48 protein-coding genes (1 of these 48 running past the window's edge) are annotated in these 57,671 nt (G+C 44.2%); 20 read left to right on the plus strand and 28 right to left on the minus strand.

Going from position 1 to position 57,671, the window contains the following annotated elements:
- The first annotated feature begins 371 nt into the window (after window positions 1-371).
- A complete protein-coding gene (locus VMW01_05440) occupies window positions 372-2,837 on the plus strand; it encodes a T9SS type A sorting domain-containing protein (GenBank protein ID HUW05683.1) in 2,466 nt (821 codons plus the stop codon).
- Between the two features lie 103 nt (window positions 2,838-2,940).
- Here VMW01_05440 and VMW01_05445 read toward each other — a convergent pair whose 3' ends face one another.
- Genes VMW01_05445 through VMW01_05465 form a run of 5 tightly spaced genes read right to left on the minus strand, consistent with a single transcriptional unit; the run spans window position 2,941 to window position 8,492 of the window.
- Entirely contained in the window at window positions 2,941-3,432 is a 492-nt protein-coding gene (locus VMW01_05445; GenBank protein HUW05684.1) for a GNAT family N-acetyltransferase, read from the minus strand.
- Window positions 3,433-3,457: 25 nt separating this feature from the next.
- On the minus strand, window positions 3,458-4,432 hold the full coding sequence (locus tag VMW01_05450) for an ATP-grasp domain-containing protein (GenBank protein ID HUW05685.1): 975 nt from the start codon (window positions 4,430-4,432) through the stop codon (window positions 3,458-3,460).
- Complete coding sequence (locus tag VMW01_05455) at window positions 4,429-5,421, minus strand: ATP-grasp domain-containing protein (GenBank protein ID HUW05686.1); 993 nt, start codon at window positions 5,419-5,421, stop codon at window positions 4,429-4,431. Before VMW01_05455 ends, VMW01_05450 begins: the two co-directional genes overlap by 4 nt.
- Window positions 5,421-7,187, minus strand: coding sequence for a histone deacetylase family protein (locus VMW01_05460; protein HUW05687.1), 1,767 nt, complete (start codon window positions 7,185-7,187; stop codon window positions 5,421-5,423). Before VMW01_05460 ends, VMW01_05455 begins: the two co-directional genes overlap by 1 nt.
- A gap of 30 nt (window positions 7,188-7,217) precedes the next feature.
- The gene (locus VMW01_05465) at window positions 7,218-8,492 is read right to left on the minus strand and encodes a KamA family radical SAM protein (GenBank protein HUW05688.1); all 1,275 of its coding nucleotides are present in this window, start codon (window positions 8,490-8,492) and stop codon (window positions 7,218-7,220) included.
- Between the two features lie 455 nt (window positions 8,493-8,947).
- On the opposite strand from VMW01_05465, the gene VMW01_05470 reads away from it, so the two are divergent.
- From VMW01_05470 to ruvC, 8 genes are all read left to right on the plus strand, one after another.
- Window positions 8,948-9,430, plus strand: coding sequence for a nitroreductase family protein (locus VMW01_05470; GenBank protein ID HUW05689.1), 483 nt, complete (start codon window positions 8,948-8,950; stop codon window positions 9,428-9,430).
- Between the two features lie 198 nt (window positions 9,431-9,628).
- Window positions 9,629-9,940: a 50S ribosomal protein L21 gene (rplU, locus tag VMW01_05475; GenBank protein HUW05690.1), complete on the plus strand. Its 312-nt coding sequence runs from the start codon at window positions 9,629-9,631 to the stop codon at window positions 9,938-9,940.
- A gap of 19 nt (window positions 9,941-9,959) precedes the next feature.
- Complete coding sequence (gene rpmA / locus VMW01_05480) at window positions 9,960-10,220, plus strand: 50S ribosomal protein L27 (GenBank protein HUW05691.1); 261 nt, start codon at window positions 9,960-9,962, stop codon at window positions 10,218-10,220.
- An 89-nt stretch (window positions 10,221-10,309) separates the two neighbouring features.
- Window positions 10,310-11,578, plus strand: a complete 1,269-nt coding sequence (gene serS, locus VMW01_05485; protein HUW05692.1) for a serine--tRNA ligase — start codon at window positions 10,310-10,312, stop codon at window positions 11,576-11,578.
- 107 nt (window positions 11,579-11,685) lie between these two features.
- Window positions 11,686-11,991, plus strand: coding sequence for a DUF4286 family protein (locus tag VMW01_05490; protein HUW05693.1), 306 nt, complete (start codon window positions 11,686-11,688; stop codon window positions 11,989-11,991).
- 6 nt (window positions 11,992-11,997) lie between these two features.
- The gene (locus VMW01_05495) at window positions 11,998-12,894 is read left to right on the plus strand and encodes a DMT family transporter (protein HUW05694.1); all 897 of its coding nucleotides are present in this window, start codon (window positions 11,998-12,000) and stop codon (window positions 12,892-12,894) included.
- Window positions 12,891-14,162, plus strand: a complete 1,272-nt coding sequence (locus VMW01_05500) for a S41 family peptidase (GenBank protein ID HUW05695.1) — start codon at window positions 12,891-12,893, stop codon at window positions 14,160-14,162. The genes VMW01_05495 and VMW01_05500 overlap by 4 nt, the downstream gene beginning before the upstream one ends.
- Window positions 14,162-14,725, plus strand: a complete 564-nt coding sequence (gene ruvC, locus VMW01_05505; GenBank protein ID HUW05696.1) for a crossover junction endodeoxyribonuclease RuvC — start codon at window positions 14,162-14,164, stop codon at window positions 14,723-14,725. Before VMW01_05500 ends, ruvC begins: the two co-directional genes overlap by 1 nt.
- Before the next feature lie 84 nt (window positions 14,726-14,809).
- Here the strand turns inward: ruvC and VMW01_05510 are convergent, their stop codons facing one another.
- From VMW01_05510 to VMW01_05525, 4 genes are all read right to left on the minus strand, one after another.
- Complete coding sequence (locus VMW01_05510; protein HUW05697.1) at window positions 14,810-15,202, minus strand: HIT family protein; 393 nt, start codon at window positions 15,200-15,202, stop codon at window positions 14,810-14,812.
- Window positions 15,203-15,219: 17 nt separating this feature from the next.
- Window positions 15,220-15,693 (minus strand): transcription elongation factor GreA, encoded by a 474-nt coding sequence (gene greA, locus VMW01_05515; GenBank protein ID HUW05698.1) that lies wholly within the window; start codon window positions 15,691-15,693, stop codon window positions 15,220-15,222.
- A gap of 111 nt (window positions 15,694-15,804) precedes the next feature.
- Window positions 15,805-16,383, minus strand: coding sequence for a hypothetical protein (locus VMW01_05520; GenBank protein ID HUW05699.1), 579 nt, complete (start codon window positions 16,381-16,383; stop codon window positions 15,805-15,807).
- Window positions 16,376-16,753: a hypothetical protein gene (locus VMW01_05525; GenBank protein HUW05700.1), complete on the minus strand. Its 378-nt coding sequence runs from the start codon at window positions 16,751-16,753 to the stop codon at window positions 16,376-16,378. Before VMW01_05525 ends, VMW01_05520 begins: the two co-directional genes overlap by 8 nt.
- 22 nt (window positions 16,754-16,775) lie before the next feature.
- Here VMW01_05525 and VMW01_05530 point away from each other — a divergent pair, with 22 nt between their 5' ends.
- Window positions 16,776-17,213, plus strand: a complete 438-nt coding sequence (locus tag VMW01_05530; protein HUW05701.1) for a hypothetical protein — start codon at window positions 16,776-16,778, stop codon at window positions 17,211-17,213.
- 27 nt (window positions 17,214-17,240) lie between these two features.
- Here the strand turns inward: VMW01_05530 and VMW01_05535 are convergent, their stop codons facing one another.
- Together VMW01_05535 and VMW01_05540 are read right to left on the minus strand one after the other, a co-directional pair.
- Window positions 17,241-18,620 carry a YihY/virulence factor BrkB family protein gene (locus VMW01_05535; GenBank protein ID HUW05702.1) on the minus strand — a complete coding sequence of 460 codons (1,380 nt, stop codon included), beginning with the start codon at window positions 18,618-18,620 and terminating at the stop codon, window positions 17,241-17,243.
- A 70-nt stretch (window positions 18,621-18,690) separates the two neighbouring features.
- On the minus strand, window positions 18,691-19,023 hold the full coding sequence (locus VMW01_05540) for a DUF2185 domain-containing protein (protein HUW05703.1): 333 nt from the start codon (window positions 19,021-19,023) through the stop codon (window positions 18,691-18,693).
- Window positions 19,024-19,470: 447 nt separating this feature from the next.
- Here VMW01_05540 and VMW01_05545 point away from each other — a divergent pair, with 447 nt between their 5' ends.
- A complete protein-coding gene (locus tag VMW01_05545; protein HUW05704.1) occupies window positions 19,471-21,624 on the plus strand; it encodes a S46 family peptidase in 2,154 nt (717 codons plus the stop codon).
- A 201-nt stretch (window positions 21,625-21,825) separates the two neighbouring features.
- Complete coding sequence (locus VMW01_05550; GenBank protein HUW05705.1) at window positions 21,826-21,951, plus strand: hypothetical protein; 126 nt, start codon at window positions 21,826-21,828, stop codon at window positions 21,949-21,951.
- A 7-nt stretch (window positions 21,952-21,958) separates the two neighbouring features.
- Here VMW01_05550 and VMW01_05555 read toward each other — a convergent pair whose 3' ends face one another.
- A complete protein-coding gene (locus tag VMW01_05555; protein HUW05706.1) occupies window positions 21,959-24,529 on the minus strand; it encodes a prolyl oligopeptidase family serine peptidase in 2,571 nt (856 codons plus the stop codon).
- Between the two features lie 242 nt (window positions 24,530-24,771).
- Between VMW01_05555 and VMW01_05560 the strand changes: the two genes are divergently transcribed.
- The 4 genes from VMW01_05560 (at window position 24,772) to VMW01_05575 (ending at window position 32,499) form a co-directional block, all read left to right on the plus strand.
- Complete coding sequence (locus VMW01_05560; GenBank protein ID HUW05707.1) at window positions 24,772-26,700, plus strand: 4Fe-4S binding protein; 1,929 nt, start codon at window positions 24,772-24,774, stop codon at window positions 26,698-26,700.
- A gap of 190 nt (window positions 26,701-26,890) precedes the next feature.
- Window positions 26,891-29,623 (plus strand): carboxypeptidase-like regulatory domain-containing protein, encoded by a 2,733-nt coding sequence (locus tag VMW01_05565; protein ID HUW05708.1) that lies wholly within the window; start codon window positions 26,891-26,893, stop codon window positions 29,621-29,623.
- 30 nt (window positions 29,624-29,653) lie between these two features.
- Window positions 29,654-30,829, plus strand: a complete 1,176-nt coding sequence (locus tag VMW01_05570) for a DUF4876 domain-containing protein (GenBank protein ID HUW05709.1) — start codon at window positions 29,654-29,656, stop codon at window positions 30,827-30,829.
- A gap of 65 nt (window positions 30,830-30,894) precedes the next feature.
- A complete protein-coding gene (locus VMW01_05575; protein ID HUW05710.1) occupies window positions 30,895-32,499 on the plus strand; it encodes a hypothetical protein in 1,605 nt (534 codons plus the stop codon).
- Between the two features lie 83 nt (window positions 32,500-32,582).
- Here the strand turns inward: VMW01_05575 and VMW01_05580 are convergent, their stop codons facing one another.
- From VMW01_05580 to VMW01_05605, 6 genes are all read right to left on the minus strand, one after another.
- Window positions 32,583-33,290, minus strand: coding sequence for a response regulator transcription factor (locus tag VMW01_05580; protein ID HUW05711.1), 708 nt, complete (start codon window positions 33,288-33,290; stop codon window positions 32,583-32,585).
- 11 nt (window positions 33,291-33,301) lie between these two features.
- On the minus strand, window positions 33,302-34,636 hold the full coding sequence (locus VMW01_05585) for a HAMP domain-containing sensor histidine kinase (protein HUW05712.1): 1,335 nt from the start codon (window positions 34,634-34,636) through the stop codon (window positions 33,302-33,304).
- A 156-nt stretch (window positions 34,637-34,792) separates the two neighbouring features.
- Window positions 34,793-35,416 carry a hypothetical protein gene (locus VMW01_05590; protein HUW05713.1) on the minus strand — a complete coding sequence of 208 codons (624 nt, stop codon included), beginning with the start codon at window positions 35,414-35,416 and terminating at the stop codon, window positions 34,793-34,795.
- A gap of 129 nt (window positions 35,417-35,545) precedes the next feature.
- Window positions 35,546-36,142, minus strand: a complete 597-nt coding sequence (locus VMW01_05595) for an erythromycin esterase family protein (protein ID HUW05714.1) — start codon at window positions 36,140-36,142, stop codon at window positions 35,546-35,548.
- A gap of 125 nt (window positions 36,143-36,267) precedes the next feature.
- Entirely contained in the window at window positions 36,268-37,686 is a 1,419-nt protein-coding gene (gene ahcY, locus VMW01_05600) for an adenosylhomocysteinase (protein ID HUW05715.1), read from the minus strand.
- A gap of 12 nt (window positions 37,687-37,698) precedes the next feature.
- Complete coding sequence (locus VMW01_05605; GenBank protein ID HUW05716.1) at window positions 37,699-38,673, minus strand: bifunctional riboflavin kinase/FAD synthetase; 975 nt, start codon at window positions 38,671-38,673, stop codon at window positions 37,699-37,701.
- Window positions 38,674-39,449: 776 nt separating this feature from the next.
- Between VMW01_05605 and cyoA the strand changes: the two genes are divergently transcribed.
- The 4 genes from cyoA to cyoD are packed head-to-tail and all read left to right on the plus strand — an operon-like array spanning window position 39,450 to window position 43,425.
- Window positions 39,450-40,445, plus strand: a complete 996-nt coding sequence (gene cyoA, locus VMW01_05610) for a ubiquinol oxidase subunit II (protein ID HUW05717.1) — start codon at window positions 39,450-39,452, stop codon at window positions 40,443-40,445.
- Between the two features lies 1 nt (window position 40,446).
- Window positions 40,447-42,459: a cytochrome o ubiquinol oxidase subunit I gene (gene cyoB, locus VMW01_05615; GenBank protein HUW05718.1), complete on the plus strand. Its 2,013-nt coding sequence runs from the start codon at window positions 40,447-40,449 to the stop codon at window positions 42,457-42,459.
- Window positions 42,459-43,058, plus strand: a complete 600-nt coding sequence (cyoC, locus tag VMW01_05620; GenBank protein HUW05719.1) for a cytochrome o ubiquinol oxidase subunit III — start codon at window positions 42,459-42,461, stop codon at window positions 43,056-43,058. The genes cyoB and cyoC overlap by 1 nt, the downstream gene beginning before the upstream one ends.
- A 40-nt stretch (window positions 43,059-43,098) precedes the next feature.
- Window positions 43,099-43,425, plus strand: coding sequence for a cytochrome o ubiquinol oxidase subunit IV (gene cyoD / locus VMW01_05625; protein HUW05720.1), 327 nt, complete (start codon window positions 43,099-43,101; stop codon window positions 43,423-43,425).
- 271 nt (window positions 43,426-43,696) lie between these two features.
- Here the strand turns inward: cyoD and rhuM are convergent, their stop codons facing one another.
- The 10 genes from rhuM to VMW01_05675 form a co-directional block, all read right to left on the minus strand.
- Complete coding sequence (gene rhuM / locus VMW01_05630) at window positions 43,697-44,206, minus strand: RhuM family protein (protein HUW05721.1); 510 nt, start codon at window positions 44,204-44,206, stop codon at window positions 43,697-43,699.
- Window positions 44,207-45,390: 1,184 nt separating this feature from the next.
- The gene (locus VMW01_05635; protein HUW05722.1) at window positions 45,391-46,260 is read right to left on the minus strand and encodes a type II toxin-antitoxin system YoeB family toxin; all 870 of its coding nucleotides are present in this window, start codon (window positions 46,258-46,260) and stop codon (window positions 45,391-45,393) included.
- Between the two features lie 4 nt (window positions 46,261-46,264).
- Window positions 46,265-47,617 (minus strand): DUF3696 domain-containing protein, encoded by a 1,353-nt coding sequence (locus tag VMW01_05640; GenBank protein HUW05723.1) that lies wholly within the window; start codon window positions 47,615-47,617, stop codon window positions 46,265-46,267.
- Window positions 47,614-48,744: a DUF262 domain-containing protein gene (locus VMW01_05645; GenBank protein ID HUW05724.1), complete on the minus strand. Its 1,131-nt coding sequence runs from the start codon at window positions 48,742-48,744 to the stop codon at window positions 47,614-47,616. Before VMW01_05645 ends, VMW01_05640 begins: the two co-directional genes overlap by 4 nt.
- 616 nt (window positions 48,745-49,360) lie before the next feature.
- The gene (gene mscL, locus VMW01_05650; protein ID HUW05725.1) at window positions 49,361-49,765 is read right to left on the minus strand and encodes a large-conductance mechanosensitive channel protein MscL; all 405 of its coding nucleotides are present in this window, start codon (window positions 49,763-49,765) and stop codon (window positions 49,361-49,363) included.
- Between the two features lie 159 nt (window positions 49,766-49,924).
- Window positions 49,925-50,461, minus strand: coding sequence for a methylated-DNA--[protein]-cysteine S-methyltransferase (locus VMW01_05655; GenBank protein HUW05726.1), 537 nt, complete (start codon window positions 50,459-50,461; stop codon window positions 49,925-49,927).
- Window positions 50,462-50,586: 125 nt separating this feature from the next.
- Window positions 50,587-54,840 (minus strand): alpha-glucan family phosphorylase, encoded by a 4,254-nt coding sequence (gene glgP / locus VMW01_05660; protein ID HUW05727.1) that lies wholly within the window; start codon window positions 54,838-54,840, stop codon window positions 50,587-50,589.
- Between the two features lie 3 nt (window positions 54,841-54,843).
- Complete coding sequence (locus VMW01_05665; GenBank protein HUW05728.1) at window positions 54,844-56,283, minus strand: glycoside hydrolase family 57 protein; 1,440 nt, start codon at window positions 56,281-56,283, stop codon at window positions 54,844-54,846.
- Between the two features lie 17 nt (window positions 56,284-56,300).
- The gene (locus VMW01_05670; GenBank protein HUW05729.1) at window positions 56,301-57,590 is read right to left on the minus strand and encodes a glycosyltransferase family 4 protein; all 1,290 of its coding nucleotides are present in this window, start codon (window positions 57,588-57,590) and stop codon (window positions 56,301-56,303) included.
- A gap of 11 nt (window positions 57,591-57,601) precedes the next feature.
- Window positions 57,602-57,671: the end of an amylo-alpha-1,6-glucosidase gene (locus VMW01_05675; GenBank protein HUW05730.1), read on the minus strand. 1,880 nt of this gene lie beyond the right edge of the window; 70 of the gene's 1,950 nt are visible here — the last part of the coding sequence; its start codon lies beyond the right edge, outside the window; the stop codon is at window positions 57,602-57,604.

Raw genomic sequence — 57,671 nt, forward strand, 5'->3', positions numbered from 1 at the left:
GAAGATGGCAAAAACCCAGAAAGCGTTTTCGGTGGTGGCAACGCTGGTGAGGATACACCTGATTAGCATGCTAGACGTTTTTGAGCTGCTCCGCAGCACCAGGCGAAGCTACTTAAACAAGCGGGGGTCGCCAGCTTTAGAGGCTCAAATTAAACTTGCTTTTTGAGGGGGTGCCATTTGCGTAGCAAGAATAATGCCTTTGTTTATTGGTGTGCAGAGTCAAAAACCTGTTATTCTAAATTTAGTCGGACAGTAGTGATTATATATGTTAGGTTATTCTGTAAAATAATTAACTTAGTTCTAGAATTTTTATATTGAGAAATGATGTAACTATTAAAATATCAAATGTTTAATCTTAATTCATGCAAATCATGAAAAAAACTTTACTGCTTTTTTTTATAATGCTGTGTCTCGTGGGTGTTGATTTTGGTCAAGTTAAATGGAGCCAATATCAAGGACCTTTTGCTGGTAATGTAGTTTCTTTTGCAACGTATGGAGATACCCTTTTTGCAGGGACTGGCACTATTGGGGTCTTTAAGTCTGCCGATTTTGGTAAAACTTGGACACGTTCAATAGACATTAATGGTTCTTGTGGAGCTATGTTTACTATTGATACATTGATTTATGGTAGCAGAGATGCGTGTCCAACGGTTTCCCATGATGGAGGGAGGAATTGGCGATATTATCCAATGTTGGACGGAATTATTCTTGGCTACTCATTTTTTGAAGATACTCTTTATGCCGTGTCTTCAGCAGGTGTATATGCTTACAGCAACGATTCAGATTCCTGGTTGTTAAGCAGTAATGGTCTTGGAAACGATGGTGATCCATGGTCCAAAGTGCCTACAGAAATGTGTGTTTTAGGTGATAGTTTGTTTTGTGGCACCCATACTGGTCTTTATTGTCGAAGCAAAAACACTCCATGGCTCGAAATCTCCAAATCTGCTTCTGGTTTGAACGTTGATTATGGAGTGCAGCATATTTGTAGTTTGGATAGCCTTTTATTTGCAACAAGTTTCGCCAATCAGATGATTTTTCAATCTTCTGATACTGGCAAGCATTGGACTAATATTGGTGATTTTTTTGACAAATCGACGCTGTTCAATAAAATATTGGGGTATAATGATACACTTTGGCTGGCTACTAACCAAGGTGTTTTTAATTATGATTTAAAGAATCATCAGTGGCAAAAGGTTGCTGAAGAGGCTTTTACATACTTGTATACCAAGGATTCCTTGTTATTTGGGTCTAACGATTTTGGTTTGTACCGTTGGGACAAGAAAAAAAGAAATTTTTGTCTTTCTAATTTTGGTATTAATAACTCCAAGGTTTATGACATTGCCTTGTTTAATGATAAACTAATAGCAGCAACTAATTCCGGATCGTTTTTTATTCCTGATACAAGCAAAACTTGGTACTCATTCAATAATACCCGCAACCAAATTTGTTATACACTAGGGGCGGCGGATTCTTTATTGTTATTAGGGACTTCGAATGGTCTTTACTCTCTTATTCCAGACTCTACCGATTTTAAACCTATTGCAAGAGATTATTTTACTTGCACTGTTTGGGATATTGATTTCTTAGATACATTAATATATGCTGCTACAGATGATGGCCTTTTTGTATCAAAGGATACGAGTAAAACGTGGAAAAATCTTGATCCTGCTTTTGGACAAGCACTTAAAGTCGCTACCTGCGACACTCTAGTTTTTGTTGGCAATGCTAATGGGCTTTATGAACTTGAAAATAATCATTTGCAACTAATCGGTTTTAATGGGGCAGGAGTTCGAACTTTAAAAATTATTGATGGCGTTGTTTTTGTAAGTGACTATTATAATGGGTTGAACTATAAGTCTACCGATACATGCAAGACATGGAAGCCAATGGATATGATTGAGTACTCCCCATTTTATGATTTGTTGAAACGTGGTAATAACTTATATGCAACAAGCACCTTGCATATCTTTTATTCTAGCGATATGGGAGACACTTGGGATACTTGGACGGAACAAGGCATGCCTGATTTGTATATTTACAGGATAATCGAGGGCAAGGATGCATTTTATACCGCAACCTTTGGTCAAAGCATATGGACTAGAGAGTATTTGAGTGAGGCCGCAGTTAATACTTCGTCATGTGGAGTGGTTAGTGATGGAACAATAAGCAAGATTCCAGCAAATACTAATGCTGATTCATTAGAAAAAAAATTATCACTAACATATGGCGCGTCTGGCAATATCGTTCATAATAGACGCGGAGATAATTCAATAATCAATTCTGGCGACATGCTTAGGGTGACTGCTGAAAACGGCATTGACTTTAAAGACTATTTACTCCAATTGGCTTCAACTGAAGCCATACTAACCTCCAGCATCTTTGAAGTGGATCAGGATCAGAACATCGTTACAGTTCCTGATAATACTTCGTTGTCCGATTTCAAGGCAAATGTAACTGTTAGTAGTGGTGCCTCCTTTGAAGTTTATAATGAAGATGGCATAACTATCGCCTCTGAATTAGTGTCTGGTTGTATTGTTAAGGTGTTAGCCGAAGATGGTGTTTCAACACATGCGTATACCATTAGCGTAGCTACAACTGTGGTAAATAACGAATATGCTAAGATTCAGATTTATCCAATTCCTGTTGTTGATAGACTCTACATAAATGGCGTTGACTTAAATGCTGTGTGTTCAGTTTTTGATATGGCTGGCCAAGTTGTAGCAAAAAGCAGAAGTTATGATAATTGGGGCATTGATGTAGCATTTTTGCCAAAAGGTAGCTACGTGTTGTGTCTTGAGCAAAATGGTAAAAAAACATTTTTCAAGTTTGTTAAATAGGCTTGACATAAATTGAGTCTAAAAGGAGCGGGTGATGTAAAATATTTACATCACCCGCTTATTTTTTACTATCGAAGACTCTTTAAGGTATTCGTTATTTCTATTACGTTCTTATTCTCTTCACGTAAACCCTCTTGTCGTCGCCAATGTCGTAGAAGTCGCGGAAGGTGGCCTCAAGGGTGCAGCCGGCAGCCTCGTAGAATTTTTGGGTAGGCCGGTAGAGCTCCTTAGCCGATGTTTCGATGTAGATGGCACTACCGCCCATCTTCTCCACGTCGCGGGTAACCTCGTTGAGCAGAATTTTTCCAATGCCCTTCCCCCGTTGGCTGTTATGCACTACAATCCAGTAAAGATCGTAGCTGGTTTTTGTGCAGGGAATTAACCCATAGCAGGCGTATCCCGCAGGTTTGCCATCGATATCGGCAAAAATCACCTCGTAACCACTCTCGCTGCCCTTGCTGTATGCCTCCTCTACCAGCTCAACGGCCACGGGGATCTCATGGTCGTAAAAAAAGTTGGTTGAGGTTACAATATCCCGAACGGCCTCTATGTCCGACTCCCGAACCTCTTTTCGAAGTGTGATTTCCTTTTGCATGTTGGGTTGCCCGTTTGTGTGATTATTACTTGCGAAAAGCATCCGCAATGATGCGTTCCACCATTTGTGCATTCGATAGTCCCGCTTGCCTGCAGGCGGCAACAAAGCCGCTGTCGGGAGAGATGCAAGGGTTTGTATTTACCTCCAGAATCAATGGCTGGCCATTGGCATCTACTCTGAAATCTACCCTTACGTAACCTCTTAATCCTAGAGTGTTCCAAGTCTGTAGGCAGAGTGTCTCCAGTTTTTTTAGTAATGGAATATCGCTATCGCTGTATTCGAAAGTTCGCTGGGTATGAATGTATTCAAACGAATCCTCTTTCCACTTTGCGGTGTATCCAACCACCTTTGGCTTGTCGGCGGGGTAATCGAGAAAGCGAATCTCTGCGGGTGGCATCACCTGTGGTCCATTTTTCACTGCAAGTATGGAGATGTTGAACTCCCTTCCGTCGATGAACTCCTCAATGAAGTAGGTTTCGTCGCTCAGCTGCTTAATTTTTTCAACCATCTCGTGGTTGTTGCCATCGAACACCGAGTGCTCGTCGAGTCCCAGTGAGCCCTCTTCCCAAATGGGCTTTAGAATGTAGCGCTTATTTGCATCTGCCACAAAATTCGATGGCATATGCCATGGTGCCGTTGGAAGTCCAGCAGCAGCAAGAAGTCTCTTGGTGAGCACCTTGCTGGTGGTTACGAAGATTGCTTCGGTGTGCGAACCGGTGTAGGGTATTCCCAACGTGTCGAGATAGGCTGGGGAGAAGTGGACCAGGCTGCCCTTGTTGTTGATGGACTCCACGAGGTTGAACACAAACTCTGGCTTGGCTGCGGCAATGGCCTTGGCCGCCTTCTTCAGCTTTATGGAGAGTGGAATGGCAACCGGGAGATAGCCCAGCTGAAGCATGGCTTCGGAAACCAGCTGAACTTGGTCGAGCACATCGGCCTCATCGGCTAGGGCGTTCTTCGATAGCTTGTTGAAGAGGATTACTGCCGTTTTTGGACTCATGGCTTGGGCATATTAAAGTGTAGCCGTTTTGCAGCCGACTCCATAATTTCTTTGATGAGCTGGGTGTAGGTGTAGCCTGCTTTGTAGGCAAGAATGGGAAGATCGGAGTAAACTAGATTTAGCCCAGCCAGCGGGTTCACCTCAATAAAGTTGGGCACACCATGCTTGTCCATCCTTAGGTCGACACGGCCACCATCTCTGCACCCAAGCGCATTCCAGGCTTCAAGCGCAACCTTGTAGCATTGTTGGGCAACCTCGGGCTCAGGAACGGTATACTCAACCCTGTTGTGGTAGTTCTCCTTTACAAATAGGGAGTAGATGGTTTCGGCAGATTGGTCGGTGATGGTAATTTCCATTATTCCAACCGTGTGGGCATCGCTGCCAGTTCCTACAATACCAACGGTAAACTCTCGACCCGGCAGAAACTCTTCCACAAGCACTGGTTGACCAAACATTTCCAGTAATTCGATGGTGTTAACTCGGAATTCCTCCTTTGTTCTAACTAGGGATTTTCCTGTAATACCTTTACCGGTTCCTTCTGCAACTGGCTTAATGAATAAAGGGTATGTCAACGAAATTTTTTCAATATCGTTTGGAGTTTCAACCACGGCAAATGGGGCGGTTGGAATACCTCTGTCCCGAATGATGTGCTTGGTCATGCCCTTGTGCAGTGTTAAGCTCAGAACTAGCGGGTCGGAAAACACGTAGGGAATTTTATAGGCATCCAAAATGGCTGGAACCTGCGCCTCTCGGCCAATGCCATACACACCTTCAGCAATATTGAATACCAAGTCCCATCGTTTCCCAGCAACGAGAGCTTGCGTTAGCTCCACTATGTTACCAATGCGTTCGGTGTTAAACCCAAGTTCGCCAAGTACGTTTTCAAAGCCAACAATGGTATCTTCGGAATCAAATTCGGCAACCTCCTCTTTGGTGAAACCATTCTTAAGGTAGGTGCTTTTTAAATCGTAGGTTAGCCCTATGGTCATTATGCTTTAAGCATTTTTTGGTTCGAAAATAGGGGATAGCTGGTGGCCAATCCCTTAAAAAAGTTTCTGGCATTAACGCCAATGTTGGCTGTTCTGTAGCCACCCTCCTGAACTATCAGCGTTGGAAGTTTTAGTGCTCCTATGAGTAAACCATTTTCGTAGAAATCGGGAGCGGTGAGACTCCAACTGCCCGTGGGGTCACCTTTGGCAACGTCGAGACCAAGTGCAACCACAAGGAATCGCGGGTTGAAGGCTTTTACTTTTTTTATGGCCAGCTGAAGTGTCTCACGATACTGCTTTCCATCTATTTTTTCGGACAATGGGAAATTTACGTTAAACCCCAATCCAGGGCCTTCTCCCTTTTCTTCCTTGAATCCTGAAAAGTAAGGATAGGCAAAGGAGGGATGACCGTGAACGGATATGGTGAGCACGTCATTTCTCTTATAAAAAATATTCTGTTGGCCGTTACCGTGGTGGTAGTCAATATCGAGTATGGCCACCTTACCATAATCCGATAGCATTTGAGCCGCAACTGCATTGCTGTTAAAGTAGCAGAATCCTCCAAATACCTTACTCTCGGCGTGGTGACCTGGTGGACGAACGAGGGCGTAGGCAACAGGGTAATCCTCAATAATTTTTTCGGCGGCTGTCAGCGCGCAGTCGACAGCTCTACGAGCAGCCAGAAAGGCGTTGCGCGTGATGGGGGTAAAGGTGTCGATGCAGTAGTACCCGGCAGCCACCGTTCTATCCTTGGGTGGGCGAGTAGTATTCCTAATTGGAAATACGTATGGGTAGAGCGACTCTGACGGAGATATGTCGGCGCAAACCTTCTTAAGATAGTTGTATAAGGAGTAGTGGTGCACCGCCTTGATGTATTGCTCTGAAAAAGATTCCGGAGGAATTTCTTGAAAAATTTCGGTTTTGAGAATCTCCTTTTTAATGCTATCAATCCTTACGGGCGACTCCACATAGCCACGCTCGCGAACGTGGTGAATGTTATGCTTGTCGTTAATTACAAGAATGATTTTTTTTCGAATGGGAACGGTACTTCCCTCTGACACGTGGTTTTCTCTCTTCCGATATCGAAAAGGTCTACGTTCAACTAAACCCTCGCCTATGGAGTTAACCACCATGTTCCTGTAGTTCTCGGGGCAGAGGTCGGCATACTTTCTTTCCAGAATGGCCTTCACAATCTTTCGCAGCTCCAATCCCATTAGAGGTGTCTCTCTGTCGAGGTCGTCGTAAACTAGGTGTGGCGGACAGGTGTCCGTTTCCGATAGAGGTGTTTCGTATAGGGTGTTGGCGATGGGGCGAGCTCCAAAGGCTTCGTAAAAGCGTAATCGCCTTTTATTTTCTAAAATTAGATCGCTGTTTTTGCAAAGGGTTAGTTCATCGGGAAGGCACTCAAAGAATAGCCCTGATGCCTTCAAGTTTTTCCCTTCTTCACGAACTCGTTGGTAAAGTGCTCCCCCAACTCCACCTGATATTATGTCTTTGTGGGTGGCAATGTAATCGAGAAAGCAGAATCCAAGGTCAGGTGCATGGTAAAGAAAGGCAAATCCTTTAACCATTCCGCTGTAGTCGTCGGCCACCAAGAGTTTGGTGGTAAACTTATACTTTAATGGATTGCGAAGTTGTTCCGGTATGAGGTCAAACTTCTCAGCATCAACTGCGCCGAAGTGAGATTTTAGAATCTCCTTGACCTGTTCAATAGCTTCCTTATCCCTTGGATAACTGTCGCTTACTACGGTTCTTATCCGGAACATAACTCTACAAAATATGTATTGAAAGGTTGCTTAGTCGAAGTCGGGGTAATAAAAGGTTTTGTCCTCGTAGTTTTTAAGAATAATCTGACCTTTTTCATCCCTACCTTGATAATACTCTGGCAGCAGCGGGATTTTTCCACCTCCACCAGGTGCATCAATTACATAGTGCGGAACAGCATACCCCGATGTCCAACCTCTAAGACCTTTGATTATCTCGAGGCCTTTCTCAACTGGTGTCCTAAAGTGCGTTGAGCCTGGAATTGGATCACATTGGTAAAGGTAGTATGGTCTAACTCTATTTCGTAGCAGGCCCTGCATTAAATTCTTCATGGTTTCCAGGTTGTCGTTGATGCCTTTTAGCAGAACGGTTTGGCTACCGAGGGGAATACCAGCATAGGCAAGACGGCTGCAGGCCTCTTTTACCTCAGGCGTAAGCTCGTCGGGGTGTGTGAAGTGAATGCTGATGAACAGCGGATGATATTTGCGCAGAATGGCTGTCAACGAAGGTGTAATGCGCTGTGGTAACACAGCAGGAACCTTGGTGCCAATTCTAATTATCTCTACATGGTCAATGGCCCTTAACCTCGATAGCAGATACTCTAACCGATGATCCGGCAAGGTTAGCGGATCTCCTCCCGATATCAGCACGTCGCGCACCTCGGTATGCTCACGAATGTACTCAATGGCCTGATCCCAAATAGTGGTTCCAAAGTGTACCTTGTCCTTGGCAACCATATGCGAACGGGTGCAATAGCGGCAGTAGGTGGAGCAAAATCCTGTGGCTAGAAATAGAACTCTGTCTGGATAGCGGTGCACAAGATTTGGGAGTGGGCTGCAGTGCTCCTCGCTGAGCGGATCCGACTCCTCTCCAGCAGAAAGAATGGTCTCTGCATGAGTGGGCACTACGCTTTTACGAATAGGCTGATTGATGTTGTAGGGATCAATTAAACTAGCGTAGTAGGGCGTAATTCGAAGTGGTAATGAGTCGTTTTCATCTGAAATTGGCTGTTGCTCATCATGGCTAAGCCGGAGAAGTTGTCGGAGTTGGCTGTAGGAGGTAATGCCGTTTTTGAGTTGCCATTGCCAGGAGTTCCAGTCCTGATCGGATAACCCGGGATAGTTTTTGGTGATAAATTCTCTTGCTTGGCTAGAGATTGGAAAGGTTTCGGATTTTGGTTGACTAACTCTTTTTTCTAGTGTTTGAGTGGTGTTCTTGTGGTTACCACCCAGTGACGGAGGCTCATCTTCGTCGATTGAAACTTCGTTTACCATGTAAACTGCTGTTTCTTTGTTTTGGTTATTCATGATAACTATTTGTTGTTTAAGATTATGCGTTGTTTTTTAGTTAGAATTATCATGCACAATAATAGTGCATTTTTGACTTGATTGCACTTTTTTTACAAAAATCTTATTAACCGTCAACTTTTTTTTGGTAACCGATCATTCATCGCTTGGTTAACCAACAAAATATAGGTATTCAACAGGGTGTAAGATAGGCGTTTGAACTTTTATTAACAATTTCCATTGCCAGTTGTGGGTTGATTGGATTGGAGATTGACTTAGTGAAGGCGTTTTTGGGGTTAATGGTTTAAAATTCAATCAATAAAAGTTCAAAGATGCCCATTGCAAGTTTCATCTATAAGTATCGTTCCTAAAAATGATTTCATGACGTAATGCTGCTGTAGGTAATTTTTGAAAAAACTAGGAAATAAATCCAATGAGGCTATGGACAGTTTGTCTTGCTTTTAAACCAAAAAAGCGTGAGGAACTATACCTCCGAGCCGGTGTTGGATGAAAACTTAGAACTATTGGTCAGAGCAGGCATGGCCGCTCCAACTTCGGTCAATCTTCAGCCGTGGGGCTTTGTGGTGATTACCAACAGGCGTAAGCTCAATAGGTTGGCGGATAAGTTACCCTATGCCAAGATGTTGGCGGGTGCCCCTGTGGCAATTGTTGTATGCGGCAATACTCTTAAAACGCTTCTCGGCTGGGAACAGCAATTATGGATTCAGGACTGCTCTGCTGCTTCGCAAAATATACTGTTGGCCGCTGAGGCTCTTAGACTAGGAGCGACCTGGACTGCCGCATTTCCCGATCCAGCTAGGATGCGGGTGGTGGCCGATGAACTTCACCTACCCGATTACGCCATCCCGCTCAATGTAATTCCTGTGGGCAATCCAGAGGGCGATAACCAGCCAAAGGAAAAGTGGAGACCTGAACATATACATAGGAATAGGTGGTAGCTAGTTTATAGCCATATTCGGATCTCTTTCTGCCATGCTATTGCGATAGTTTTTGCAGATGAAGTAGTGAGAATATCAAAAAAAGCTACTAAATTTGCGCGCTCGATGATGAGATCGAAATTCTTTGTATAAAGCTTTGTAAGTCATGCAAAGTTTTATACTTTTGCACTCCAATTGTAATGAAATAATTTTTTACCGATGTACGCAATTGTTGATATAGCAGGACAACAGTTCAAGGTTCAGAAAGATCAGAAGATTTACGTGAACCGTTTGGTGGGCGAAGAAGGAGCTCAGGTAAGTTTTGACCAAGTTTTCATGATTGATAATGAGGGTCAAGTTAAGGTTGGTGCTCCCACCGTTAAGGATGCTAAGGTATCCGCCAAGATTCTTAACCACCTAAAGGGTGATAAGGTTATCATCTTTAAGAAAAGGAGAAGAAAAGGCTACAAATTGAAACGTGGTTTCCGCGCTAGCCTTACCCGCATTCAGATTGAAGAAATTGTTGCATAATTGATAAAACCTTTCGGAAATGGCACATAAAAAAGGTGTTGGTAGTTCTAGGAACGGTCGTGAATCCGAAAGCAAACGCTTGGGCGTAAAGCTTTTTGGTGGACAGGCCGTAAAGGCCGGTAACATTATCGTGCGTCAGCGTGGTACTGTTCACAATCCTGGAAAGAATGTTGGCATTGGTAGAGATCATACCCTCTTTGCAATGGCCGATGGTATTGTAACTTTCCAGAAAAAAAGAGACGATAAGTCTTTTGTTTCGGTGATTCCTGCTGCCGAATAACACAAAATATTTGGTACATTAGCTCCTGATATTTGCTGTCGTTGGCAGTAAATATCAGGAGTTTTTATTTGACTATAATATTCACTACTATGCTCACCCTAAAGCAAATCCGTGACAACACCGCTGAGGTTGTCGAGCGCCTTTTGGTTAAAGGCTTCGATAGCAAGCAGCTGGTTAATGAAATTCTTAAGCTCGACGATGAGCGTCGTTCGGTGCAAAGGTCGCTGGACGACAATCTTGCTGAAATCAACAGAATATCAAAGGAGATAGGCATGCTCTACAAGCAGGGCAAGCAGCAGGAGGCTGATGCTGCCAAAGAGCAAACCTTTCAGATTAAGGAGCAGTCGAAGATGCACTCACAGCGGCTGGCTGAGGTTGAGGAGCAGCTAAATGCAAAGCTGGTGGTGATTCCAAATTTACCCCACGCTTCGGTCCCCAAGGGCAAAACTCCAGAGGATAACGTGATTGTTCGGCAGGGTGGGCAAATGCCAACCTTGGCTGCCGATGCGGTTCCCCACTGGGACTTGGCCAAGAAGTACGACATCATCGATTTTGAGCTTGGCAATAAGCTAACCGGTGCAGGATTTCCGGTTTTTAAGGGTAAAGGTGCTCGTTTTCAACGATCGCTTATCAGCTTTTTTCTCGATAGAAATACTGCTGCAGGCTATACAGAGGTGCTCCCTCCATTTATGGTTAATGCTGAGTCTGGTTATGGTACCGGTCAGCTCCCCGACAAAGATGGGCAGATGTACCACGTAACCGTTGACAACCTATACATGGTTCCCACCGCCGAGGTGCCGGTAACCAATATTTTTAGAGACGTTATTCTCGAAGCTGCTGAGCTGCCTGTAAGGATGACTGCCTACACCCCCTGCTGGCGTCGCGAGGCTGGTAGCTACGGCAAGGATGTGCGTGGACTCAACCGCCTGCACCAGTTCGACAAGGTGGAGATTGTTCAGGTGTCTCATCCCGACACCTCCTACGAGGCCCTTGAGGGAATGGTAAAACACGTGGAATCAATTATTCAGGCACTGGGTTTACCATACCGAATTCTACGTCTCTGTGGAGGCGATATGAGTTTTACCTCAGCCTTGACTTATGATTTTGAAGTTTACTCGGCTGCGCAGAAAAAGTGGTTGGAGGTTAGCTCGGTTTCAAACTTTGAGTCGTTTCAATCTAACCGACTAAAGCTGCGATTCCGCGAGGATAAAAAGACTCAACTGGCCCATACGCTCAATGGAAGTTCTCTTGCACTGCCTCGCATTGTGGCAGCCTTGCTCGAAAATAACCAATCGGAAAAAGGTATTGAAGTTCCTGATGTGCTTAAACCTTACACCGGTTTCGATTACATCGATTGATGAGAACAAAAATTATATAATACGAAAGGGACGGTTCATGGCTGTCCCTTTTTTGTTGGCTGCACCTAAGCAAGAAATAATTGTGTATTTTCGAAAAAAAAAGATTCATGAAGGGATACATTGTTAATCTAACTGTAAATGTGGATAATGCATACACTTTGCCTTGGATAACTTGGGCAAGAGAGGACTTCTTCCCATTTCTAAAGCAGTGGCCTTTTGTGCAAGATATCGTATTTACAAGGGTGATTTCTCGAGAAGAGGACGGAAACACTTATTCCATTCAGATTGTTCTAACAAATCAACAAGGAGTGGCATATTTTGAGCGCGATTGTATGTCCTACTTTACCAATATGGCTAGCAATCAATTTTCGGGGAAGGTTGTTTTCTTTAAAACGCTGCTGGAGCTCCAGTAATTATACATGAAGCCCAATACCAGAGCATATATTTATGGGGGATTTACAGTCCTGTTTTGGGGAACCTCTGCATCCGCTTTTAAAATAGGGTTGCAGCAGCTTAGTTTCATTCAGCTGCTTTTTTTAGCCAACCTAACCTCTGTATTCATTCTGCTTGGGTTTTTGATTTACCAGGGCAAACTTTTAACCGTGTGGCCAACCAACAGGAAGGATTGGGGATACTCGGCGTTGTTGGGATTACTGAACCCTTTTGGCTACTACCTCATTCTCCTTAAGGCATATACATTACTTCCTGCACAGGTGGCTCAGCCACTAAACTTTGTATGGCCTGTGGTGTTGGTGTTTTTGGCCGTTCCCATATTGGGCCGAAAACTTTCGGGGTGGAGCATCCTATCGCTGCTCATTAGCTTTGTGGGGGTGGCAGTAATCTCTTCTCAAGGAAAACTTACAGGGTTGGCCAATACCAGCTTGTTGGGTGTGTTCCTTGCACTTTTCAGTTCCCTACTCTGGGCGCTTTTCTGGGTTTTCAACGTAAAGGATCGGCGTGCCGAGGAGGAGAAACTTTTTCTAAACTTTCTTTTTAGCCTAATTTATCTGATTGCTATTTCTCCATTTATTCCAGACTTTTATATCATTAATACAGGTGGTATTTGGGCTGGCGTTTACGTAGGATTTTTTGAAATGGGTGTTGCATTTTTGTTCTGGTTAAAGGCGTTGAGTTGCACAACTTCTACCGATAAGCTAGGCAACATTATTTACCTTGTTCCGTTTCTTTCCTTGGTATTCATCCACTTTGTGGTTGGCGAAACAATATTCTGGACAACATTTGCTGGGCTTTGCCTTATAGTGTTTAGCGTGGTTTTTCAGCAGGTTATGGATAAACGAATAAACCGTCGAGTATGAAAATGCTTTTTAGAATGGGCGTTGTTACTGCCTTGGCAGCATCGCTGTTTTTAACGAGTTGTACCAAGGAGAGCAGCGTTTCCGAGGTAGACTATGCCAATACGCAGCTGTATCAGATAATGCAATCTTACTATCTGTGGTATGATCATGTACCAAAGGTTAATCCTTCTGATTTCTCAAATCCCTCGGCACTCATGGATTCGTTGCGGTATAAGGCCTTAGACCGCTACAGCTTTGTGATGAGTTATAACGAATATGTCTCCTACTTCCAGCAGGGTGTTTACGTTGGTTATGGTATTTCACTGGCATTTGACGACCAAAACAACCTTCGCCTTGCCTACATTTTCGACGATAGCCCATTGAAGGCCGCTGGTGCTACTCGTGGCTGGATAATCAATTCGATAAACGGTACGGTTCCTACCTCTGGCAATCTCAGCTCGCTGCTTGGTCCAGCCACCGAAGGCTACTCGGCCACCTTTGCCATGACCGATTTAAACGGCGTTGCTCATCAGGGCGTTTTTGCCAAGAAGCAGGTGGCCATGAATACGGTTTTGGCAAAGAAAATACTAAATATTGGAGGTGAGAGGGTTGGCTATCTCTCGTTTTACAGCTTCATTGATAATTCGGTGGCCGAGTTGGATTCGGCATTCAAATATTTTGAAGAAAATAGTATTACCAAGCTGGTGGTGGATCTTCGTTATAATGGTGGTGGACTCACCAATGTGGCTACGCAGCTTGCCAGCGAGATTATTGGTAATGGCAATAGCTCCAACGTGTTCTATCGCTTTGTAAACAATAACCTACACTCCAACCTCGACAGCACCGTTTACTTTGAAAACAGCACCTATGCAGCTAGCGGCCTTACCAGCGTGGCGTTTATTACCACCGCCAATACTGCATCCAGTAGTGAGTTGGTAATTAATGGGTTAAAACCATATATGGATGTTAAATTGGTTGGTTCAACTACCTATGGAAAACCGGTAGGTATGTATATCTTCTTCGATAAGAATTATAGCTATGCCTTTTTTCCCATCTGCTTCTCTACACAAAATTCACGTGGTGTAGGCGATTACTATTCCGGTATTCCCGTGGATATTGCTGCATCTGACGATCTTGCCAAGGATTTTGGAGACCCAACAGAAGATTCAATGGCAAAAGCGTTGCAGGCTCTTGGCGTCTCTACAACTCGAGGCTATTCCGTTACGGCTCCATCAGTTCAACGAGTTTTACCAAATGGTGCATTTGGCGTAATTTTAGGCTCCTACTAATGGCTGATGTTGGCGAAAAAATAATTCTTGGCATCGACCCAGGTACAACCATGATGGGCTATGGAATTATTAGGGTTGAGGGAAAGAAGATGAGCTTGGTGGTGCTTGGGGTTATTGAACTTAAGAAGTATGCCAACCACTACATTAAGCTGCAGAAGATATACGAGCGGGTGAGCCAGCTAATTGATGAGTATCATCCCGACGAGCTGGCCATTGAGGCACCCTTCTTTGGGAAGAATGTGCAGAGTATGCTTAAGCTGGGAAGGGCACAGGGCGTTGCCATGGCTGCTGCGCTTATGCGCGATATGCCTATTTTTGAGTATGCCCCTCGCAAGATAAAGATGAGCATTACAGGAAGGGGCGAGGCGTCGAAGGAGCAGGTTGCTGCTTTGCTACAAAGCATGCTGCAAATAAAAGATTTGCCAAAGGCGCTAGATGCTACCGACGGCTTAGCCGCTGCCGTATGCCACTACTTTCAATCGAGCAGTGGCGTTCCAACCTCAGGAAGCTATTCCGGTTGGAAGGACTTTTTGACCAAGAACCCAGAAAGGTTGAAGAAGTAAAGTCGTAAAAAGTTGCTCCGGATAGGGTATACCGCTTGAAAAGGCTTTTGGCCTTCGATTCAGGTTCCTGTCCGGAGCAATGCTTTAAAGCTGTTTCTTTATGGATTCCGCTATTTGCAAAAACTCTTCGGTGGTGAGCTTTAGCTTTGGCTTGCGAAAGTCGATGTCGCTTTCGTGGTTGAGCGGAATAAGATGAATGTGTGCATGAGGCACTTCTAATCCAAGAACGGCAACGCCAATACGTTTGCAGGGAACTGCTGCTTCTATTGCCTTTGCAACCTTTTGGGCAAAGACCATTAACCCTGAAAGAGTCTCCTTTTCAAGGTCGAAAATGTAATCTACCTCAACTTTTGGAATTACCAAAGTGTGCCCTTTGACCACTGGATTTATGTCCAAGAAGGCAAAGTAGTGCTCGTCCTCTGCAATTTTGTAGCAGGGGATTTCGCCATTAACAATTCTTGAAAAGATGGTAGGCATGGCTTTTTAGTGGCAAGTTAGCGCGAAATTTCCATAATTTCAAAGGTTACCATCCCCGATGGTACCTGAACGTCAACCGTATCACCCACCTTCTTGCCAAGCAGAGCTTGCGCAATAGGGGTGCCAATGGATAGCCTTCCCTCCTTTATGTTGGCTTCACTTTCGGCAACCAACAGATAGACCATTTTTGCCTTGGTCTTCAAGTTCTTAATTGTTACTCGATTAAGAATCTGAACCTTGGATGTATCAATCTTTGATTCGTCAAGTACTCGAGTATTGGCAACAATATCATCGAGCTTGGAAATCTTCATCTCCAAAAGCCCTTGAGCCTCTTTTGCTGCATCGTACTCAGCATTTTCGGAAAGATCTCCTTTATCTCTTGCCTCTGCAATCTGGCGCGAAATGGCAGGTCTTTCCACGTTTTTAAGTTGGTCGAGTTCGGCTTTTAATCGCTGTAACCCTTCTTCCGTAACGTAATTTACCTGTGCCATAAATATCTGTTTATAAGGGGTAAATAAAAAAGAATTCCGATTACTCGGAACTCTCCCTAATGGGGGCAAATATACTAAAAAACTTTTCAAAAAATAGATCGCGATGATCTTCTAAAATTCCTGAAATTTAGGTTTCATCACCTCAGAGTAGAGCACCGCCTTTCGCAGGCTGAAGTCTTGGTGAAAGGCTCTGAGGTTGTTTGAATCAATCATTGAGTGCGTTTCCTTACCAATCTCGTTGTTTGCATTTATGGTGGCCTCATCCTGAGCATCGGTTTCAAAGGCTCCAATGTGTGAAAATACCTCCTGGTTGGCAAAAAAATCATTCTCGTCCGGCAATATGTCTAATGACTGGAAGATTCCGTTGGCAGGGCTGTCAAGGTCCTCATCCCTACTTTGAAGAATAACATCTTCCTTCGATTCATCCTCAATGGTGGAGTAGCGAAAGGAGGTTGGCTTTGGTTCAGGTGCAGGCTCAGTAACGGGTTGCTTTTTGCCAAAACTCTCAAATATCTCCTCAAATGGGTCGGCAGACTGCTTGGGTGTTGTTGCGGCCTCCTCACCAAATAGAGCGTCGAGAAAAGAGCCGCCACCAGCTTTTGGTGCATCCTGTTGCTTCTTTTTACCAAGAACTTTCGTCAAGATGAATATCCCGATGGCAATGATGTAGATGATGGTGCTCTTATCCATGACGTTGTCTTTTTTTCTTTGTTGTGGCTATTTTCTGCCTTTTCGTTTCTACCTGATAGGGCATACTGCCATTCTTCATCTCTTGCTCCAGTTCCTTTCTTAGTTTTGGCGACTGATTGGCCAAATGCATTTTTATGCTTGCCTTTCTTGCCTTCTCATATTCCCTCTCCTGTTTTTCTTTGATTCTGTCAGCCAGCCGCTCTTTCCGCTTTTTGTCACGGTTGTAGCGCATTCTGATAATTTTTCTCGATAAGGGATCTTTTATGGGACCAATATCGATACAATACTTTTTTGTACTTTGCGCTGAAGTTTTTGGAACTACAGAAAATAACAAAATAGCTACCAGTATCGTTTTAACATGAAACCTCATTGTCACAAATTTACAATTTTTAATGGAACAAGTGTTTCGTAAGATTAGTTTTATTTTGCTTTTCCCAATCCTCTTGCTCTCGTGCAACAAGGAGATTGTGAATCCTGTTCCAGACGTGACTGTCAACTTTCAGATAAATCTGGATATGCCGGATGCCAACAATCTTAACTTTCCCCTAAATTCCATTATCGTGCCGAATTATGGCTACCAGCTACACGGCGTGATTATTTACAACTCCGGTGTTGATGGGTATTATGCATTTGATGCTACCTGTCCCAATGACCTCGGTCAGGCAGTCGCTATCGACCCTAATAATCCTCAACAGGTGGTTTGCCCCAAATGTAAAAGAGTCTACTCCTTGCCGGGCTATGGCTATCCTACAAGCGGCGGGGGCTATTCCTTAAAAAAGTATTCGGTAAATGCCAGTGGTCGCCTACTTTTTGTTTACAATGGTTACTAGCTTATTCTTCAAAAAAAATTCTCAAGACTAATCGATATCCTTCAACAGTTTGTTGTCGGGGTCACTGTTTAAGTGATCCTCAAAATTCTGCTGAATGGTCAGAATGTGATTCAGCACGGGCGGTGCAGATTCAATAACAGGGTCAACGCCCAAGCCGTCAAGCGCTTGGTTTACGAACTGTACCGATATTTTTTCAATCCAGATGGCTGGCACGTATGCTCTGGTTTTTGGCTCGTCGGTGTAGGTTTCTGCAATTAGGTTGGCCTGGGTAAGGTCATGAAGAATATGCCTAACCAACCGAATGGGCATGTTTAAATCGGTGGAAAGATCGGTGGCAGTTAAAGGCGGTTCCCCATTTTTAAACCGGCTTACAATTCGATGTATAACCAACAGTGAAAGGGCTCGCTTCGAACGATGGCTAATATTAACGGCTTCGTTCTCAAATTCATATAGGTGAACATTCTGTATGGCGAAGGAGATTTCCGCCCCCAGAAGCACTATTAACCAGCTGGTCTGCATCCAAATGAGGAAAAGCGGGAGGGCGGCAAAGCTCCCATAGATGGCGTTGTACTGTGAAACGCCCACCTGAAAATGTACGTAAATCCACTGCGTAATTGCAAAGAGCGTTCCGGCCACAATACCGGCCACAATTCCCGATTTGGTTTTCACAGTGGTGTTGGGCATCACAATGTAGATGAGCGTAAAAAGAACCCAGACCAGAAAGTAAGGGATTAGCTTCACCAAAAAGAAGAGAAACGGGCTTATATATCCCAGCATTTCATGCTGCTGGGTATAGGTGCCCAAGTGAGTAATAATGTAGACGTTGGTGCTGCTGGAGGCCACAACTAAAATTGGGGCAATGAGCATCATGGAGAGGTAATCGCTGAATTTACGGGTAAAGTGGCGCGGTTTGTCTATCTCCCAAATGGCGTTGAACGACCGTTCGATGTTGCCAAAAACCTTCAAGATTGACCAAAATAAAACAGCAATACCAATTCCGGCAATTAATCCACCTCCCGTACGGGCAAGCAGTGAGTTGGAAAAATCGATGAGTTTTGATGCTATCTCCTCGTGACCCTTCAGCGTGTCCAGCAGCTGGGCTTCCAACAGCTTATCGTAGCCAAACCCTTTGGCAACACCAAAGCCCATGGCCAGAACGGGAACAACGGACATCAAAGTGTAGAAGGTGAGTGCCGATGCCCTGAGCGATACCTGATCCTCCATGAACCCACGAAAAGCCAATACTATAATCCTCAGCGTACGGTAGAGGAACGACTTGTTTTTGGAAAATTGCTCCAGCCGTATGCTCCATATGCGCCTGGTGAGAAAGTGAACGGCTTCTCTGTGGAGCTGCATCAACTTGCCCTTCTTCGGCTTATGGCTTGGTATTGACCTACTTGTTTCCATACGAATAAGTTTGGTGTGTAAGTTATAGTATCAATGCCCCAGCGTGGCCTGAGTTTGTTGCCAACGCTTCTTATTCTATTTTTTTGAAATTGTCGGTTCCCTCCTCGCGCTCCAGCTCCGTTCCAACGGGCATCTTCAGGTAAGGAATTATGGCAGGGTCGTAGTTGGCAATAACGTTTACCTCGAAAAACATGCTGTTGGTGTCGTCGTCCACATACTCGTCGGTTTCGGTTCCGGAGAGGAAGCGCCAGCCGCTATCGTCATCATCCTCGCGCGTTTCGCGGTACATGTAACCCACCTTCATACCATCTACCGTAATGGTGTCGGAGGCGTAGCAGAATCCCATTGGCGGAATCAGCTCCTTAATGTCGTATGCCTTAATTCTGTATTGATTGCTTCCCATTGTGCTGTTTTGTTTGTTGCGTGAAGTTTTTTCAGGGGATAAAGTTAGCGCCATTGTTGCTGTTAACAAAATTGTGCCAGAACCCCGTTCTTCAAAGTTACTGAAAAGCTCATTCGCTGCGATATCTTTCGTTGAAAAAAGAAATTAGGAGAAGGGATGTTCCTTCTGTGAGAAATAGTTCTTAATTCCCTCTCTCGTTGCTGCCAGAGTGCTGCCAGCTGGCTTGCTGCCAATATGATGAAATCAACTTTGCGGTTAATTTGTTTCCCGACTCCTTTTTGCGAATAATCCCATTAACAATCTTTTAACAGCCGCCATAGGCCCAAAGGGTTACATTTGTTGCAATAGGAGTATGCGATATTCTGAGTTTCCTGTTCTAATGGTGCATCCTTTTTACAAAAACTCAGAATAGCCCATATAGCCAACAAATTGTAAAGACTAAACCTTATGAAAAAGTTAATCATCTTAATTGTTTGCACTCTCTTTTTGGGCATTCCGGTTGTCAACGCTGACGAAGGTATGTGGCTTTTGCCGCTCTTGCAAAAAATGAACATGGGAACAATGAAGGCACAGGGGCTAGAGCTCTCTGCCGACGATATTTATAGCGTAAATCACTCTAGCCTAAAGGATGCTGTGGTGATGTTTGGACGAGGATGTACAGGAGAGGTTGTGTCCGATAAAGGGTTGCTCATCACCAACCATCACTGCGGATTCGATTACTTTCACTCCTTCAGTAGCAAGGAGAACAATATGCTGGAAAATGGATTTTGGGCACAGTCGATGGAGGAGGAGTTGCCGGTGCCGGGTCTTACTGTTTCTTTTCTAGTAAAAATTGAAGATGTTACCGATAAGGTTAAATCGCAGCTGGATACAATTACCGATGAGTCTGCTCTTGGGTTTAAGTTGAGGCGGATAGGTCGAACCCTAGCAGGTGAGGTGGCAAAAGAGAAGGGAATGGAGGCCAGCTTGGAGTCGTTTTACAATGGAACTAAGTACTACCTCTTCATTTATCAAACATTTAGCGATGTTCGGTTGGTTGGAGTTCCTCCTGAATCCATTGGGAAGTTTGGTGGCGATACCGAAAACTTTATGTGGCCAAGGCATACTGGTGATTTCAGCCTTTTCAGGATATATGCCGATAAGGATAATAATCCAGCGGAATTCAGCCAAAAAAATATACCATACGTGCCTCACAATCATCTGAAAATATCGCTTAAAGGTGTTAAGGAAGGCGATTTTACCATGGTGCTTGGGTACCCCGGTTTTACCACTCGATACCTCACCTCTCCGGAGGTTGATGAGCTCATGGAGTCCACACATTCAATTCGCAATGAAGTTAGGGCGCAGCGGCAACAAATTATGATGAATGCAATGCGTGAAAACAGCGATATACGGCTTAAATACTCCGCCAAATATTTTGAGTCGAGCAATGCATGGGTTGTTTCAAAGTCGATGCTTGAGCTCTACCGGAGCTGTAATCTGCAGGAGAAATTCTTTCGGCGCGATTCCATTTTTAGGCAGAAGGTAAACACCTCCTCCGAATTTGGCCAAGAGTATGGCACAGCACTACCGCTTATTGAAGGAGCCGTGGCGGGAAGACGGAAGGCGATGTATGCGCATCACTTCTTAAACGAAGCACTTATGATGGGTACCGAAGTTTATGTTAATGGCATTCGAAGTTCCTATTTTGTTAAAATGCTTGGTGAACCCAACCAAGGAGGAGCCAAAATGGTTGAAACAAGGGAACGGTTGGTGAAGAATGCCAGAGCCTTCTTTCGTGATTACGACAAGGAGGTGGATCGGAAAATTACGGTTGCCATGCTAACTTTGGTGAAGAGCCATCTTACTCCTGAATACAGGCCAGTGTTTTTTAAAACTATTGATGACAAGTTTAAGGGCAATATTGAGGCATATGTGGACGATATGTTTAGGCGATCCGTGTTTGTGGACTCTGTCAAATACATGAAGATGATGTTGAAGCCCTCGGAGACAAAGTTGCAGAACGATCCTGGATTTGTTTATGCTCAGGAACTATTTAACAAGGTGCTAGAATTGAAGAATGTATACATAAAGTATAGCCCGGAACTAAAGAAAGGTAAGCAGTTGTTTATGCTAGGTTTGATTGCTATGGATTCCACAAAGGCACTATATCCTGATGCCAATTTCACAATGCGACTTAGTACAGGTAGCGTTGAAGGTTACAGCCCTCGCGATGGAATTTACGACCTGCCTTTTACTCGTTTGAAGGGCGTGATTCAGAAGGAGGATAGCACCGATTTCGAATTTGTGGTTCCACGCAAGCTCAAGCAGCTATATGCCGCGAAGGACTATGGTCGATATGGAAATAAAGGAGAGATGCCCGTGTGTTTTTTAACCACCAATGATATTACTGGAGGTAATTCTGGAAGTCCTGTGCTTAATGCCCACGGCGAGCTTGTTGGAGTTGCTTTCGATGGGGTATACGAGTCACTGGCCACCGATATTTTTTACGATAAGCAGCTGAATCGCTCAATATGTCTTGATATACGCTACTTGCTTTTTGTCATTGACAAGTATGCTAACGATAACCGCTTAATTCAGGAGATGTCATTTGCTGATTAGATACAATATTTTGTTTGTTAGTTTTAGGTTTCGGTTATGTTTTGGAGGGTGCCAAATGGCACCCTCCTTTTGTTTTGTGTTTTTCTGCCGTTGTTCATACGGTGTTTGAAAGCTGATTGTGTGAAACTAGCTGTTTTGATGCGGACTCGGACAATATGGTCGCTATCCTAAGCGCGTCTCTAGGCTCAAAAACATCTCCTCTTGATACGAGCAACACCATTCCTTATAATTGCTATTGTGTATGGCACTGGTGTTAGAACACAGCTATACCCGCTACAAACAAAGTTGGGCATTCCCATTGCTGTGGAATGCCCAACCATAAAGTGAAGTAATGTTATTCAAACGAAGGATCTTTCATCCATACTGGCATGCCTGATCCCTTAAGGTAGTACGTGAAAAAGGTCATCATTCTCTGGGTGAGGTCTACTTTGTTTTCATGCTTGTTCAGCACATGGGCATCGCCCTTGTAGTTTATGAGCCAAGCCGGTTGGTTAAGCCTTCGTAGAGCAAGAAAAAGCTCTATGCCCTGCTCCCAAGGAACGGCTCCGTCATTGTCGTTTGCAATGATGAGTAATGGGGTTGTAATTCTATTTGCAAAAAGTACCGTTGAGTGGTTGATGTAGGTTTGTGGAGCTTCCCATAGGGTTTTGCCTATGCGGCTTTGCCCACTCTCATACTGAAACATTCTGCTGTTACCTACGCCTCTTCTAAGTCCTCCGTAGGCGCTCACCATATCGCTTACCGGAGCAACGGCAACAGCAGCTTTGAATAAGTTAGTGCGGGTTAAAAGATATGCCGCTTGGTATGCACCCCAGCTGTGCCCTTGAATGCCAACTCTGGCGCTGTCTAACTGCGGATAATTTGCAAACACGTAGCGGAGTCCACTGGTAACACATTCAAAGCTGCTCTCTCCGGGATTGCCAACTTCGAAAACAATGTCTGGGATGAATACGGCAAATCCATTGGAGGTATAGTAGGGGATGTTTATAGTGGCCTCGGAAAATTCTGGACGTCTGAATAGGTGGAGATCGTCGCTCTGCCTTTCGTAAAGGTTGACCACTAGAGGGTATGGCGGTTTGATACACGTATCTGGTAAAAATAGCATTCCCTGGATTTGTTTGCCATGCTGAGTAAACCACTGAACTAGTTGAACGTTGCCGGTGCCCCATTTTGAGTAGTAGGCGCCAAGGTTGGTGACTTTTTTTACCTCCCCTGCCGGTGTTTTGTAGAAAATATCGGGATAGCTGTTATACGTCTCCTGCCTCCATGCAATTGCTCCGTTGCTTAAAACTTTTGTGGCGGTTAATTTGAAATTTCCGCCATGGAGCAATCGTGGTTGAGTTGACTTTGAGAGTGCTATCTCAAATAATCCAGATTCTTTGGTTGAGAGCGAAAATCCTTCTGCCACAACCACCTCTTTCTCGTTTAGTCCACGCTTTTTGCTGGCTTCGCATATACGCAGCTGCATGTTGTGCTCTTTTCCATATCCAGCGGTGAGGCACAGCGGAGCCTCTTTGCCCGATGGGTCGCATTTCCAGAGGTCGTAGTAACCCTTTAGAATGATGTGCTCATCGTTTTTTGTCCATCCTTCGGGGGCAAATGGCCCGGGCCAAGTGGGTTCATCGTTCCTGATGTTGAAAAAGAAATCGTTAGCACCTTCTGTTATAATGTTCTCCTTTTTGCTGGCAATGGAGTAGGAATGCCAGCAGGAATCGGTATCGAACCAGTAGAGATACTTGCCACTTGGGGAGGAGTTTACGTAAAACATCGCCCCTTTTTTAAGGCAGGTGGCCGAACTGTTTTCTAGGTCAATTAGGTAGTAATCTGCCTTTTTCCCACTCTCCCAAGAGCGCTGCTTTAGGTAAGGATATTCAACGCTGCCTATGTAGTAGCGCGTGCTGTTTCCTACTTGACGAGCCTTTTGCAGCGTGTCATTTTCTACCTGTTGGAGCTTTCCGTTCTGGGCTATCCACAAGAATTTTCGATTGAGATTCCGCTCCTCCCTTTTCGCTTCGGCAGAGGCAAGTGTTACATCGCGATAATCCCATACTTCGATGCTGCTGTTTAGTAGGCTGGTACTATCAACTTTCTCAAGAAGAAGTTGTAATGTTGCTCCACTGCTGCTAAAGGATAGCATGGGCTTTGTGGCAAGTGCCCATCCGGAGGGAATGGTATCGAGATGCTCACCCACTTTGTTCAAGTTAAGCTGAAGAAGATAGCTTCTCCCTTTGTTTGTGTAGGCTATGGCGGCACATTCACCATTTGGGCTTATGGCTAAATCAAGAATGTTTCCGGTTGTTTCTGCAATTGTCTTCTTCGACTTGTTGGCAAAGGAGTAACGAAAGAATTGAGTGGTTGAATCTATGGTATTTCCCAACAGCAGGTATCCATTGTCGGGGGATGTGCTGTAAATATTGAAGGTGTCGGGAAGTGAGTTGTTGTGAGCAATGTTGAATGTGATGTACTCCTTCTTTTTCTTACTATTCAGTTCCACTATTACGCTATTCTTCCCCACATCAATAAGCCTCTTACCATTCTTGCCAATGGGCGCTTGCTTTAATGTCTCTGTGTTGATGAGTGAAACCTCTTTTTTTTGCTTAGCTACAACGCCAATGAACCTTCCATTGTCAATTTGTTCCCAAGATGTTAGTTCTCCCAGACATTTTGTGACACCATTCAATTTGACAAGGAAGTAGTTCTCATTCCTGTTTTCCTTTATTGAGTAAATAAAGGCCTTTCCATTTTCAAGTGCTGTAAACTGACCTATTTCAGGTCCCTTTCCAAGGCTGTCGATCGGGATCCCCTGTTGAGCACTTAGCTGCAGGGTAAGGAGTAGGAAAGCGGTCAGTAGTAAAAAGCGAGCAATAGGTAGTGTAGAGTGTGCTTTGAAGTTTTGTCTATTCATGGCAGTTTTAAAGTCAAATAGAAACAAACATAGTAGAACTTTTCCTCCCTTTCGCCTATTTCACGGCGTTAACACTTTTTTTACACTTTGCAAAGGTGTCTGTTTGTTGTAACTGACAAATATGCAGCGTTTTATATGCTAGGTGTTGTTAAATCCGGGTTAACGAAAGGCTTTCTTTCAATTATGAGAAATGGCTTGCCTAAGTTCGCTGCATCACAAATCGAATTTTAGCATCTCATACTATGAAAGGAAATAAGAACATTTGGCGCATGCTGCTGCAGCTTGGATTGTTGGGCGGCATTATTCTACTGCTGCTGGTTGTATGGTTTCGACCTAGCACTGTCATCGATTTTGAGGCATACTGTCCGTTTGGTGGATTCCAAGCTTTTTTGCGGTATGCTGAGGCAGGCTCTCTAGCTTGTTCCATGACAACCACCCAGATATTTGTGGGGCTGGCCCTGCTTGGTGGCATATTGATTTTTAGCAAGCTTTTTTGCGGATACCTTTGTCCACTGGGTACCATTGGCGAATGGCTAGGAAAGTTAGGGGATAGGCTTAAGGTAAAGGTTGCAATTCCCACTTTGGCCGACAAGGCATTACGTTCGCTTAAATATCTGCTGGCCTTTGCCACAATTTACTTTACTGTAAGTTCAGGTGAGCTATTTTGCAAGCAGTACGATCCTTTCTTTGCAACGGTAAGTGGATTCAATAGCGATGTGGTAGTTACCTATGCCATTATTGCTATAATTCTTCTTTTGGTTGGCTCCATTTTTATTCGCCAGTTTTGGTGTCGTTACTTCTGCCCAATGGGAGCCGTTTCCAACATCTTTTCCTTTTTTGGACTGACCTCCGTTTTGGTGTTGGGATTCTTGGTGCTAATTGCTTTAAATATTAACGTGGGATGGACATGGCTGCTGGCGGCATGTTGCATTGGTGGTTATATTTTGGAAATTGCTCCTTACAGGCGCAAGGTTTTCCCATTGATAAAGGTGACCAAGAATGATAGTGCCTGCAGTGGATGTAAGCTGTGCGATAGGGCCTGTCCTCAAGGAATTAAGGTGTCGGAAGTGAAGGGTTCCGTAACGTGCATCGATTGCAACTTGTGTGGCGAGTGTGTTACCGCATGTAAAAAGGAGCAGGCGCTGGGTTACAACGGGAAACGAAAGCTGTGGATACCTGCTTTAGCTATAGTGGCGTTGGTTTTTTTAGGCATTGTGTGGGGGAGCATTACAGAGGTTCCTACAATTGATGAGCGTTGGGGTTCAGCCGAGGAGATTGAGCAGGCTGGCGTTTACGTTCAGGACAAAATGGATAATGTTAAGTGCTACGGAAGCTCAATGGCCTTTGCAAGCCAGATGCACAAGGTTAAAGGTGTGCTTGGCGTTAAGACTTACGTTGGTTCACATCATGTGAAAATTTACTATAACCCCGACATCATTGCTGAGAAGGATCTGAAACGGGCTATTTATGCTCCATTCCACTCTTGGATAAATCGTCCAAAATTGGAAAGCGATACCTTGAGGGCTGTGGTTATAGGAGTTAACAACTTCTATGGACGAAACGACTACGTTAACTTTCTTCGGTTAATGAAGCCACATAAAGGGGTTTACGGCTACGAAACGGAGTGGGGTGAACCAGTGCTCATCCGAGTATTTTACAATCCACAAATATTTCGCGTAGAAGAGTTACCCGGCATAATATCATCGCCCACACTTACCTATACCGAAGGGGAGGGTGCTGCAGCAAGGACTGTTACCACCGATTTGGACTATAAGTTTGAGTTTCTGAAACCAGGCTACGAAACTTTTACGAAGCTGCAGGTTGAACAGAGATGGTTTAAACCATTTGAGCAAGAATTTAAGGCAGCGGGTAGCTATAACCTCAGCAATACAGATTCACTTGCTGTTTTCCTTCCGCAGGCAAAGTCCCCAATATTTGCAAGACCAATAATGTATTTGGCAAGTCATTTATCTAACGATAGCACCATTGTCAGCTTCAAAACGCGATTTTCCTCCTCCAACCCCGAAGGCGTGGTTGTATTCCTAAAAGGTCTAACGTCTAAGGATAAGGTGCTCGACCTCATGAGAGCTGATACGCTTACCATTCGATTTACTGATGGTTCCGTTAAGAAGATTGAAAATCAACTTAACGTATTAAAAGAGAAAGATTAATGAAAGTTGGGCCCGGTAGTTTCTACTGTGGCCCAACTTGTTTTTCACCTTTGGTTTTAGCTAGGATAAGGAGTTGTTAAAGAATTGTTAAACGCCTAATGAAAAATTGGTACGGGTGGCAAAGCAATAACTTCGAACCTTAGATGTGATGCCTTCTTTCTGTTTCTGAAACAAACAACATCCCGTGTAAATGAAAACGATGAAATATAGTCTTGTTCTGCTTAGTCTACTGTTTCTTGGTTTAAATTCTGTAGAGGCTCAGAACGGTAATGGTCCATATCCCACAGATGGGTTGGTCGCAATTCGTGGGGTTGTGGTCGATAAAGCAACAGGGAAACCAGTTGAAGCGGCAGCCGTGAATTTGGTGCAGTATGGTCTATGGAGTATTACCTGTTCGAAGGGAACTTTTACCTTTAATAATGTACCATTAGGTAAGGTTGATATTGTTGTTCAGAATCTTGGTTACGCTCCATTTCAGCAAACGTTTGAGTTCAACGAAAGCAAAACATTTCAGCTTACCATATCCATTGAGGAGATGTCGTTTGGCCTCAAGGAGGTTGCCGTAGTTGCCAAGGAAAATAAGGCTGGTGCCAGTACAGGCTCCACCCTTGAACGAACCGTAATTGAGCACTTGCAGCCAAACAGCCTTGGCGATTTGATGCAGCTTCTTCCTGGGCAGGTGGCTCAGAACCCCGATTTAAGCAAGGCCGCTCAGGTTTCCATTCGGCAGGTGGAGGCAACCGATAACAATGCATTTGGGGCATCTGTGGTAGTGGATGGCGCACCAATATCAAACAATGCAAACCTTCAGGTTCAAAATACCGCGTCCAGCTCCGATCCAAACTTTACATCAGTTTCAGGGAAAGGTGTCGACCTTCGTCAGATTTCTGCGGACAATATTGAGTCCATTGAGGTTATTCGGGGTATCCCCTCCGTTGAGTATGGAGACCTAACTTCGGGCGCCGTGATTGTGAATACGAAGGCAGGGAAAGCACCATTTGAGTTTCGAACTAAAATTAATCCCAACAATATGGAATTTTCGGTTGGGAAGGGTTTTGAACTGGGGGAAAAACGTGGATTTCTAAATGTTGATGCTGACTATACCAGTAGCTATTCCGACCAGCGTTTCTCCAATAAGGGGTTTAAGCGTTTCAATGGTCAGCTATCCTACTCCAACAGTTTTTTGGAGGGGAAGATGCAAGCTACTCTTAAGTTGTCAGGGTATAGCACCATTGATGAGGTTAAGAAAGATCCGGACGATGAGGCCATGCATTCCGACACATGGTCGAAGGAGCGGGGTGTGCGATTTACAGGAACTACCCGACTTTCGCTAAACAAACCGTTTTCTCGTTCATTGAAGTTTGACTTTTCTGCTGCTTATGGCTACTCCGAAGGCTATTATCGCGACTTGATCTCTCCCGATAGGCTAGCCATTACATGGGCTAAAAAGGATACCATGGTAGCCGCTGCTTATTTGCCTGGCGAGTATTGGGGTGTAGCAACGGTTGAGGGTGAGCCGATTAATCTGTTTGCAAAGCTCACCAACAGCATGTCGACGGAAGTTTTTGGTGGAAGACATCGGATAGTGGCAGGGCTGGAGGTTAAGTCGGATGGTAATATTGGTGCTGGTTTTCAGTACGATGTTACTAGACCTGCAAAGAAAGCGGGTTCATCAACACGTCCTAGGTCATATAACGACATTCCTTTTCTTAACATCTACTCCGCCTTCCTTGAGGACAATCTTACCTATAGAGTAGCCAGTAGGGACCTGAAGGTTCAGGCTGGTTTACGCTACGACCTTATTCAGCCAGGAACTAACGTAGAATCGAGCGTGCTTGCTCCACGGTTTAATGCCTCGTATAAAGTGGCTTCGTTTTTGGAAATTCGCGGAGGCTACGGTGTAACGGCAAAGGCTCCTGGGCTTGTTCACCTCTACCCCAATAATGCATACTTCGATTTGGTGAGCTGCGATTACTACTCTTCCCTGAATCCAGCGGAAAGACTAACTCTTCTTACCACCCGGGTGATATCAACCGAAAACCATAGCATTAGATCTTCAGAGAATAGCAAGGTTGAGGTGGGTGCCGATTTGTCGTTTGGTAAGGTGAAGTTGGCAATTACCCTGTTTCAGGAGAAGCTCCGTCACGGTTTTAGCTTCAGCCAGACCGTAAAACCGGTAACCTATGATTACTGGAATACCTCTGATTTGGTTCTTCAAACGGGCCAACCACCTCTTTACGATCCAAACAATCCTTCGGTAAAAGATACTGTTTTCATGGCCATCTACACCACCCCAACCAACTCTGTGAAGGAGGACAATAAAGGGATAGAGTTCGATCTGAACCTAGGTCGAATAGATGCCATTCGCACCTCCATTTCTGCCAACGGAGCCTACATATACTCCGAGCGTTCTTCATCCGACAACCTTGTTCAAACTGGGAAGAATCAGCAGAACTATACCCGTTTGGGGATATACCCAGCCGATGCTAAGTTGAGCCGTAACAAGCGATTTACCACAACTATTCGCATCGTTCATAATATTCCTGAGCTACGGTTTGTTGTGTCTCTTACCATTCAAACCATTTGGTTAAACTACCAGAAATACAGTTGTGCAGAGTACCCCATTGGGTATATCGATTCGAAAGGAGTACCCACGTGGTTGACCCCAGAACAGGCACGTCTGCCCGAATATTCCGATTTGGTTGCGGTGGTTAACCCTAATGCTTCAAAGGCAGAGACTTGGCCAAATTTGTGGCAGTTTAACCTTCGGTTAACCAAGAATATAACGCCTAATATTGGCTTTTCCTTCTTTGCCAACAATGTTTTCTACAGTCGCCCTACGGTAAAAAGCAAGCGCACTGGTACCTATCAAACACTTAACCCCAACATCTTCTTTGGCACAGAACTATATATGAAATTCTAATCTCATGTTTAACTTAACTACTACTGACCTATGAAAAAGTTATTATGTTTTGTCCTTCCCCTTGCAGTGGCTGTGCTAGTCAGCTGCACAAAAAGTGATAGTAATACAACTTATACTGCCACTGTTACGGTGAGCTATCCCGATACCTACATCCAGCAGCATGCTGTAGGTGCCGATGTTTCCATAAAGAATACCACCACTAGTGTTACCTATACTGGCGTTGTTGGTTCGGATGGAACTGCTATTTTCGAAAATGTAGAACCAGGCTCCTACACTGTTACTTCCAGCATCACCCTCGATGCTCAGCAGGCAAAGGAGGTATCCGGTATTGAGATTAGCGTAGGATTGAGAGCCGTAAAGAATGTTGAAATCTATGGTGTTGAATCGGCCAGTTTTGCCATGGTGCTTGAGCCATATTCTCAGGGCTCTTTGGTAATTGGACAAGTTTATTATCAGGGTTGTAAAACCCCTTCTGGTGCCAACTATAAGGCGGATCAGTTTATAGAGATTTACAATAATTCGGACCAAGTAGTTTATCTCGATGGACTGCTTATCTCCGACATCTGGGGAAATCCATCAGGCACAACACCTACCGAGTTTCAGAGCGACAATAGTAACGTGTATGCTTCCACCGTGTGGCAGATTCCTGGTACAGGACAAGAATATCCTCTTGAGGCTGGAAAATCAATTGTTATTGCACAAACTGCCCTTAACCATTTGGAGCAGAATGCCAACTCCATCGATTTATCAGGTTCAAAGTTTGAAACTTATGTGGAAAAACAGAATGGAACTGATGTTGATGTTGCTGAATCGATAAATCTAAACCTTCAGTATTTTACTTTCCTTGGTTACGATTACTACTTGAATATGAATGGTCCTGCAATTGTTATTTGGAGAACCGACAACTTTGATGCCTTGGCAAAATGTTTACGCCCAGGTACCACCTCAACGGCACTTTACATACAGATTCCCAACGCCCTCGTTATTGATGGTGTTGAAATTCTTGCTGATGCCAACTCCTCCGGATTGAAGCGGTTAAATACACCTATTGATGCCACCTTTGCTTATGGTCAAGGGCTTTACAGCGGCTATACCATGAAGCGTAAGGTTGCCAATACTACCGATGATGGTCGTAAGGTGTTGCAGGATAGCAACAGCTCTGCCGACGATTTTGAATGTGTAACTCCTGTTTCTTTAGGATTTTAGCAAGTGTTTAGAAACCTGCACTTATTTGTTAGGTGCGGGTTTCTCGCTTTTAACATTTTCATGCCATGCAAAAAATATTAGGTGGAATTTCGCTTTTGTCATTGCTCTGCTGCTTGGCTTTTGAACCTGCATATAGTCAGAAGCATTGTGTAGCCATTACCGATTCAACGCTGGGTCTTTCCTTGCCACTCAAGTGGAGCTATGTAAATAGGGAGTCGCTGTGGTTAAGAACATCCAATGCAGCAGGATTGAGCGTAAGCGAAGTGGAGCGAATAGGCATGGCTACCTTGGATATAAACCATGAAATAGGGGACTTCCGTCGTCCGCAGGAGCCGTACGAGTCAAATTCATACGGTTTTAGCGCGGCAAAGTATGAGCGAGTTAAAGGTCTTAAGCTATATGGTTCTTTTTCGTTTAAGCAGGTAGACGAGTCTGCCTTGGGAGGCACAGATATTCTCAACCCTTACAGGGGCACTCCCTATGTTTATGCCGATTATACTAGTGCAAAGTGGATTAAGCAGGTTTACAGGCTCAATGCACTAGTTGCAACCAATCACTTCTGGGAGAGATATTACGGTGGGCTGGGTATTAACTATGGCGTTGCCACGGGGGCACGGCAGCTCGATCCAAGACCACTTTCCATGTCGAATGACCTAACCGTGACACCTTCTATTATGGGCCAATTCGGTCGATTTCAGTTTGGGTTGAATGGTGTGGTTGAGACTTTTAAGGAGGCACTCGATTTTAAGTTTAGTAATAGCAATAAGCAGTATCACTTTATTAAAATGCTTGGACTTGCCAGCTACAAAGATGCGGTAATGGAGGATACTGAGGAGCGCACCTACAAGGGGTTTGCCGCAGGTGCCGAGGTTCAGGGGAAGTATTGCTGGCTCGGTAATGCCGTTATGCTATCAGGTGGCTACCGGTCGTATTCGGAAACCACCACCGACGGTTATAGTGTTAAGCAAAATGGTGGCGACTACTCACGTAACCGGTACTATGGGTTCGCTGCATTTGAAAAGCGACCATCGTTTGGCAAGCTGCAAATTATTGTAGGAGGCGATTTTGTCCAACACGAAGGTTCTGAGTCGGACCAAAAGTTTGTTTCCAATGATCCAACGAATCCTCACTATGTTACCTTGTTTAAGACAGTTAAATACAAGGCTACAAGCGATAATGTTTATTCGGAGCTGAACATGTTTGGGCTGACAAATGGTAATGTGAGGTGGATAGGAGGCTTGCGCATTTCAATGGAGTCGATTGATCAGAAGTACTTCTTTACTCCGAAGTCGGAGCTAAAGTTTACTTCTCTGTCCGTTGGCCCCAACTTTACGCGCCAATGGAGTTTTGGCTCATTGGCTTTGTTACCGTCTGCTGCTTTTACCTATTACCATGTGCTCTCGAGCAGCCTAAGCGTTGGCAATTTGGTTACGGGCCTTTCGTGGGAAGCCGACAATATTACCTATCCCGATTTTGAGTATCTCACCACTAACCGATGCAAAGTGTCTGTTGGTTGTAAGCTAATAAGACCTTTGCGAATGAAAGGTAAAGTGTATTCCTCGTTCATTGATTTTCATTGGGATGGACAAACCTCTACGGATGCGTTTAGCCTAAAGCGAAACAGCTCCCGTCAGTGGTTTTCCATATCTGTTGGACTGTCTTATCTCTAGTATACATGTGTTAAGTTTTAGATTGAAAAAAGAGGTTGCCGCATTATGCAGCAACCTCTTTTGATTTATGATTGTGCCGTGGTTTATGAGGCCATATTAAAATCGTTCAACTTGAATCCTTGGCCATGCACGGTTTCAATCTCAACGCTTCCAATCTTTTTTAAATGCTTACGTAGCTTAGCAATGTATACGTCCATGCTTCTTCCCAAAAAGTAGTCGTTGTCACCCCAAATGGTTTTTAGTGCCGTTTCCCGCGATATGGTTTGGTTACGGTTGAGGCAGAATAGCCGCAGCAGCTCCGCCTCTTTTTTGGTTAGCTTATGCTGTTCGCTAGTGCTGGTGAGAACTAGGTTTGGGTAGTCAAAAATTGCTTTTCCTAGCGTAAAAATGTTGAATTCTTCCTGAACGGGAATCATGTCTTTGGTTCTGCGGAGAATAGCCTCAATGCGAAGCTGCAGTAGTTCGGTGTTGAACGGCTTGGTTATGTAGTCGTCGGCACCAGCCTTAAATCCCTTTACTATATCGGGATGCAAGTTTTTTGCCGTGAGAAAGATTATGGGCACATGCTTATTCCTCCGTTTAATCTCCTTCGAAAGCGTTAGTCCGTCCATGTGGGGCATCATAATATCGAGCAACACAAGGTCAAACTCTTTTTCGGTAAATGCCGTAAATCCTTCAATTCCATCATTTCTGAGATCAACAACGTAGCCTTGCATTTCCAAAAAATCTTTGCACACAAAGCCTAGATTTTTGTCATCTTCTACAAGTAGTAGGTTTCCTTTTGGTTTCATACGATGGTCTCCTATGCTGTTTTAAGCGGTAATTGTATCGAGAATGTTGTGCCTTTTCCTACTTGGCTGCAAAGCTGGATGGTTCCGTGGTGATGCTCCACCACCTTTTGGACGTAGAAAAGTCCTAGCCCAAATCCTTTTGTGTTATGGAGATTTCCAATGTTACACCGGTAGAATTTTTCGAAGATATGTTTTTGGTGCTCCTTGCTAATGCCATTCCCGTTGTCTTCTACTGCCATCAACACTTTCCCATTGGTAATTTGAGTGCTGATTTTTATAATAACATCTTCCGAGGAGTACTTAACGGCATTGTCCAGCAGGTTCGATAGGGCATTTTTTAGGTGGAACTCATCTCCATCAACTTCCTTGATTTCGGGTGCAAGGCACAGCTTAATGTCAATGTGTTTCCCTCGGTCGAACATGACAAACTCTTTTACCGATTTGTAAATTAGGCTGTTTAGATCGAAAGGTTTTATGTTAAAATCGACGCACCGCCTCTCCATCTGTGCTATTTTGAGAATGTAGTTCGTTTGGTTTTTAAGGCGGGAGTTCTCTTCGTGAATAATGCCGGCATAGGTTCTAATCTTATCTAGAGCAGTGTGCTGGTCAATTTTGGTGAGAAACGATGAGGCAACCTCAATGGTGGATATGGGCGTTTTAAACTCATGGGTAATGTTGTTTATAAAGTCATCCTTAACCTCCGAAAGTTTCTTTTGACGTAGCGTTTTGAAGGCAATGTAGAGGAATATTGCTGCAAGGGCAATGGTGAAAACAACGGACAATCCAATCCACCACGAGAGCTTTGCTAGGATGAACTTTTGCTTTTCGGGAAAGTAAAGCCTGATGTAGTAGGTTTCAGGTTTCCAGTCGAGGCATGCTTTGTGCGGCTTAAGGCAGAGCTCTTTGCTGATGGTTCCTTTCGAAAACAGAACGGTGGTGTCCTTGGCCTTGGTGAGCGTAAAGAGATACAGTGTGTCGAGATCGTAGTTGGCAATATGGTTGGCAATCATTTTTTTGAGATTGTCGGTTTTAACTACATCGGCGACGCAGGTATGTGCTTGGTCGTATCTCAGGCAGGTGATATTTGTGCACCCGTGGTATTTGTCGATGTCCTGATTGAGTTCAGTGGTTATCTCATTTAAGGCCAGCGTAACCCTATGATCAAACTGTTCTTCCGAAAGAGTGAATGCATTGGTGATCCAGAAGTATTGGGTGACAAGCAACCCTGCAAGGGCACCAATGAAGGCAATGCCACCAAGAAGGGGGATGTTCTTTTTTCTCAAGAGATACTTTTTCCCCATGATACTCTTTTTTGCTGGAGTTGTTGCAGGGTGTGGAATCAGCATTGTTTTGGATTGTTGTTTCTACTTTTTTCAATATTAGGTTATTACACGCATGAATCCTTGCGGCCTCTTGTTAAAATAATGTTAAAGAACACGGAGGTTGGTACCTCTATTTTATGGATGACCTATAACCATGGGTGAAAAGAAAAAAGCACCTGTTTAAGGTGCTTTTCTTTCAAACTTAATCCCGTTTTTGCTATAGGTAACAATTAACTTGAGGTTGCTTTTGGGCCTGATTGGTATTGTCGTATTGTTCTTTTCCTGAAAAATAGTATTTGAAAGAACTATTGATGCTGAATTTACTACTGAAAAATTGGTAAGGGTTACCTCTCCGTTGGAGAATAGGTTGACATATACTTTAATACTATTGACGTTCCCTTTGATCGCAATTTTATTGATGAGAGAGTTAATCCCCATTTTGAGTGTGTCTCGTGTCGATTCTAGATACATATTGCCATTGAAGAACTGCGTTTCTACTATCGTTTTGCAGGTCGTATTATAATCCGTTGTCACCGTTACTGAATCACAATTTATTGTGCTGTCAATTTTTGCATTATAGTTTGCATAAACATAGTAATTTCCATTTCGCATGAGGTTAGATGCAGACCATATGCTGTCATGAAAGACAATAGCATCGAACCATTCGTTGGGTTTGCATTTATAGGACCTCTTTATACCAATACTTGGAAGCGATGCTCCATACAGCCAAACGTGTCTTGCTCTCCTTAGCATACGGTTTCCGCTTGTTACGACTATTGTCTCCTTTTCTGTGTTTTCCTTCAACTTTTTGGACAAATTGCTTATGTCGTAGGTTACATAAGAGGTGTCGTTAAGGTCATAGCCATTACTGGCAAGAAGAGTGTTGAAACTTCCTTTGCCAAATAGCTGACCAATGGTGAAGTAGTTTGCTCCTTACATTCTTTTCAAGTAACCACCCATAGATGTGAAATCAGAATGGTCGTACCCAGCAATATGGCTATCCTGAGCCAACAAGATGGCTTTGCTGTTTTGGGAATCGCCCATAGTATATTTGACGTTTACAGCCATTAGCGAGTCTCTCATTTTTACAGAGTTGTCGTTTACATCAATGCCGACCAATTGCACTTTTCTCCCTGTGTTTTTGTTGTGTTGTTTTATCCAGTCAAGCAATTCCACATACTCATCGGTTTTCCATACCCAATACAATCGGTAATCGCGTATCATTTCGTTGCGAATGTCCACGGTTGTGTCGCTTTGTATGTAACTATTTAGTGGCTGAACTGCTTTGCGGTTGGCTTCTAATAGTATGGTATTAAACCCACATACCTTTACTAAGTTTCGAATCAGGCTATCCTTGAAGACCTGCTCTTGATGACTGCCATGTGTAGCTTCGCCAATGGCAATAATTCTCCTGTTACACAGCAATGCAGTATCTATTTTGCTTGTCTTTGTATAGCTGTTTTGGGAATAAACCAATACTCCATGCGCAACAAGAAGGGTTGCCAAAAATATTTGGGTAAACATTTTCATATTATGATATCGATATGGTATAAAAATTAAAGGTACCACAATATTGCAGTACCTTTAATTTCTTGTTTAAGTATTTTAGTTTTATTTAAAACTTTCAGATAAAATCGAAGAATGAAAGTGGATTTCTAGTATCTGTAGTGGTCCGGTTTGTAAGGCCCCTCGGGTTTTACTCCGATGTAGCTGGCCTGCTTGGGGGTGAGACTGGTGAGCTTTACACCTAGCTGTTCTAGGTGCAACCGTGCTACCTCCTCGTCGAGTTCCTTGGGCAGACGGTAAACGTCAACCTTGAGCGACTTTGTCCACAGTTCCAGTTGGGCCAACGTTTGGTTGCTGAAGCTGTTGCTCATCACAAATGAGGGGTGCCCCGTAGCGCAGCCAAGGTTTACTAGGCGGCCTTCAGCCAGCAGGAATATGGAATGTCCGTCGGGAAAGAAGTATTGATCCACCTGAGGCTTCACGTTTACCTTCTTTATGCCCGGCATGGTGTTGAGCTTGTCCACCTGAATTTCGTTGTCGAAGTGGCCAATGTTGCACACAATGGTTTGGTCCTTCATCTGTTTCATGTGGTCGAGGGTGATGATGTCGCAGTTGCCGGTGGTGGTAACGTAAATGTTGCCTTCGTTGAGGGTCTCCTCTACGGTCTTTATTTCGAAGCCCTCCATGGCAGCCTGCAGCGCGCAAATGGGGTCGATTTCGGTAACAATAACGCGTGAGCCGTAGGAGCGCATGCTTCTGGCGCAGCCTTTTCCAACATCGCCGTAGCCACACACCACAACCACCTTGCCTGCAAGCATCACGTCGGTAGCGCGCTTAATGCCATCGGCAAGCGATTCGCGACAGCCGTAGAGGTTGTCGAACTTACTCTTGGTAACCGAGTCGTTCACGTTGATGGCGGGAACCAGCAGCTCGCCCTTCTCCTGCATTTGGTAGAGACGGTGAACACCGGTGGTGGTCTCCTCCGAAACGCCCTTCCACTCCTTTACGGTGCGGTGCCACTTCTGCCCATCCTCGGCCAGAATATCTTTTAGAATGTTCAATATTACCTGCTCCTCGTGGCTCTCGGCCTTTTTGTTGAGCACCGTGGCATCATCCTCGGCCTTGTAGCCATTGTGTATTAGCAGGGTAGCGTCACCGCCATCGTCCACAATAAGGTTTGGACCTTTGCCACCGGGGAACGATAGCGCCTGTGCGGTGCACCACCAATACTCTTCCAACGTTTCACCCTTCCATGCAAAAACTGGAATTCCGGCTGCCGCAATGGCTGCAGCGGCGTGGTCCTGCGTGGAGAAGATGTTGCAGCTGCACCACCGTACGTCGGCTCCAAGTGTCTTCAGCGTTTCGATGAGCACTGCGGTTTGGATGGTCATGTGCAGCGAGCCCATTACCCTAGCACCTTTAAGTGGCTTTTGGTCGGCATGCTTCTTCCGAATGGCCATCAGACCCGGCATCTCCTTTTCGGCAATGGCTATCTCTTTTCTGCCCCACTCTGCAAGTTTTATGTCGGCAACTTTGTAGGGGAGGGTTTCGTTGATTATCTTTTCCATGGTAGCGTGGTTTTATACGGATAAAGTTAGAAAATACTTTTTAAAATCGTTGAGGTTGTGGTTGTCCAGCACCTCGGTGGCCATCTGCTTGTCGAGATGGAGCTGCACCTTGAGCTCCTCCACGCTAGCAAACTTTAGCTCGTCGCGCAGCCTCTCCACAAAGGCCACCTCCACTTTGTGGTTATAAATGTCTGCGTTGAAGTCGATGATGTGAACCTCAATGGTGCGATGGTGCGAGCTATCAACAGTGGGGCGGACTCCAATGTTCATCATGCCGCGTTCCACCTTCCCGTCGATGTGGAGCAGAACGGCATAAACGCCGTTAGCCGGTACAAGCTTCAGCGGGTCGTTGGGCTTGATGTTGGCCGTGGGGAATCCAATGGTTCGTCCCAACTGGCGACCAGTTTCAATGCTGCCCGCCAAAAGGTAGGGGTAGCTCAGCATTTGATTTGCTGCTTGGAGGTTGCCAGCCATGAGCGCCTCCCGAATGTTGGTGGAGCTGATGCGCTGGCTGTTGTCGCTCACCGTATCGAAGGCGTCGATGGTGTAGCCAAGCTCTGAAGCTAGCTGCTGTAAAAGTGCGAAATCGCCCTTGGCCTGCTTTCCAAAGCGGTGGTTTTTTCCAACCACGAAGTGCTTTACGTTGTATGTTTCCACCACATGTTTTACAAAGGCGGTAGCCTCCATGGCAGCCAGTGCCAGGGTAAACTCCTGCACAATAAAGTAGCGTATGCCAAGCTTAGCAATGAGTTCAGCCTTTTCGGGAAGGGTGGTTAGGAAGAAGAGGTTTTGCGGATCCTTGTCCAGCACAATGCGGGGGTGAGGCCAAAAGGTCATCACCGCCGATTCCAGCTGGAGCTCCTTTGCCTTGTCGATAGCAGTGTTTATAAGCTTGCGATGACCGCGGTGCACACCGTCGAAAAAGCCTAGCGTGAGAACAATGCCTTTGTTGTGCGGTATTTTATTAGGGGTATTTACTATTTCCATTATTTGCTGGGGCGACTCCTCTAAAACCGCCGATGCAAATTTAGGCTATTTGGTTTGTTATGAAAGCTCTTTGGCGAAAAAGTGTAAAAGGCACGTGAGTGTTGGGGTTTGGAGAAGGGTTGCGGTAACTGGCCTAGCTGGGATTTATGGGATTAGTGGATTTCCTTGATTCTTTTGTTTGAATTGCTTGTTGTTTCATCTGGGCAAGGTCCAACTTTAGGTTTCTTATACCTTAGCTCTTATAATCAAAGTTTTTCTGTTTTGAATCTAATCTTGAGGTAACTGAGATGTTAGTTTTCTATTCTATCTAGTATAAAGTTGGCTTGACTCCGGAGGAGTCAAATGTGTGTAGAAACCGTGCGCAGAAATAATTGCACGACCCCGGATGGGGTCGAATATTTAGCACAATTAATAATTGACTTGAAGTTGTTGATCGTCAGTTGATTGGTGCTTTCGTTAGTGTCTATACTTTTGCTACTTACCCTTCTCCCTTTTAAACTTCTATACACTGTTAATAATTTTGACTGAGGAGCATTGAGCTAATCCCGCAAACGGTTGTTTTAACACTCGTTTAGAATAAAATGATGATATGAGACTTTATTTCATTCACACAGGTTAATTAGTGTAATAATTTTTGGTGAGTATTGTTTTGAAAATAAGTACTTTGCATAAGTGTGCTGTTGATTTTTTCATTGTCATTTTTTTTCAGTTATTTATACACTGCTTAAGTTACAAATCGTGTCCAACTCAATTTTAACATTATTGCGAGGAGCACTATGATGAAAAAAAATCTTTACAAATTTTTTAAGGGAGCAGGACTACTGACGGTATTTGCGTTGCTCACCAGCTGCAGCCATTGGGTCGTGCTCGAGTCCAAGGGCCCCATCGGGATTCAGGAGGCATTTCTCATCAAGATTGCATTTCTGTTAATGCTGATTGTGGTGCTTCCCGTTTTTGTGATGGTGTTCTGGTTTGCATACCGTTACCGGGCCACCAACACCAAGGCAACCTATAAACCTAAGTGGACGCACTCCACCGCCATTGAGTGGGTTATATGGATTGTGCCCATTGCCATTGTGGCGGCACTTTCGTATCTAACTTGGGTAAAAACCTATGAGCTCGATCCGTATAAACCACTTAAGTCGGAGGTTAAGCCAGTCCGTATTGAGGTTGTCTCAACCGACTGGAACTGGCTCTTTATCTACCCCGACTACAATATTGCGGTGGTTAATCAGGTGGTTTTCCCTGTAAACACACCGCTGAGTTTCCGAATCACCTCTGCCTCGGTAATGACCTCATTCTTTATTCCTCAGCTGGGAAGCCAGATGTATGCCATGGCAGGAATGCAAACCAAGTTAAACCTTATGGCTAGCGATACGGGTGTTTTTGAGGGACACAATCAGGAGTTTAGCGGAAACGGCTATGTGAATATGCACTTTGAGGCCATAACCACCACACAAGAAAAGTTTGAAGCTTGGGTGCAAAAGGCAAAGCAATCGCCAGACACCTTGAGCATGGCTAGGTACCAAGCGCTTATTAAACCCAATGTGGACTACCCGGTTACCATCTTCTCGCAGGTGAAACCCAGCTTGTTCGACAGCATTACAATGGAGTTTATGAGCTGGATGGGCGGTACCGACAATACGATGGTGGACAGCACGCATGCGATGGACAACATGGAAGGTATGCATCACATGCACGAAAACCATGACGGAATGAACATGGCATCCGATTCCACTAAGATGAACGATAAAAAAATGGAGGGAAAGTAATATGTTTGGAAAGTTGAGTCTTTCGGATATACCGTATAACAATCCGATCATCATGGGGGCAGTGGTCAGCGCATCGCTGGCAGCCCTAGTTGTCATTGGTTTGATAACCTACTATCGAAAGTGGCCCTATTTGTGGAAGGAGTGGCTTACCAGCGTCGACCACAAGAAGATTGGCATCATGTACATTATTCTCTCCTTGGTGATGATGCTGCGTGGTTTTGCCGATGCATTAATGATGCGTGCACAGCAAGCTCTTGCAGCCGGTGCATCACAGGGTTACCTTCCGGCTCACCACTACGATCAGATCTTTGGTTCGCACGGAACCATCATGATTATTTTCGTGGCCATGCCGTTAATGGTTGGGCTGATGAACATTGTAATTCCACAGCAGATTGGTGCACGCGACGTGGCTTTTCCGCTTCTGAACTCAGTTAGCTTCTGGCTAACGGTAGCGGGAGCAGGCCTCGTGATGATATCGCTGGGTGTGGGCGAATTTTCCAACACTGGTTGGACCGGCATTGCACCCCTCTTCGAGAAGCAGTTTAATCCGGGAGTGGGGGTCGATTACTGGATGTGGGCGTTCCAGATAGCGGGTATTGGCTCGCTGCTGAGCGGAATCAACTTTTTTGTAACGATCATAAAGATGCGGGCACCGGGTCTTAAGTTAATGCGCATGCCGCTATTTACTTGGACCACATTGACCACCAACGTGCTCATGATTTTGTCGTTCCCCGTTATTACCACGGCTCTTGTTATGTTAACGCTCGACAGGTATATGGGAATGCACTTCTTTACCAACGACCTTGGTGGTAACGTGATGCTTTGGAACAACCTTTTTTGGATGTGGGGTCACCCGGAGGTGTATATTGTGATACTTCCTGCCTTTGGCGTTTACTCGGAGGTTGTGGCAACCTTTTCACGAAAGCGGCTTTTTGGCTACACCTCTTTGGTTTATGCCACGGCGGCAATTATGCTATTGTCGTTTACAGTGTGGCTGCACCACTTCTTTACCATGGGCAATACGCCCGATGTGAACATTTTTTTCGGCATTGCAACCATGCTCATTGCCATACCCACGGGTGTTAAGGTCTACGATTGGCTCTTCACCATGTATCGAGGGAGGATTAGCTTTACTACCCCAATGTATTGGACTTTGGGATTTCTTACAACCTTTGTTATTGGTGGTATGACCGGTGTGCTGATGGCAATTCCACCAGCCGACTTTGTGGTGCACAACAGCCTCTTTCTCATTGCCCACTTCCATAATGTTCTAATTCCCGGTGCGCTGTTTGGCTACTTTGCTGGAATTGCTTACTGGTTTCCCAAGGCCTTTGGTTTCCGTCTCGACGAGAAGTGGGGCAAGCGCGCTTTTTGGGGCTGGATTATTGGCTTCCTCGTAGCCTTCTCACCCCTCTATATCTTAGGGTTTATGGGCATGGCTCGCCGTATGCAGCACTACGATAATCTGGCTTGGCAGCCTTACCTTATTGTGGCCCTCTTCGGCGCATTTATTGTTGCCTTTGGCATTTTTGCTCAGATGATGCAAATATTTGTGAGCATTCGTGATCGGAAGAAGAATGCTGATCTTACCGGAGACCCGTGGGATGCTCGAACGTTGGAGTGGTCAACCGCTTCACCTCCTGCCGACTATAACTTTGCAGTAATTCCAACGGTGGAGGATTTGGATGCTTTCTGGGATATGAAGGAGAAGGGTACCGCCTACATTCAACCTACTGATTACCACGATATACACATGCCTAAGAATAGTATGTTTGGTCCAGTCATAGGTGGGTTGGTCTTGGCCTTTAGCTTTGCCATGGTTTGGTATATCTGGTGGCTTGCCATTGGAAGCATGTTGGCCATTGTGGTATCTCTAATTCTTATTGGTGCCAACGACAACGACGAGTATGTTATCCCGGCAGCTGAGGTGAAGCGCATAGAAGATGAGCGTTTTAAAATTCGGGCTGCTGCATTGGAGACAATGAAAATGAATAACTTAAAAGGAGAAAGGTAATGAGCACTAAAATAGCAAACACAGCAGAGCTGGGGCATGTGGATCATGCTGAAATTAAAACCTTTGGCTTTTGGATATACCTCATGAGCGACCTCGTTCTCTTTTCCATACTCTTTGCCACCTTTGCCGTAATTGGGTTCAACTATGCAGGTGGTCCCACCGGAAAGGATTTGTTCGATTTGCCCTACCTGTTTGTTGAAACCATGCTGCTGCTGGTGAGCAGCGCAACCTTTGGGCTGGCGGTAATTGCTATGCACAACGGCAAGAAAACACAGGTGATTGCTGGATTGGTCGTTACGTTCCTTCTGGGGCTTGGCTTTGTATCCATGGAACTTCATGAGTTTTATGGGATGATAATGAGCGGAGCGGGTCCCGATCGAAGTGGTTTTCTATCGGCCTTCTTCACACTTGTGGGCACCCACGGACTTCACGTTACCATCGGCCTGATCTGGATTTTGGTGATGGGGGCGCAGGTTGCCACCATGGGAATGACCGACGGGGTAAAATCGCGGATGGTTCGCCTGAGTATGTTTTGGCACTTCCTGGATATTGTTTGGATTGGCGTTTTTAGCTTTGTTTACCTCATGGGCGTCATCTAAGTAGCTGTATTGTTGTTGAACGAATTAAAGAAGCAAAGATATGAGTCAAACACATAACGAGGAGATGGGAGCGAGCCATGCAACCGCTAAAACCTATATTATTGGGCTGATATTGGCTGTAACGCTCACCGTTGTATCATTTGCGCTGGTGATGAGCCATGCCGTTAGCCGGCCGGTTGCCATGGGTGGGCTGTTTCTTGCTGCCATGCTGCAAATGCTGGTGCACCTCTACTACTTTCTGCACCTCAACAGGTCGTCGGCAGCACGGTGGAACGTAATTGCCCTGGCCTTTACCGCCCTGCTGCTGTTTATCTTCATTGGCGGAACGCTCTGGGTAATGTACACCCTCAACTCGCGGATGATGTAGCAAGTGCTGGTGTACAGCTGCCGCACGCATAAATATGTTGGACTGCTCCCATACGCCGAGAGGCTGTGTGGGAGCAGTTCGTTTTTTGAGAAATAGCCAATTGTTTCTTGTATGATCTTCCCACTTTTAAGTGTAAATGGAAGGCATTCAGCCGATTTACTACGCGCATTGGTATGAAGGATTCCCAATTTCGAAGCACCGACCTGTCTCAAATTACACTAAAGTTTATTCGTTGTCGAAATGTTGAAACCATCACCCTACTTGGTCTTTTCTACCATGCTAATTGATGGTTATATAGCTTCACTTTAATGTCTTTAATTTTTTGGTAAAAGAAGCGTTCAGAAATTCGTATTTCCCTTATGCGTTCTTGCAGTTCGGTAAAATAGTTCATGGAATTGCCCGACTTGAAACGCTCATCGTTCAATGCAAAGCCTTTTACAATATACTCTTTAAGCCTTTGGGTTGCCCAAATACGGAACTGCGTACCTTGTTGTGATTTAACCCGGTAGCCAACCGAAATTATAACATCGAGGTTGTAATGGTTTACATCGTAAGTTTTACTATCGTTTGCAGTTGTCCGGAAATTCCGGACAACTGAATTTTCGTTCAACTCGCCTTCTTTGAAGATGTTGCTAATATGCTCGGATATGGTACGTTTGTCCTTATTAAAAAGCATACCCATTTGGGCTTGTGAAAGCCAAACGGTTTCTTCTTCGAGGCGAACATCAATTTTGATGCTGCCTTCTGAGTTTTGGTATATGAGAATTTCGCCTGTATTCATGATTAAATTAGTCTTTTTTGCCTTTTATTTTTTCGCGCCTCAGCTTTTCTTCGGTTTGCGTTGTACAGAACATGTTGGCGGCTAAATTCGGTGCTACCCGTTTGGTCTAGAATGTTTTGGCTCATTTTTTAGGCCTTCCTTTTTATGAATGCCTTTGGCCTTGAGACCACCACATAAGCCCATGTAGCTATGATTTTGGAATATAGCATAAACAGGTTCTATAACACCTGCATTGGCAAGCTCAATGGGCCTTAGTATTAACCTTTCCGTTAGTAAGTTCATCTCTCCTGCTACTTAGGCTGTTTGCCGTAATGCATTTATCTGTAGCCTAAAATTATGCAATATATCCCAAACTCACGAGCCCGAAATCCATTTCCTACCCATTATTTTGCTCTCTCCGAAGACCGCTTCTTTTTCTTCCGTGAGTTTTGGAAAAAATCTTCACCATCTTTTTTTAAAATCTCCGTGAGTTTTTAAAAAATCTTGCCCAAGATTTTTTACGCGGATGCTTAAGGAAATTTACGCGCATACTTATGGAAATTTTCGGCAACACTTATGCGGATTTTGCTGGATAGGTGTTGCGAGGCGACCGCACCATATTAATGGCGAAGTTTTTCGAATTCCTTCGAGAAATGGTGGATGAACCGGTGGGATTTACTTGGAGGGGTGTGAAACGGTTGGCGGTATAAAATCGTTGGGGGAGTTCGGAGCTACTTCATTATCAACCGAGAAGAATGCACGATGCGAGACAGAATGCCTACTTAAACACGTGATCATCAATGTTTTGTGACCGCATGTTACCGCCTGGTGTTCTTTCATCTTTCTTTGTAAACCATTGTCATTATTGAGTTTCCTTGTCATTTTATTTTCTTGCTTATTAGTCGGCTCCTGTGTCAGCGTTTTTTAATTTTTTTAGTGTTGGCAATTTTTTAAAACAATTTCTCTAGGTGTGTTGGCTTTGCAAACTCTTTGAAAAAGCTTTGGTTGAAGCGTTGGCTCGTGGGGCTTTGGCAATGTGCTTGCAAAGTTCATCGCATTTTGTGTGATTTGAAAAAATTGAAAAGCAAATTTTCATCCACACAATCAAAACGGTTGTATTGACTATAATGCCTTTCTACAAAAGCATTCACAAAACAATTGTGTTATATGGACTTCTAAACCCTTTTCTGTTGTGTCTATTTTCATCAATGAAATTCATAATGACCTTTACAAGCAATAAATGTTACTATATTATTTTCAACTGTATAGCTAAGTCTATCACCATCAGGGTAGCTGTTTGTTACTCTTTTTGATGCTTCTTTTCCTCTGCCTTTTAAATTTTCAGTCTGTCCCATTCCACCAGTAAAAGGATGAATTTGAACATCTTTCATCAGAAGTAATAAGTATTTAAAAGTTTTAAAATCATCTTTTTTCCAGTTCAGAAACTGCGTCATAAAATCATCTGTGAATACAGGTTGATACTTTGTAAAACCCAGATACTTTGTCAATATTTCTTTGGCATCAATGAATTTGGGCATTGACATATCAGCCCATTCTGTTATTTCCTGTGTATTAATATCACTTTCCAAGCAAATATTATAGGCAACAAAGTCAATGTTTTCAGTTGCATTCGCGGTGCTTTTTCTGACGATTATTTTTCTATTCCGCCAAAACAAATTAGAATCTAAACTTATTGAAGGAATAGTTTTTATATGACTAACTGGCAAGCCAATAGGTTCGGTATCTGTAGGAATATTATCACCAATTAAAGCATAATCACTCTCAAAAAAGGCATCTAATTCAGCTTCTTCCAATTCGTCTGTAAATGGCTTTTTGCAAAGGTCAATGATTAAATTCTTAATAGTTCTGTTAGTAAGTGTTGAAACCCATTCAAAGAATGTTTCTGTTGTTGTTATTTGAAGTGCAGCGTAATCTTTCGGGAAATGAATATGAGTGAATCCATAAACCTTTTTAGCTTCTTTAAATGTTGCTAAAAGCTTTCTGAAACCAACCTCTGCAATCTGACCATTCTGTGCAATCGGATAAATTGATAATTCGTTAAATACTAAATTCATAGGACTACAAAAGTTTTAATAATTGGTTACTCCATTCGTCCATCATGTTTTCGGGATAATCACTTAACTCTCCACTGCTATCAACTTTTATAGGCGTGATTTTCGTATATTGCTCTTTCTCGGTGGTAGTCTTTTCAAAATACATTACATTGACTTTGGATTTATCAATATCTCCTTCTTTTACTGCAACTCTGATTCCATTTAAAATATGGTCACTATGTGTTTCGATAAATAATTGTGCTCCAAGGCTTGCTGCTAAAGAAATAAGCTTACCCAATTGTGCTTGACCTCTTGGGTGTATGTGCGATTCAGGGTTTTCTATAACTATGATTTTGCCTTCTTCTGCAGTAAGTAATGCCAAAACTATTGGTAATACATATGAAATTCCGAAACCAACATTTTTTGGTCGGAACGAGTTGGTTTTTTGATTGCCATAATCAAATTGATAATCCAGAATTACTTTGTTAACTTCGGGAACGTATTTGGTATTTAATGAAACACCTGGAGAAATTTCTGTAAGCCACGCATTAATTTGTGCAAGCAATTTTTCAGATTTAGCAGAAGGGTGTCTAAGTTGTTCTCCAACAATATGTTCAAGCCCAAATATATCAATATAGTGGGCAGCAAATTCTCCTAGTAATCCTAATTGTTTTTTATCCTCAACAACTATGCTGGATGACTCATATAAATCTTTAGGGCCAATCCGTTCTGCACTTAGGTATTGAAACTTTTTGGTCTGGGATCTAAAAAACCCCATAGCCGTTTTAGTATACTTTTCTTTAGAAATCAGTTTGTCTTTATCTTTTTGATATAAGAATTTCCACTTAAAAGTATTATATATTGCTTTTTCAAATTGTGCCTTATTATTTTTTTGTTTATGCTCAATAATTAAACCTGAAGAAATTAATAAATCCTTAGTATTATAAAATGTAGCTTTACTGATATGAGAAGATTCGGCCATTCTTAAATATAAAGCGTCAATGTCAAAAGCACCGTCTATGGAATAAATTTCTTTTAAAATAGCAAATCTCTCAGGAGTTTTTCTTTGATTAGTGCCGTCTAAATATTTAGTAAAGATCTTTTCTATTGAATTGTAGTCAAATTCTAAATGAAGATAAATAATATCTTCTGAAGCAAACTGATACAATGCATCTTTACCTTGACCAATTTTTGCCAATAAGCCATTAAGATCAATTACACCATCCTCCAATTTGTCACTTTGCATTAGCAAAAGCAAGGTTTGTATGAACGAACTTTTACCCATTCCATTTAATCCCATCAACAGATTTAAGTTTGAAATACTTACATTAGCCACTTTAAGGGATTTGAAATTCTGGATTTCAATTTGTTTTATCATGCTTCTAATGTTTCTTTTATTATTCTCTCAATACTTGAAAAACGATAATAAACACTTCCTTTATTACCTGTTGATGTAGTAATACTATTAAAAAAAGCCAAATCCTCTTTTATAAGTTTAATTGATTTCCCAAACAAAATATCTTTCTTGATAAGCAATTGTATTCTCTGATTTTCATCAAGTTTAGCAAGTGAAACACTCCAAATTTCAAATAATGCTTTGTTTATTGGTTTTCTCTTTTCAGGATATTTGTCTGATTTACGAAAAGCCCAATTGCCAAATATCTTTTTAGTTAATATCATTGATGCTGAAAAATCGCTCTTCATTTTTTCTCTTTCTGAGTTTGAGAGTTTTTTAATATCACCCATACAGGAATTCATAAAAGTATCTAAATCAGGAATGTAATTTTCATAATTATTCAAATAGAAAGTAATAAATCTTGTAACAAATTCTCTGTCCAACATTCGTTTTGGACTAATTGCCCCTTGTGTAGCTTCAATAAATTCAGGAAGTTGTGACAATTCTTTTACATAAATTGCAGGAATTCCCTGATTCATAGCGTGACGGATTTCTTGAGGTTCCATTATCAATCCTCCTGTATTTACCCGCCTGAAAATATTGAACTTTACTTCTTCTGGCGTCCCAGGATTAATGACATAGGCTGTAATTTGAGCTTCTTCAATTTGTCGCTGAAGGTTTCTTGGAAGGTCGTCAAATCCATCCCCTTCAAGTTTTTTCAAAAATTCAAGGCCGGTTAGCTTCAGTCTTTTATTTATTGTAAAATTCCTAATGGCACTAAGGCGTTGAAGTCCATCTACAACTAACCATTTGTCATTGTCTGTTCCGTCAAAATAAAAGGCAGGCAATGGAAATTTAATTAGTAAGGATTCTATTAATCGACTTTGTTTGCCAGCATCCCACAAATCATCCTTTCGTTGAAAATCAGGATACAAATCTATTTCTGGTGGATCTGTTTTTAACCTCTTTATTAATAAATCAATTGTAAGTGTCTTAGTCGATATATCAATTTGTGAAGGATTAAATGGTCTCTCCATCAAAACCCCTGTATTTATGTCCTCATACTCCACTTGAGGCTCATCAACTATATAATTGCTTTCTTCTTGCATTATTCTACACTTTAAAATACAAACTTATAATATTTCTTCATAACCGCTTCATTAGTCATCATCTCTTTGTATTCTCTAATTAGTTCAATTTTATCTTTTACAATCTAATAATTTGCGAAAGCGTCAGCCTAGAACTGTGTGAGTTGGTAAGATTGCACTCTTTGACAAAACATTTGTTATGACGTTGGCTCGTAGGGCTTTGGCAATGTGTCGATAATAATTTTAAAAAATGTGAGGTAGGCAAAAGAAATACATCGGATCGGTTTGAGTGCTGGCTTTCTTTTTTTCAAAATTTCGTTATTCAGTCCTTTCACAATGGTTTACTTTTTATTATTTCACTGTCATCTGTTGTACACTTGGCGGGAACTCATTTATAACCCCAACAAAGATGAGCTCATCCACCCAATTTGGTATGTATGACCCCACCTTTTAGTGTGGTTTATTTCCAATACAAGTTAGAAAAACTTTTCCTTGAGTGGGCTATAAACTTAATTTTTAATGAGATTTATACCTTAAGCATATCGGGTTGCTAAGACTAGCCACAAAAAAATCCCGTGAACTCATCTGGGTTCACAGGATTTTGTATAGCCTTCAAGTTCTGCTGCGTAATGCTTATTTACTTCTTCAGCAGGTCGCGAATTTCGGTGAGCAGTATCTCCTCCTTGGTGGGGGCTGGAGGAGCGGGTGGTGCTGCGGGTGCCGCCTCCTTCCGCTTGGCGGCATTCATGGCCTTAATCACCATAAAAATGGCAAAGGCAACAATCAAAAAATCGAAGGTAACCTGCAGAAAGTTACCGTAGTTTAGGGTAACGGCGGGGCTTGTCTCGGTGGCCGCCTTCATCACAACCTTGAGGTCAGAGAATCTTACTCCACCAACCAGCAGCCCAATGGGTGGCATTACAATGTCGGTTACAATGGAGCTTACAATCTTGCCAAAGGCGGCTCCAACTATAATACCCACTGCCATGTCGATAGCGTTGCCCTTCATGGCAAACGCTTTGAATTCACTTATAATTTTCATCGTGGTTAATATTTAGTGCGATGTAATCTAAAGTTCAATGTTGCAGGCATTGCATTTGCCAACCCAATTATAACCACAATAGGCAGTTAATGTTCTGTGGGATAGCTATTCGGGAGAATTTTATCCTTCTCCTTTAGTGTTCAACTTGGAAGGAAACAGCTACTCCTCAAACAGCGATAGCTGGTGCGGTGCTCCGGTGGCCTCTAGGTTTAGCAACTTGCGCTTGGCAGGTAACCCTCCGGCGTAGCCCACCAGCTCGCCCTTGCTGCCCACAATGCGGTGGCAGGGCACAATTATGGCTATGGCGTTGGCACCGTTCGCCGAGGCTACGGCTCTTATGGCCTTGGGGTTGTTGAGGCATTTGGAAAGACCAAGGTAGGTTTCGGTTTTGCCGTAAGGTATTTCGAGAAGGGCGTTCCACACGCCTTGCTGAAAGGGCGTTCCCACCATCAGCAGCGGTAGGTCGAACTCCTTTCGCTTGCCAGCGAAATATTCGGTAAGTTGGGCCTTGGCGCGTTCAATTACAGGAGTTTCGGCAGGGAGGTAGGTGGCCTCCAGCCCTTCGGTAATGCGGGCATCCACCTCGGTGCGCATTTTGCGGTAGCGCCAGTCGCACAGGCAGAGCTTGTCGCCAAAGGAGCCCAGTATAAGCTCTCCCACCGGAGTGGCAAGGTAGTCGATGTAAATGCTGTTCATGCTTGCGGGTTGTTAGCTTCCTTCTCCAAAGATAGGATTTACGCGTGAGGAACGGTTTGTGTTGTGTCAATAAAAAAACGGTGCAGCCACAAGGACCACACCGCCTGCTATTTGAACGGAATATTCTATATCCAGCGAACTAGGCTGAAGTCCATCCGGTTTGGAAGGTTTGGATGCTTAGCATAGATTCGTATGCCTGCCTCAAATGTTCCCGGTTCGGTGGGCATCATTACCAATGTATAGCTGGCCTTGGTGCCCTCCATGTGGGTGAGCTCAAATTCCTGCTTATACTTTATGGTGATTTTGTCGTTTTCGATTGGGTCGGCTACCACCAGCTCCACACCAATGTCCTCTGGACTTAGGTCGTGCACATCGAGCTCCACTGTGGCGCAGTACTTTTGACCAACCACAATAGTCTCGTGGGCAAGTTCAAACTGCTTTACCCCCAGCACCTCAATGTCGTCCCAACTGCGTGAAACCCTCTTTTTCCAGCTGGCAAGTTCCTTTGCCATTCTGAAGTCGTTGGCCTTAATTAGTGCCTGCCGCTCGTCCAACTTGTGGTAGTACTGCCGTTCATAGTCCTCCAGCATTCTGCGAGTGGTGAACTGCGATGCAACCTTGGAGATGGAGTTCTTAATAAATCCAACCCACTTGTCCGGCTCTCCCTTCTCGTCCATGGCGTAGTAGGAGGGTACAATCTCGTTTTCGAGCAGGGTGTAAATGGTCTCCGCGTCGAGCTCGTCCTGGTAGGCTTGCTCATCGTAGGTTTGCTCCTCAGGAAGCGCCCATCCGGCATTCTCCCTGTAGCCCTCACACCACCATCCATCGAGCACGCTGAAGTGGAGCACGCCGTTCATTACCGCCTTTTGGCCCGATGTTCCCGAGGCCTCCATGGGACGCGCCGGGTTGTTAAGCCAAATGTCGACACCCTGAACCATCTCCCGGGCCAGCTCCATGTCGTAGTTCTGCATAAACAAAACCTTGCCAATGAATTGCGGCAACTTCGATACCTCCACTATGCGCTTGATCAGGTCCTGACCAGCCTTATCGTTGGGGTGTGCCTTTCCTGCAAAGAGAAACTGAACCGGCATGTCGGGGTTGTTTATAATCTTACTAATCCGGTCGATGTCCTTGAAAAGCAGATATGCGCGCTTGTAGGTGGCAAACCGTCGGGCAAAGCCTATGGTGAGCACATCGTCGCGCATTTTTTCCTTGATGTCGAAAACGTGCTTTGGGTTTTCGTACTTAATGATGTTGGGATCGGCAAGCCTGCCCTTGATAAAGGTGATGAGGTTCTTCTTCAACTCCTTTCGGATATCCCAAATTCGTTGGTTAGGTACGTTGTAAATATTTTCCCAGCACGATGGTGTTTCGGAATGAATATCTCCAGAGCCTAGCTCACTTTCACACAGCTGTTTCCACTTTGCCGATGCCCAGGTGGGGTAGTGTACCCCATTGGTTACATATCCAATGTGGAGTTCCTCTTCGAAGTAGCCGGGCCACATATTCTTGAAAATCTCCCTTGAAACTTTTCCGTGTAGCTTCGATACCCCGTTTACCTCCTGCGAAAGGTTTGTGGCAAGAATGCTCATGGAGAACAGCTCGTTGGGGTTGTTCGGTATAATCTTCCCAAGGTTGATAAACTGCTCCCACGAAATTTTTAACCTGTCGGGGTAGTGTGCTATGTATGCTCTAAGCAGATTTTCGGGGAAGGCGTCGTGACCTGCAGGAACTGGCGTGTGGGTGGTGAATAGTGACGATGAGCGCACATACTCCATCGCCTCTGCAAACGACAGCTTCTCCTTGTGGATGAGGTTGTTGATTCGCTCAATGCCGATGAAAGCGGCGTGGCCTTCGTTGCAGTGGTAAACTTGCGCCTTTATGTCAAGTGTTTTCAGCGCTCGTATGCCACCTACACCTAAAAGCAACTCCTGCTTTAGCCTGTTCTCAAGATCACCTCCATACAGGTGATGGGTAATGGTCCTGTCTTCGGCGAGGTTGTCCTCAAAGTCGGTATCGAGGAGATAAAGTTCTGTTCTACCCACGTCAACCTTCCAAATTCTGACGGTTATGTTTCGGCCGGGAAGAGCAATTAATATGGTTTTCCAGTTACCATCGCTGTCTCGAACAGGTGAAACAGGTAGCTTGGAGAAATCCTGAGGGTCGTAAACCGCCACCTGCTGGCCCGTGGCTGAGAGTTGCTGGTGAAAATAACCGTAGCGGTATAGTATTCCAACGCCAACAATATCGGTGTTCTTGTCGCTGGCCTCCTTGAGGTAATCCCCGGCAAGAATGCCAAGTCCTCCGCTGTAAATCTTAAGCGAGTTGTGAAGGCCAAACTCCATGCTGAAGTATGCAATTCGTGGCTCCACTTTTTCACTCTTCTTGGCCATATAGGCCTTGAATTCGGTGTGAACCTCATTCAATCTTTCGAGAAAGTTGGTGTTTCTATCCAGCTCCTTATATAGCTTAAGCGATAGTTTTTCCAGCAGAATAATGGGGTTTTGCTGCGATTCCTTCCATAGGTTGGCGTCAATGCTCTCGAATAGTTCAACTGCCTTTTGGTTCCAACTCCACCAGAGGTTGTGCGATAGTTCTTCCAGCGCTGAAAGCTTTTGTGGAATATTCTTTTGAACCATTATTCTTGTCCACAGTGGCTTAATTATCTCAGGATGCTTTTCGATAACTGGAAGTGGCTCCTGTCGTTCCTGATCGATGAGCTGATCGAGCCGCTTGTCCACCTTCTCAAGTGCTTGGTGATAGGCCTCGTGGTAATGCACTATTAGATTTTTCCAAAGTGCAATTTGGGAGACCTCTGCTGCATTCTCCTTGATGCTCTCCATCTGGTTTCGGTCAAGGCTGCAGAAGTAGAGCATTTTCTCAACCATTTTTCCAACAACATCCTGATCGTTGGTGTCGTTGCGCAGAATAACTTCAATGCCTGGATGTGGTTTCTCGTAGCTGGTATTAACCCAAAGCCCAAATCCGGCAAGGGTGGTGGTTATGGTGGGAACTTTAAATGCTAAACTTTCAAGCGGTGTGTATCCCCATGGTTCGTAGTAAGATGGGAATACGGAAAGGTCAAGACCGATTAGCATGTCGTAGTAAGTCTTGTCGAAGATGCCATCCTTGCCATCGAGGTAGCAGGGTACAAAAAAGAGCTTAACCTTATCTTCGGGGGCGTTGTTAAGTCCAACCTCTTTGGCCTTTTTTAAGATCGGATCATATTCCGGATCGATAAGGTAGTGAGTTAGATGGGTGTCGTTGATTGCCACCACATTTTCGCTTGACTTGTCCATGAGGTTCTGGAACACATCTTTGCGAGGGCCATGGTGGGCAGCGGGAACCATTATAAAGGCAAGAATATTTTTGGTTAACTTTTGATCATGATTTAAGGTGCTAAGCGTATCCATGAATAGGTCGATACCCTTATTGCGGAACTCGTATCTGCCACCAATTCCAACAAGAAGTGAGTCTTTTGGAACATCGTGGGAGAGCAGCGCTTCTGCCACTTCATAGTATTTTACCCGTGCTTCAACCTTCCTTAATTTAAATTCGTCATCGTCAGGGAGAATACCGTTTTCGAAACCATTGGGTGTAACAACATCCACAACTTTGCCAAGGAATGCCTTACACTCCTTGGCGGTAATTTCGCTCACAGTTGTAAAGGCATCCGCACTTTGTGCCGAAAGCCGTTCCATCGATTGCTTTGCCACAACGTTGAACTCCCTTGACTTAGCATCGGGGTTATACTTTTCAATGTTGTCGTAAAGCGGTAAATTGTTTCCAGCAATGGATCGGCCTAGTACCGTGGCATGGGTTGTAAACACTGTGGCAGCTTGAGGAAGGCTCGATTTTAGATATAGAAGTCCCGCTCCAGTCATCCATTCGTGAAATTGGGCTACTACATGTAGGCCTCGGCTAAGGAAATAGCGGTAAAAACTTTCAATAACCCTTCCCGCAGCATAGCCAAAAAGTGCCGGCTCCACGTAGTCCCACTGGCCAGTTAATGAATCTAGCCGAAACTCTTCCCAGAATTTTCTAAAAATTTCGTCTTTCTGAGGCATAAAGGGGGTAAAGTCCACTAGCACGGCTATTGGATTCCCTGCAATGTTCCATCGTCCAACTTTGATGCGCAAACCCTCCTGGCTGGCCTTCTCCCTCCAACCCTTAAAGAGCAACTTGTCTTCAATAAACTCTGGATTTACAGTTGTGTGGCGCCAAACATCTGGGCCGATAAGGATGTGGTTGCTCTTAAGTTCCTCATGCATGGTAATTGCCTTTGTGGCAATAACGGTATGAATCCCGCCTACCTTGTTGCAAACCTCCCAGCTTACTTCAAACAGGTAGTCGGGTTTTTTCCGAACTATATTTTCCATAAATTACTCTTTTGTGTCCTTTTTCTTTGTTTTAGAAACAGCTTTGGCAGGAGTTTTACCCTTAACCGGTACCTTAGTTTTTGCTTTCGGTGCTGTTTTTTTGACGGAGGGAGTTTTGGTGATAGGCTCCTTGGTCAGCTTCTTTCCAAAAGAAGTGGCTGTTTTAAGCCTCTCTATTTTCTCCTGATATTCCGCAATGAGCTTCATCGCATCCGTTTGGGTAATAGTTTCTAATTGGAGCGATTCTATCCTAGTTTTTAGATAATCCTCAATACGAAGAATGAAGTCACTGAGGATATTCATGTAGTTAATAAACGCCTCGTAGGGTGTGTCGTAAGGGTTGAAATACTTGTGAACATCGCCATCGGAAAACCACTTGGTGCACATGTAGTAGAAATGGTCACTGGTTTGCAAATACTTCCAATCTCGCAGAATACTCTCGTCTTGAATTTGGTCAACCAGCGGTTTGAGGGAGTATAGCTTGTCGAAGGCTTCGTCCTGCAGGTCATTTCCAAGCCATGCGGTAAGGTCGCGCTCCTCGTCGGCCCAAGAGATGGGGTATTGCACATGCATTACCGCTACGGGCTGATGCTTGTCGGCCACCTCTGAGGGGGTCAAAAACTCAAAGTTCGTGCTTGAAAGTACGGCACCGGGAAGGTGACGCATAAATTCAAAAATTCCAGTTTCAGCCCACTGGTGCTCGCCAAAGGTTTCATAATCCATGAACAGGTTAATTACCTCCTCTTTTGGACTTAGATGATTTAGCCATTGCACGTACTTGTCGGTTGTGAGTGGCCATTCGCTCCAGTCCCTGTTGGAGAAGCGGAAGGCGATATCGTCGCTCATCCTGAAGTTCTTGAGCAGAAGTTTTAGCTTTGGGTTAATGGCATTTGCGTAAAGGTAGTTAGAACTCTTCCATCCTAAAACGTGCTTGGCACCTTCGGTTAGCATGGCCTTAAATCCCATGTCGGCCACCACCTCACCAATAAGGTCGCTGTAGATAAGCTCGGTGTTGCGGAATACCTTTGGTGTTTGGCCAAAAAACTCCTTTACCATGGCGTTTTGTAGCTTCACCTGCTGCTCAAACTCCTCCCGACTCTTGAGCGCTGAAAGGGAGTGGGAGTAGGTTTCGCCAATAAACTCTACGCATCCGGTTGCAGCCAGCTTTTTAAAACTCTCTAGCACATCGGGAGCATACAGCTGAAACTGGGTAAGTGCCACCCCCGAAATGGAGTAGCTTATCTTAAACCGTATGCCATACTCGTTGATAAGGTCCAGCATCAGCTGGTTTGTTGGCAGATAGCACTTCTCCGCCACCTTTCGCATAATGGAACGGTTGGCAAACTCATCGTAGTAGTTGTGGTCAGTTCCTATGTCGAAAAACCTATAACGGCGGAGTCTAAAAGGCTGATGCACCTGGAAATAAAAACAAATTGTTCTCATGATTCAATGTCTTTAGGTTACGATTTCAACAGCGATTGGTACACTTCAATAACTTTTTGGGCGGCTTCATCCCACTTGAGGCTTGTAACCTCCTCCTGTCCATATCGACGGAAGAGTTTCGAGAGCCCATCGTAGCAAAGCAAACCGTAAATGGCGTCGGCCATGGCCTCAACATCCCAAAAGTCGATTTTAAGGGCATGTTTAAGCACCTCTGCAACGCCCGATTGCTTGGAGATAATAACAGGCACACTTGCTCTCATGGCCTCCAGCGGTGAGATACCAAATGGCTCTGATACCGATGGCATAACATATACATCGCTTTGGGCAAACATTCGGTGAACATCGGCACCCTTCAAGAATCCGGTAAAGTGGAAGTGTTCACTTATGCGTAGCTCTGCAACACGCTTAATCATCCGGTTCATCATGTCACCGCTACCGGCCATTACAAAGCGAACGTTGGAATACTTGGAAATCACCATGTTGGCGGCCTCCACAAAATAGTCGGGTCCTTTTTGGAAGGTTATACGACCAAGAAACGTCACTATCTTTTCGGGAACTGCCTTAGCGGAGTAGGCAAATTCGCTGTAATCGAGGTTGAACTCCACCGCGTTGTGCACAGTAACCACCTTGTCTGGATTTATGCCATATCGGTTGATCACTATGTTACGAGTGTAGTTGCTCACGGTAATAATGCGATCGGCCTCCTCCATCCCCTTCTTCTCAATGTTCCAAACACCTTGATTGATGTTCTCCCCCGAACGGTCATATTCGGTTGCGTGAACGTGAATTACCAGCGGCTTGCCCGATACTCGCTTGGCTGCAATACCGGAGGGGTAGGTGAGCCAGTCGTGCGCATGAATTACGTCAAATGAGTTCTGCATGGCAAGCGCCGCGGCAACAATAGCATAGCGTGTAACCTCCTCCATGAGGTCGGTTCCATACTTCCCTGAAAATTTGAAGTTGCTGGAGGTGGAGATGTCGGTTAGCGTTGTCTTATCGTGCAAACTTTGCTCTATTATTTTGCGAAATTCTTCCGGTGAAACATAGGGAATTAGGTTCGACTCCACCTCCATAAGCAGGAACCGTTTCCAGAAATCTTCCACGCTAATGCTTTGGGTTGAGACCAGCACATCGCCGGCATCCACAATTCGAGCCGCGCTTTGGTCCTCGTCACCGTATGTTTTTGGTACAACAAAAATTACCTCCGTGTTGGCTTTGGTTAACCCTGTTACCAATCCCTGGCAAGCGGTACCAAGCCCTCCCGTTATATGAGGTGGAAATTCCCATCCAAACATCAAAACTCTCATTGGCCAGTGGATTATTGGTTGCTATAAACATCAATGAAATCAAGAATTCTTAATACGGCTGCTACGCTCCATGCCTGGGAA

The sequence above is a fragment of the Williamwhitmania sp. genome (assembly GCA_035529935.1).
In the GTDB taxonomy this organism is placed as follows: Bacteria; Bacteroidota; Bacteroidia; order Bacteroidales; family Williamwhitmaniaceae; genus Williamwhitmania.

What these genes read in the sequence shown, in the direction of transcription:
- VMW01_05440 (HUW05683.1), top strand. Translation starts at nt 372, where the DNA reads ATGAAAAAAACTTTACTGCTTTTTTTTATAATGCTGTGTCTCGTGGGT.
- VMW01_05445 (HUW05684.1), bottom strand. Translation starts at nt 3,432, where the DNA reads ATGCAAAAGGAAATCACACTTCGAAAAGAGGTTCGGGAGTCGGACATA.
- VMW01_05450 (HUW05685.1), bottom strand. Translation starts at nt 4,432, where the DNA reads ATGAGTCCAAAAACGGCAGTAATCCTCTTCAACAAGCTATCGAAGAAC.
- VMW01_05455 (HUW05686.1), bottom strand. Translation starts at nt 5,421, where the DNA reads ATGACCATAGGGCTAACCTACGATTTAAAAAGCACCTACCTTAAGAAT.
- VMW01_05460 (HUW05687.1), bottom strand. Translation starts at nt 7,187, where the DNA reads ATGTTCCGGATAAGAACCGTAGTAAGCGACAGTTATCCAAGGGATAAG.
- VMW01_05465 (HUW05688.1), bottom strand. Translation starts at nt 8,492, where the DNA reads ATGAATAACCAAAACAAAGAAACAGCAGTTTACATGGTAAACGAAGTT.
- rplU (HUW05690.1), top strand. Translation starts at nt 9,629, where the DNA reads ATGTACGCAATTGTTGATATAGCAGGACAACAGTTCAAGGTTCAGAAA.
- rpmA (HUW05691.1), top strand. Translation starts at nt 9,960, where the DNA reads ATGGCACATAAAAAAGGTGTTGGTAGTTCTAGGAACGGTCGTGAATCC.
- serS (HUW05692.1), top strand. Translation starts at nt 10,310, where the DNA reads ATGCTCACCCTAAAGCAAATCCGTGACAACACCGCTGAGGTTGTCGAG.
- VMW01_05490 (HUW05693.1), top strand. Translation starts at nt 11,686, where the DNA reads ATGAAGGGATACATTGTTAATCTAACTGTAAATGTGGATAATGCATAC.
- VMW01_05495 (HUW05694.1), top strand. Translation starts at nt 11,998, where the DNA reads ATGAAGCCCAATACCAGAGCATATATTTATGGGGGATTTACAGTCCTG.
- VMW01_05500 (HUW05695.1), top strand. Translation starts at nt 12,891, where the DNA reads ATGAAAATGCTTTTTAGAATGGGCGTTGTTACTGCCTTGGCAGCATCG.
- ruvC (HUW05696.1), top strand. Translation starts at nt 14,162, where the DNA reads ATGGCTGATGTTGGCGAAAAAATAATTCTTGGCATCGACCCAGGTACA.
- VMW01_05510 (HUW05697.1), bottom strand. Translation starts at nt 15,202, where the DNA reads ATGCCTACCATCTTTTCAAGAATTGTTAATGGCGAAATCCCCTGCTAC.
- greA (HUW05698.1), bottom strand. Translation starts at nt 15,693, where the DNA reads ATGGCACAGGTAAATTACGTTACGGAAGAAGGGTTACAGCGATTAAAA.
- VMW01_05520 (HUW05699.1), bottom strand. Translation starts at nt 16,383, where the DNA reads ATGGATAAGAGCACCATCATCTACATCATTGCCATCGGGATATTCATC.
- VMW01_05525 (HUW05700.1), bottom strand. Translation starts at nt 16,753, where the DNA reads ATGAGGTTTCATGTTAAAACGATACTGGTAGCTATTTTGTTATTTTCT.
- VMW01_05530 (HUW05701.1), top strand. Translation starts at nt 16,776, where the DNA reads ATGGAACAAGTGTTTCGTAAGATTAGTTTTATTTTGCTTTTCCCAATC.
- VMW01_05535 (HUW05702.1), bottom strand. Translation starts at nt 18,620, where the DNA reads ATGGAAACAAGTAGGTCAATACCAAGCCATAAGCCGAAGAAGGGCAAG.
- VMW01_05540 (HUW05703.1), bottom strand. Translation starts at nt 19,023, where the DNA reads ATGGGAAGCAATCAATACAGAATTAAGGCATACGACATTAAGGAGCTG.
- VMW01_05545 (HUW05704.1), top strand. Translation starts at nt 19,471, where the DNA reads ATGAAAAAGTTAATCATCTTAATTGTTTGCACTCTCTTTTTGGGCATT.
- VMW01_05555 (HUW05706.1), bottom strand. Translation starts at nt 24,529, where the DNA reads ATGAATAGACAAAACTTCAAAGCACACTCTACACTACCTATTGCTCGC.
- VMW01_05560 (HUW05707.1), top strand. Translation starts at nt 24,772, where the DNA reads ATGAAAGGAAATAAGAACATTTGGCGCATGCTGCTGCAGCTTGGATTG.
- VMW01_05565 (HUW05708.1), top strand. Translation starts at nt 26,891, where the DNA reads ATGAAAACGATGAAATATAGTCTTGTTCTGCTTAGTCTACTGTTTCTT.
- VMW01_05570 (HUW05709.1), top strand. Translation starts at nt 29,654, where the DNA reads ATGAAAAAGTTATTATGTTTTGTCCTTCCCCTTGCAGTGGCTGTGCTA.
- VMW01_05575 (HUW05710.1), top strand. Translation starts at nt 30,895, where the DNA reads ATGCAAAAAATATTAGGTGGAATTTCGCTTTTGTCATTGCTCTGCTGC.
- VMW01_05580 (HUW05711.1), bottom strand. Translation starts at nt 33,290, where the DNA reads ATGAAACCAAAAGGAAACCTACTACTTGTAGAAGATGACAAAAATCTA.
- VMW01_05585 (HUW05712.1), bottom strand. Translation starts at nt 34,636, where the DNA reads ATGCTGATTCCACACCCTGCAACAACTCCAGCAAAAAAGAGTATCATG.
- VMW01_05595 (HUW05714.1), bottom strand. Translation starts at nt 36,142, where the DNA reads ATGAAAATGTTTACCCAAATATTTTTGGCAACCCTTCTTGTTGCGCAT.
- ahcY (HUW05715.1), bottom strand. Translation starts at nt 37,686, where the DNA reads ATGGAAAAGATAATCAACGAAACCCTCCCCTACAAAGTTGCCGACATA.
- VMW01_05605 (HUW05716.1), bottom strand. Translation starts at nt 38,673, where the DNA reads ATGGAAATAGTAAATACCCCTAATAAAATACCGCACAACAAAGGCATT.
- cyoA (HUW05717.1), top strand. Translation starts at nt 39,450, where the DNA reads ATGATGAAAAAAAATCTTTACAAATTTTTTAAGGGAGCAGGACTACTG.
- cyoB (HUW05718.1), top strand. Translation starts at nt 40,447, where the DNA reads ATGTTTGGAAAGTTGAGTCTTTCGGATATACCGTATAACAATCCGATC.
- cyoC (HUW05719.1), top strand. Translation starts at nt 42,459, where the DNA reads ATGAGCACTAAAATAGCAAACACAGCAGAGCTGGGGCATGTGGATCAT.
- cyoD (HUW05720.1), top strand. Translation starts at nt 43,099, where the DNA reads ATGAGTCAAACACATAACGAGGAGATGGGAGCGAGCCATGCAACCGCT.
- rhuM (HUW05721.1), bottom strand. Translation starts at nt 44,206, where the DNA reads ATGAATACAGGCGAAATTCTCATATACCAAAACTCAGAAGGCAGCATC.
- VMW01_05635 (HUW05722.1), bottom strand. Translation starts at nt 46,260, where the DNA reads ATGAATTTAGTATTTAACGAATTATCAATTTATCCGATTGCACAGAAT.
- VMW01_05640 (HUW05723.1), bottom strand. Translation starts at nt 47,617, where the DNA reads ATGATAAAACAAATTGAAATCCAGAATTTCAAATCCCTTAAAGTGGCT.
- VMW01_05645 (HUW05724.1), bottom strand. Translation starts at nt 48,744, where the DNA reads ATGCAAGAAGAAAGCAATTATATAGTTGATGAGCCTCAAGTGGAGTAT.
- mscL (HUW05725.1), bottom strand. Translation starts at nt 49,765, where the DNA reads ATGAAAATTATAAGTGAATTCAAAGCGTTTGCCATGAAGGGCAACGCT.
- VMW01_05655 (HUW05726.1), bottom strand. Translation starts at nt 50,461, where the DNA reads ATGAACAGCATTTACATCGACTACCTTGCCACTCCGGTGGGAGAGCTT.
- glgP (HUW05727.1), bottom strand. Translation starts at nt 54,840, where the DNA reads ATGGAAAATATAGTTCGGAAAAAACCCGACTACCTGTTTGAAGTAAGC.
- VMW01_05665 (HUW05728.1), bottom strand. Translation starts at nt 56,283, where the DNA reads ATGAGAACAATTTGTTTTTATTTCCAGGTGCATCAGCCTTTTAGACTC.
- VMW01_05670 (HUW05729.1), bottom strand. Translation starts at nt 57,590, where the DNA reads ATGAGAGTTTTGATGTTTGGATGGGAATTTCCACCTCATATAACGGGA.